Below are 49,176 nucleotides of genomic sequence, written 5' to 3'. Positions count from 1 at the left end.
TGTAGTTCACTATACTCATTCTTTTTTTACAAGCGAAAACATTGTTGACACTTTTACACAATTAAATGGACTTGACTCCTATTCAGCTTCAACGGTCTCATAGAACCCTCCTACGCGACCTTTCTTTCATCTATTCACGCTTCAACGGTCTCATAGAACCCTCCTACGCGACCTTTCTTTCATCTATTCACGCTTCAACGGTCTCATAGATCCACGCTACGCGACCTTTCTTTCATCTATTCAGCTTCAACGGTCTCATAGAACCACCCTACGCGACCTTTCTTTCTTTTTTTCACGCTCAACAGTCTCATAGAACCCTCCTACGCGACCTTTCTTTCATTTCTTCACGCTCAACGGTCTCGTAGAACCACCCTACGCGACCTTTCTTTTATCTATTCACGCTCAACGGTCTCATAGAACCCTCCTACGCGACCTTTCTTTCTTTTCATCACGCTCAACGGTCTCATAGAACCCTCCTACGCGACCTTCCAATCATTTTTTCACGCTCAACGGTCTCATAGAACCTCCCTACGCGACCTTCCGATCATCATCTCACAGAAATCGGTCGCGTAGCAAAGTCCCGAAAACCTTTGCTATCTCAAATCTCTCAAATGTCCCCTAATTAATAAACACAAACTCCGTCCTACTACCAGTCTGGCCAGCAATAACCTCCAGCCTAACATCAATTCGTTCCTTTAGTTCCGGTACGTGCGAAATGATCCCGACTAACCGGCCACTGCTTTGAATATCCATTAACGCTTCAATCGCTTGATCTAATGACTCTGGGTCAAGCGTACCAAAACCTTCATCAATAAACATCGTCTCTAATGACACACCGCCCGCATAATTTTGAACCACATCCGCAAGCCCTAGCGCTAACGACAAGGAAGCCTTAAAGCTTTCACCACCAGATAATGTTTTAACATGACGTTCCTGGCCAGTATACTGATCGAACACAAGCAGTTCCAAACCACTTTGTGCATTCCCTTTCGCTCGGTCCGTTTTTCTGAGCAATTCGAAACGACCTGATGTCATTTTTCTTAAGCGAACATTCGCTTCGCGCAAAATATCGTCTAAGAAAGCGGCAAGGACATAGCGCTCAAAGGTAATTCGAAAATTATTTTGCCCTTTGGCAATCTCGTACAGATGCCCAATTAGCTTATACCTTTCCTCAAGCACTTTCATCTGTTCATTCAAGCTTACTACCCTGCTGTATATTTCTTCATTATCACGCTTTTTAACAAACAAATCCGTACGTTGCTGGTTTAGCTCTTCCAGCTCGCTTGTTCGTTTTGCAAGCTCCAGCTTTAATCCCTCAACATCAGGCGTTTTCACATCTGATAATAGTTCTGTCAACTCGTTCAAACGATCAGTAACCGAACGTAACTCTTCTCGATAAGCACGGATTTGCCCCTCAAGTCTGCGAATTTCATCCTCCGATTGTTTCGAAGAATGATACACACCATAGTTTTCAAACCCTTGCTCAGATAACTTATCTTTAAAGATCTCCCGTTCTGTAAGAAGCTCCTGTTGCTTGCTAGAGAAATGACTCTCGGCATCCTGCAACCTAGCTGATTCATTTGAGCGCTTTTCTTTCACACCTTGTAAGCGTTGTTGAGCTTCCTCTAGCTGTTTCAATAGGATCTCATAGCGGTTACGTGAAGCAGAGAGCGTTTTTTCGTATTCAACTTCTGAACGAAGATTCTCTGGTATGAGCTTCATCATTCTTGTCAAATTCGTTTTCTTTTCTGTAAATTCAACAGTTACTTCGTTCACCCTTGCCACTAACTGTTGAATAGCAAGCTGCAACTCGCTTTTTTCAGCCTCATGCTTTTCAATGACACCCTTTATATGGTCCAGCTGTTGTATCTGTTCTGCAAGTTTGCTTTGAGTCTGGACAAGCTGATTTTTCGCAGTGGACGTCTCCATTTTCACATGTAATAAATCCTCTTCTGAAAAATCAGCACGGTAGGAACGTATTTCTTGAAGCATTTCCTGAACTGCATCCTTCTGTGTTTTTTCAGCGGATTGACTTTGGTAAAAATTTGCTTCATCCAATGATTTTTCTCTTTCCCATTTAGCCGCCTGTTCCTTTGCAGCTTTCAAATCTTCCTCGGTTGGAATAGTGACTTCGTGCTGTAGAGCAGGAGTCGGGTGATGCTCAGAGCCACAAACAGGACATGCCTCACCCGTTTGAAGCTTTGCAGCTAAAATCGCTGCCTGCCCATGCATCCATTTCGTTTCTAGTTCATCAACAAGAGCTCTGGCGTCTGTAAATTTGGCAACCGTATTTTCATAACGACCAGTACTGGTCCTTAAAGCCTGTTCAGCCTTTTTGTAGCGTCCAAGTAAGGTATCATATTTATCAAATCGATCAAGCTCAGCCTTGAGCTTATCCATTGTGCTTTCATTTTCTAAGTAGCTAAGCTTTCCTTTTTCTATCTCTTCCCTGTCTTTATTAAGGGAAGTTATATGCTCATGCAAATGGTCAATTGCTTGCTCGGATTGTCTCAATTTTTCTTGAGCTGCTTTTAACTCAGCATCCTTTTGTGATGTCTCTTTAAGCAAGGCTGCAAATGAATAGACATCTTCTTTCATATTAACTAATTGATTGACTTCATTGAGGGCTGTTTGGCGTTCACCCTCTCGCTCAAGTTCCATTTTGAGCCTCTGCTCATACTGCTGCATTAATTGATCAAGCTTTTCCATTTCCGATTTTATAGAATCAACATTAATTTGGTGTTGATCTACTTCCTTCTTTAGCCGGTGACAAAGCTCCTCTTGTTTTGCTAAAAGAGCGGCTTTTTGTGCTCGTTGGACCTGCACTTCTTTTTCCGCGAATAACGCTTCTTGTGCGACAAGTCGTTCTTTTTGATTTTTTAAATCCACTTTAGTCTGCAACTGTTTTAAAATCGCTTCCGCTTCAAAAAGCTGTTCCTTCAGTTTATCCTGTTCCAGACCCTTAACTTTAAACTGAATATTCAGTTCCTCAAGCCTTTCACCGATACCAGAAATCTCTTCCTTTAAGAGGGGCAGTATAATCGTATCATTTACACTATTTGCCTCTATATATTCCCGCAGCTCCTCATTTGTCACTGCTTGGATGCGCCGAATTGCCTCGTTTCGTGCCTGCACTTGGTCCTCTACTGCTTTTTTAAGATCCGTTGCTTCTATTTTCAGCTTCTCTTCGACCATTTTATATAACTGGGTATGGAATAAGCGCTGAAGAATCACTTCTTTATCTTTACTGTCCGAGGTCAATAGTTTTCGGAATTCACCCTGTGGGATCATCAGAATTTGCCTGAATTGATTTGCATCAATCAGCATAATTTCTTTGATTTTCTCTTCCACATCATTGATTTTTGATGCCAGCAGCTTTTTCTCGCCATTTTCATCCCACCGATATAGTTCGGCTTTTGCACCTAGCTGTGTAAATCCTTCTCCCTTGTCCTTTTTCTTTAACTGTTGTGGGGACCTTGTTATCGAATAAACTTTATTCCGAAGAGAAAAATCGAGAGAAACCTCCGTTAAATGTTCATCGCTGGCAAATTGACTACGAAGTTCTGGACCATTCCGATCCTCACCACTGGCTTTTCCATAGATTGCATAACTAATCGCATCAAAAATGGTCGTTTTTCCGGCACCTGTTTTTCCAGAGATCACAAACATCGTTCGATTACCTAAATGGGAAAAGTCGATTTCTTCCCTGCCCGCGTAAGGACCAAATGCCTGCATGGTTAGTTTTAATGGTTTCATTTGATTCCCTCCTCACGCAGTACTTTTTCGATAATCTCTGCCATTACCTCTTTTTTATCACTAGTAAAATCAGAAGTAGTAATCTCTGAGTAAAATTGTTCAAATAACTCAAGCTCAGACTTTTTCTCGCTGCGAATTGCGCTGAACGACTGCTTTTTTTTCAAATCAGTAATGTCTATTTTTCTTTCAAGATGTAGAACATTTGGGTACACTTGGCGCAATTTATTGATCGGGTCTATTAGTGCCCCTTCGTCAAGAAGAGTAACTTTCAAATAGTCATGGACCAGTTCTTTTTCATAAAAATGGGGGTCGAGTAGTTGTTCCAAATGGCCTTCTAACTCGCGCATATCGTGCCTTGGAGTAAGAGAGCGGTAACGATGGGTAAAATTCCCCTTCTCATCCATTTCGATGATTGAGATGGACTTTTTCTGTTTTGCTTCTGAAAAAGAATATTTTAATAGTGAACCTGAATATTTCACTTTACTGTGGTTGATGGCATCAGGACTGTGCAAATGACCTAGAGCTGTATAAGAGAATGGTTCGAACAATTCAGCACCCACACATCCAGAACCACCAACAGATAATACTCGCTCGGAATCAGAGGTTTGGCCCCCCAGGACAAAGGCATGTCCTACCAATACATTCGGTTCATTTGGATTTAATGATTCTTCCATTTTGCCGATTAGTGCTTTCATGGCCTCTTGATGGGAGTGGATCGTCTCGTCTTCAAGAAGCTGGCGGACAACCCCAGGCTCTGCATAAGGAACAAGATAGAAGTTCACTCCATTAATGCTTACAGGCTTGAAGCTGTTTGTTAATTTACCAGACAAATAGAATTGGCTGTGTTTATACCAAGAGCTGCCGAACGACAGACGCTCTGCACTGTCGTGGTTACCAGCAATTGCAATCACAGGCGTCTTCAACTCTACATTAATCTTAAAAAGAATCTCATCTAGTAACTCTACTGCATCCGTCGGAGGCACAGATCGGTCATATAAATCTCCTGCAATGACGACCGCATCTGGCTTCTCTTCGGCCACAATAGCCACAAATTGTTCCAAAGCCTCGCGCTGATTTTCTGTCATATAGACACCGTGAACTAATTTGCCCAAATGCCAATCCGCTGTATGGATAAATTTCATCTGAATCACCTCAATTTTCATTAACTTTACTTTTACGAATACTACCATTATAGCAAAATACCAATAACAATGAGGCTGGAAATCATTATAGAATGGGGGTAAAATAAGGATTTTTAAGCGGAAAAATGAAAAACAGCCCGGAACAATGTCCGGACTGTTAAAGTTTGTTTTAGTTAGAATTACTTCTTAGTAACGTTAGCAGCTTGTGGTCCACGAGCTCCTTCAACAACTTCGAAAGAAACTTCTTGACCTTCTTCTAAAGTTTTGAAACCTTCTGTTTGGATTGCAGAATAGTGAACGAATACGTCGTTTCCGTCTTCTGCTTCGATGAATCCAAAACCTTTTTCTGAGTTAAACCATTTTACTTTACCGTTTTTCATGTGAAAAAATCCTCCTATTGGCTAACAAAAGCCATGTGTAAAATTCACCAAATTACAACGTGATAGCTTTACTTATTTTTCTCATCCAAACATCGTTTAAAACTTTGAACAAGCTAGTAATTTATAAATCTAATCTCGTGCAACGGCTGATTAAAATTTACCATGGGATTAGCTCAACTGTCAATAAAGGAGAGGGCGACACAAACCTCCACAATTCTACATTTCTAGCGGGTTTCTCGCCAAATTTCATAGGTTAAAGGACCCTTTTAACGTGTCTATTTTCGAACAATCTGTCACTTTTTGTAGGAAAATAATAGTTTATTTTTAGCATTAAAATATTTAACCCAAATTCTATTACTTTTCAATGCTACTATTTTGAGACTCACCTGTAAAAACAATATTTCTGTCGATTTTTCCTAACCTGCACTTTACACCTTTAATGATATCCTTCACTAATAATTCCAGGCCGATGTAGGTTAAGGATGGGAAATCAGCAAATAGCTTTTTCACCTCCCACTTTAGTTCATTTTTTCCACAGATGCTGTGACGATTGATTTGGTCTACTTCTTCCTTAATTTTCTCCATTTCCTGCTTTTGTTTTGATTTGGGCAGAAGAATGATCCTATCCAAGCGCTGGAGGAATTCCAATGATTTATCTATCTTAACAGCTACTTCATCATGGACATCTTTTGTAATCAGGTTGTTTTTATATTTAAAGTCATTTAGCTTTAAAGCCGAATCATAGGTAGCTCTTACGATTTCCGCTCTTGTCATACTGTTTGTTTCATAACTCAGCATATTTTTCCACGAAGGCTGTTTCATTGCCTCCCGGAAGTCTTCGAGCTTATGACAGAATTTCTTATACCCATATTTTTCTGGATGTTCAAAAGCAGGACTTCCAGGATCAAGAAAGGGTGAGAGCGGAGCAACAAAATATGAAATACGTAGGTTACCGTCACATCTTTTGTGAATAATTTCACAAAAATCCACATTCCTCATTGCACTTTCATAATCTTGATTCGGTATCCCCGTCATAAAGAATAAATCAATTTTGGCACAATTGTGTTTTAAGGCAGCTTGCAGCATTTCAATGACCTTTTCATTTGAACATGGAAGCTTCCCATTATACTTACGGATATCCTCGTCTGCTGATTCAAGTGTCAATTCGATACTGTATTTCGGAATGGATTTATGGAGACGTTTAAAGAACTCTTCGTCCGCATAATTAAATAATTCGAACACAATTTCATTCTTCACTTTCATTTTTTCTAACCCGGCAAGGAATTCCTCAACGTACTCTTTTCCTCCCTGCCTAATATCATTTAACAGGAAAATGGGAGCACGTGTAAATCGTTGAATAAATGCTATGTCCTCAAGCATTTTTTTAGGCGATCTCATCACCAATTTTTTTCGATTACAGTTTAGCTCATAGGCATCCTTCGAGCCACCGCAAATCAAACAATTATAGGTACACCCTTTTGACGTTAAGATTGCTGTATTCGGATACTGTAGCCACCCTTTATAAGGCAATGGATCAAGTAGATTAAAATATTTAAATACGGACCGAATGATGTATCGATAGCCTGGAAAATCGAATTCATCTAAACTATCAGGAACATAGGTTATATCGTTATAGTGATAGTCCGTTCCCTTTTTCCATGTAAGATTAGGAATATCAAAAAAACTGTCCGTTTCCTTTCCCTCTAGTTTATTTAGGAGCAAGAGAATTAATTTTTCCGTTGTATCACCGCGCAAAACAAAATCAATAAACGGATATTGGATGAGTTCTTTGTGAAAATAAGTACTGGAAAGTCCGCCGAACATGACTGGGGTATCTGGGTGGTATTTTTTGATGATTTTTGCTAGTTCTACACTTCCATGAGCATGTGGAAGCCAATGGAGGTCAATGCCAAAAGCCTTTGTTTTTATTTTCCTGATTTTCTTTTCTACATCAAACTTAGGATTTAATAACATGCGATTGGCGATATTAATGATTTTTACTTTTAGTCCATACCGCTCAAGAAAATCTCCGATGCTAGTTAAGCCGATCGGGTACATTTCAAATACGGGAGAAGAAGGAACGACATCGCTAATTGGACCTGTAAATAGCATCTCCTTTCGAAAATCATATACCGTTGGGGGATGCAGCAATACCAAGTCATACATCTTTGAATCACCTTCCTAAAATGACTTTATTTGGCTACATCTTTATAGTAATCTAATTTTTGTAAAAAACAGGTATAAATTATTACAAAATAGAGATTTTTTCCATAAAAAAACCGAAGAAAATTAATTCTTCGGTGTTGCAGTGGCTTCTTCGTCTACTTCTTTAAATTTATCCAGAATCGTAATAGTATCAACGAGATGGTTATTGAAAATCTGCCTGGCAACAGCTAGCAATTCAATAATCATTGGATCCTTAAGTGTGTAAATTACCTTATTTCCTTCCTTCGTACCCGTCACAATATTTTTAGCTCGCAGGATGGTCAATTGTTGAGAAACGGCCGAACCTTCACTTCCAACGAGTGTTTGAATTTCGTTTACACTTTTATCCCCTTCTGATAAGAGCTCTAAAATACGGATTCTCAAAGGGTGTGCTAATGCCTTGAAGAATTCCGCCTTAAATTGCTGCATTTCAAGATTCAATTTGGTCACTCCTATGCTTTTTTAGATGGTAGCAGTTAGCTTCTTCCTACCGCCTTCCACCGTCTCAACAGCTGATAGCTTTTTACATTCTCTAAAGGCAAAATGCTTGCAGCCTAGACATTTATTTTTGTTTATATGCTCTAAAGCATATTGTATAGCCACTCCTGTATGATTGAAGAAGTGGTCTTCCCCGATTAATTGATATAAACCTGTCTTTTTCAACACATTTTCTGGTTGAGGATTTAAACCCGATATCATAACTATACCATTTTTCGAAAAATGGTGAACAATACTAGACAAATTTGCTTCTCCAGTTGTATCTATTAAAGGTACTTTACTCATTCGGAGAAGTAGAATTTTTGGCCGATAGTTAATTGTGCTCATAATTGTTTTTTCAAAAGTGTCAGCAGCACCGAAAAATAATGGTCCTTCCACATTAAAAATACTAATTTGCGGGCAATCGTGTGTATCTGAGACCATTCCTGTCTCTACCTTTTCATGTTTATGTTCTCTATTCGGCAATGCTTTTGCCGTAACCATCACATCGCTCATTCTCTTCGCAAATAGAAGGGCAGACATCACTAAACCCACTTCAACAGCTGTCGTTAAATTAACAAAAACCGTTAGTAAAAAGGTGACTGCTAGGACGAGTGAATCGGTCGATTTTGTTTTTAATATATGAGAGAACACCTTTCTCTCGCTCATGTTCCAAGCAACTACCATCAATATAGGCGCCATGCTTGCCAAAGGAATATAGGATGCATATGGTGCGAAAAATAGTAAAACAAGTAATACGACTATCCCATGAATAATTCCTGATAACGGAGAAATCGCTCCATTCTTTATGTTCGTGGCTGTACGGGCAATAGCCCCAGTAGCTGGAATTCCACCAAATAAGGGTGTAATCATATTGGCAATTCCCTGCCCTATTAACTCTTTGTTGCTATTATGACGATTATTGGTCATTCCATCTGCTACCACTGCCGATAGCAAAGATTCAATGCCACCCAGCATAGCGATGACAAATGCCGGCTTTACAAGCTTCATAATCATATCCATATCAATGCTTGGAATTTGTATTTGCGGCAATGTACTTGGAATTTGACCATAGGCAGTTCCAATCGTGGCCACTTCACTTGGAAAAAAAAGAGTGGCAACCAATGTGGAGACCATTAAACCAATGAGCGGACCTGGAACTTTAGGTTCAATCCTTGGTGTAAGGATCACAGTAAGCAAGCAAATAGCTGCTGTTAAAATACTAAAAAAGTTCAACGTATTTAGATGTACAGCTAGTTCGTTAATGTTCTCAATAAACTCCTCATGCTTTTTTATTCCCTCTAAACCTAGGAAACTTGCAATCTGCCCTGTGAAAATGGTAACCGCAATACCTGCCGTAAATCCAATCGTTACCGGTCTAGGTATATATTTAATCAAGGAACCCAGTCTAAAAATACCCATCAGAAGCAGGATAACACCGGCCATGAATCCTGCTATTAGCAGATTTTCATAACCGTAGGTCATCACCACTCCAAATAAAATAGGAATAAAAGCCCCAGTTGGACCACCTATTTGGTATTTGGATCCGCCAAATAAGGAGATAAGAATCCCGGCTACAATGGTCGTATAGATTCCGTACTCTGGCTTCACCCCTGAAGCAATGGCAAATGCCATTCCGAGGGGAATAGCGATTACCCCTACAATCAATCCTGACAGGAGATCCTTCGGTACATTCCTTAAGGAATAATCATGGAATCTTTTATCAATAAACATATCAACCCTTCTCATCTTATAATTTTGTATATCTGATTATTTGAATATAGAATAATTCAACATTCTTATCAAGCATTTTTTATAAAAGTAATGGAAATTTTTTTCTTTGAATGTCTCTTGTTTACTAAAAGTATTCGTGTTACAATAGCAAAGCGATGAGCTGAGTTGTGTAAGTCGAGAAACATTCCTTATGGAGCACACTATGTGGAGTGTGGTTTTTCGCCTCAATACGCAAAAAGACGTCTGTTTCGACAGACGTCTTTTTTATTTGTCCTATAAAGTCCTTCCCTTAAAATTAGCACTTTTTCCCTAATTTTTTTATAATAAATATGGACTTATATTTTATAAAAATTGGAGGGATATTGATGAATAACCATGAAATCGATTTTAAGATTTATGGAGATGATATGCAGTTTGTCGAGGTAGAGCTTGATCCTCAGGAAACAGTGGTTGCCGAGGCAGGAAGCTTTATGATGATGGAAGATGACATACATATGGAAACGATTTTTGGAGACGGTTCCAGCAGTGGTGGTAGCGGCCTGATGGGTAAACTTTTCAGTGCAGGTAAGCGCGTACTCACAGGAGAAAGTTTGTTCATGACTACCTTTACCAATACCGGCATGGGCAAGAAGCGAGTTTCATTTGCCTCCCCTTATCCTGGAAAAATCATTCCTATGGATTTAAGTGAGTATGGCGGGAAGATCATTTGTCAAAAGGATGCCTTCTTAGCGGCTGCAAAAGGTGTTCAAGTTGGTATCGAATTCCAACGTAAATTGGGTGTCGGCTTCTTCGGTGGCGAAGGCTTTATTATGCAAAAGCTTGAAGGCGACGGCATGGCATTTGTTCACGCGGGTGGAACAATTATTAAAAAGGACCTTCTTCCTGGCCAATCTTTAAGAGTGGATACAGGCTGCTTAGTGGCTATGACGAGCAATGTTAATTACGAAATTGAATTTGTAAAAGGTGTGAAAACGGCCCTGTTCGGCGGTGAAGGCTTATTCTTCGCCACATTACGCGGTCCTGGATCTGTGTGGATTCAATCGCTACCATTTAGCAGGCTAGCAAGCCGCGTATTTGCTGCCGCACCTTCTCGCGGTGGTTCAAAGGATGAAGGTAGTATCGCACGAGGAATTTTTGATATGTTTAATGGTGACTAATATTTATTTTGAGAAGCAGGACTCACGTTGTGGGTCATGCTTTTTTTTTGATTAATGGAGATTTGTAGAAATAGTAAGATTTTGTGTAGAAAAGTTGCAGAAGTGTGTAGATAAATCATAAAAGTGTGTAGATAAACAATGATTTTGTGTAGAAATATCTTAATTTCGTGTAGAATTCCTACATACATGCAAGCAGGACTCCCTCAATTAAAGCAAAAAACCAGGCCGAGGCCCGGTTTTTTGCTTTATTTAAGACTAACTTACACCCTGTTCCGTATTCCATGAACCTTGAAGTTTGCGAATCGTTACTATTTGACCAATATGATGAGCATTATGGAGAGTTACACATGTTAACGTTCCAATCCAGGGGTCATTAACACCTTCTTCAGGATTAACAGGTTGATCTAGTTTCTCTTCCTCACACTTACGAACAGTATTGTACCAGTCCGACATTACTAAATTAAATTTCCCCTCAACCTCAGGCCATTCTAAATCGCTCAAATTTCTAAAAGTAGAGTCATTATTTCCTTCCATCTTTTGAAGAGGCATCTCTTTAAATCGATGTAAATAACGTTCATTCCAAAAGATTAGATGGTTAACAATTTCCTTGATTGAGTTGCTATCTTCAGACCCCTTCCATGATGCCTGTTCTGATGTTAGGCCAGCGACAGCACTTTGAAAGGAAACAAACCAACCATTTTTGTTATGACAATATAAAAGTTGTTCGAGGATGACATCTTTTCGATTCATAGACAACTCTCCCTATGTTTTATATTTAATCATATTAAAAGCAGGATTGTTCATGCATCAAATTTTCCGTTTTCTATTCCATATCTAATTTTTTCAGTTTACTAAAAGCTTGCTCTCTTTTTAAATTATAGGATTGCCACGGAAGGTTAGTGGTGAGTGCTTCCCTCTTTCTATCCAGCAAGATGTTTCGTAAGCCAGGTATATCAGGATTTTCCTCATAAAGGGTGATTAATCCTTCCACCCCCGTGTATGATAACTGATTGAGATAATTTATATCAATTTTGCCACTTGTTTCGAAGCGGTTCATGTTTTCTTTTATTACGATTTTATCTAGGTCAATTACTGCTATTGCTGTGTAATAGATCATGGATGAAATAAAATAAAAGTGAAATAATGAAAGTTTTTCCACCCAAATTTTCACCAAGGAATAAGCAAAAATAATGACCAGAAAAATCATAAACGAATGGACAAGGACCCTGGTAAAAGTAAAGCCATACGCTTCCTCATACATGCCTAACCGTAGAAATGCTGAACTTAGCATCACTGAGCTTGAAAGAACAAGAATGGTAAGCAATACTTGCGTAAATCGCTTAATAAAAGAATTCGTCAGCTGAACAAACGTGATGACAATAATAGTAATTGATAAATTGATTAAGGTGACAAATAAAAGCTCAAAAAAGCCTTTTCTTGCATACTCCGCGTAAGTGTAGTTATCTTGTAGAGTGCCACTGAAGAAGTATTTAAACTGTACCAGCGTAAATAAAATATAAACAATATTTATGAGGACAAGTACTGTAATTGAAATAATTCCGTCCATTTGAAACTTCACCGTATTGTCTTGTTGTTTAAGCACCCTTATCTGCTTAATTAGCAGCACTTGCATAAAGCCAAAGAAACCAAATGTGGAGATAAGGATGACGATTAAACGAAACACCCCTTCTGCGTCCAACACATTGAACCAATCCGGAATCCCACCAATGATTCGTTCAAACTGCGTATCAGCAGACATGAGTAATCTCAATACAACCATTAAGACAGGTATCGAGATGGCAACCCCGATTAATATTTTTTTCCATACTAACCACTTGTCGCCACCCACACCATGTTTTAGTCCTTCTCCTAAAACCGAACTGAATTTTAAGTTATATTTAAACATATCAAAGAGCCTTGAAAATATTAGAGTGATAAATGCAGGCTGGTTCCATTTGAAATTTTTTGGGCTTGTTATTAATACTAAATGAGAAATAACCAATCCTGGTATAACAACGATATTCAACGCTTTGAAAAGCTGGTTATCATTGAGTAAATAACTGGCTGATAGAAGCCATATACAACAAACAATCAAGTATCCTAATCGCTGATGTGAAAACGGAAAGCTGCGATATTTCCAAAAGAAGACGAAGTAGAATGACATAATGAATACAATATAGGAAATACCTACTTCACCTCGGAAAAATGCTTCTTCGGCTACGATCCCGAGCAATAAACATAACAATAAAAACAACCAATCTGATTTTCCAATCTTGATTTCCATGTAGCATCCCTCTTTTTATATAGATTTTCTATATATATAGTTTTACTAGGTATACAGGCAAAAAAAACTGCTCATATCGAAGCTTTTCTCCCCCACCGATATCCTAACCAGCTAATCGGGTAAAGAGTGATCGTAAAAATGATACAAGCAATAATAAATGTTTTTGTTAATAAAGGGGCAAACCATGCATGTGGTATGATGTGAAAAACTGTTAGAATCATCAACACTAAATTAGGAATGAGTGATAATAAGAACGTTTTTCTTAGAAGCGTTCGACCCCTTTGACCAAAACCCTTCCCGATTTCATATCCGAGCAGAGCCCAAAAGAACATGTACAGGAAGGCAATAATGATAGGAATAGAAGTTAAATGATCCCAAATTTTCGTTAACCATACCCATTCGAAAAGATTGTGAGCTAACGTTAATACGCTGCCTCCCCCAAAAAAAAGGATATTGAGTAGTATAAACAGCCATTTCATGTTACTTGGAGTAACGGATAGTTCATCCTTCCATAATTCAGCTATCTCCGAAGGACTCCCTAGCCTTGTTACAATATGATTTGTCAGCTCTTCTTCGTTCATATGGGATGATTCAATGAGAATTTCATCAATATGTGTCTCATATTCCAATAGGATACTTTTCTTATCTGTATGGTTTCCTAATCCCTCAGCAAGTTCTGCAAGAAACCTATTCTTCGGCCGTTCCATGCTTTGATCTCCCTATTACCTTGTTCATTACTTTAACAAAATCCTGCCACTCACGGGTTTTTTCGCTTAATAACTCTTTTCCTGCTTTAGTAATACGATAGTATTTCCGTGCAGGACCCTTTTCCTGCTCGACCCAATAACATTCAATGTACTCTTGCTTTTCAAGCTTATGAAGTGCTGGATACAAGGTACCTTCCTTAACACTCAGGCCATTATCACTACGCTGTTCAAGCTCTTTTACTAATTCATAGCCGTACATATCACGTTCGTTTAATAATTGAAGCAAGATAAGCGATGTGCTTCCTTTTACCAATTCACGGTTAAACATTTTTTCACCTACCTAGTTTTGTTAGGTACATAGAAATTCTACAACGTCATAAACTTTTTGTAAAGTAAGGAATGAAAAAAAGTGACGAATTCTTCATCGTCACTATTTCTGATTATTTCAATTTTGGATTGTTTTTTTGTCTCTCTATGAACTCATCGCGCTCTCCACCATCGGATAATTCCTCAGAAAATTCATGCCCAGTATCTTGACTTAATAATTCCCAAGGTTTAATTGTTTTTGGTGGCAGATTATTATTCGGTGCAGCTTGCTCATTCCATTTGCCCATTACATATCACCTCAATCATTATTATTTGATGTTTACAACACATTATCCAAAAATAAAAACGCTCGGAAAACTCCAAACGTTTTTGAAAGGTGTTAGATAACCATTTTTTTATTATCTTGAAGCTGTAATTCTTGCTCCCTAACCTCATCCTGCTCGCGGTTCTTTTTAATTTTTAAGTGATAGATTAAATAACATGCTGCTACAAATGGAACTCCTAAATAAAGGGCCAGCCTTTGTTCTGAATCAAACGCTAAACTACCTAATACAATACAGTTTAGGGTTAATGCGATAATCGGGAGTAAAGGGTAAAGTGGTGTTCTAAATTTTAGGTCCTCCACTTTCCCACCTTCACGGATATATTTTCTTCGGAAGGCAATCTGTGAAGCCGTAATAGAGATCCACCCAACCTGGGCACCTAAGCCTGCAACCGAAAGCAGCCAAACAAAGACTGTTTCCTCCGCAAAAAATCCTGAAAGTAATGATAATAAAGCAATACCTATCGTCAAGACTAGTGCATTTAAAGGAACCCCTTGTTTATTAACTTTTGCAAGGGCAGGGCTTGTCATTTTTTCTTTTGACATGGCATATAACATCCTTGTTGCGGCATATAGACCAGAGTTGGCAACAGAAAGTAATGCTGTAAGAATAACAAAGTTCATTAGGTCGGCCGCATAAGGAATACCAATACTATCAAAAACAACAACAAATGGACTCTCAACTACTCCTGCTTGTTTCATAGGAATTAAGCTTGATAAAACAAAAATAGCTAAAACAAAGAAAAATAGAGTACGCCAAACGGTTTGCTTAATGGATTTAGGAATCGTCTTTTCTGGCTCTTCACTCTCTCCTGCAGCAATACCTATTAATTCTGTACCTTGGAATGAAAAGTTAACCGCTATCATTGTGATTATTAGAGCAGTGAAACCATGCGGTAAAAGACCGTGAGCTGTAAAATTAGAGAAAAATGGCGCTGGTTTACCACCTTCCATGTCAATAAAACCAAAGGTTGCCGCTCCACCAAGTACAATAAAAGCTAAAATAGCAAAAATTTTGATGCTCGAGAACCAAAATTCAGTTTCTCCAAATGCTCGAGCAGAAAGTGCATTAAGCGAAAATAATACGATTGCAAATATCGCACACCAAATCCACACTGGAGAATCAGGAAACCATCTCTGCATTAGTTGCCCAGCAGATAATAACTCTAATGCGACCGTTACAGACCATCCTAACCAGTAAAGCCAACCAAGTGCAAACCCTGTTCCTGGTCCAATGAATTTTGTTGTGTAGGTTTGGAATGAGCCAGAAACAGGCATGGCTACGGATAATTCTCCTAAACAAAGCATGGTTAAGAACATGATGAACCCACCAACAATGTAAGAAAGAATAGCACCTGCAGGTCCTGCTTGGCTAATGGTGTAACCAGATCCCAAGAACAGACCTGAACCAATTACCCCACCCAAAGAAATCATAAATAAATGCCTAGTTTTCATTGTTCTTCTTAATTCATGTGTTGCATTGTTCTCGTTTAAGTTCATATACCTTCCCCCTTTATAGAATCCGCTTTCAATCTTTCCAATATTTTTACTATTCCAATCTTTATTACTTGCAATTTCTATGCCAAAATAACAAAGGCTATTTTTGAACATTTTTTGAACAAGTATGCAAAATATTTTTGCATTATATTAAAATAATTTGCACTTTACATGCAAAAATGCCCTTTCCACATAAATGGAAAGAGCATTTTTTTATCCTATTAAACCCAGCCTCGAAAACGAGAGGCCTCCGCTACTTTTTTAATACCCACCATATAAGCTGCTAAGCGCATATCCACATTATGTGTCTGTGCCGCTTTGTAAATATTTTCAAAGGATCCAACCATCACTTTAGTAAGTTTTTCACTTACCTCTTCTTCAGACCAGTAGTATCCTTGATTATTTTGCACCCATTCAAAATAAGAAACGGTAACACCACCTGCACTTGCTAAAATATCCGGAACTAGAAGCACTCCACGTTCTGTTAGAATATTTGTTGCTTCGAGCGTAGTCGGTCCATTCGCCGCTTCAACAACAATTGAAGCTTTGATATTAGCAGCATTTTGCGCCGTAATTTGATTTGAAATGGCCGCAGGAACAAGGATATCACATTCCAGTTCAAGAAGTTCTTTATTGGATATGGTGTTCTTAAATAATTGAGAGAAGGTGCCAAAGCTGTCTCTTCTATCTAATAGATTATTAATATCAAGCCCATTTGGATCGTACACGCCGCCATATACATCGGAAACAGCAACTACCTTTGCACCTGCATCATGCATGAATTTAGCTAGATAGCTACCTGCATTACCAAATCCTTGAATAACAACTCGTGCACCTATTAAGTCTATCCCTTTTTTCTTCACTGCTTCCTGAATACAAATCGTCACACCAGCTGCAGTCGCTGTTTCACGACCTTTCGAACCACCCAGCACCAGTGGTTTCCCAGTGATGAATCCTGGTGAGTCAAACTCGCGTAAACGGCTATATTCATCCATCATCCATGCCATGATTTGCGAATTAGTGTATACATCAGGGGCTGGAATATCTTTTGTCGGACCAACAATTTGACTGATTGCACGAACATATCCACGGCTCAATCTCTCAAGCTCTCTAAAAGACATTTTTCTCGGGTCACAAATAATTCCACCCTTACCTCCCCCATATGGCAGGTCGGTAATTCCACACTTTAAACTCATCCAAATAGATAACGCTTTTACTTCCTCTTCATCTACTTCAGGATGAAACCGAACGCCGCCTTTTGTCGGACCAACTGCATCATTATGCTGAGAGCGATAACCTGTGAAAATTTTAACGGAACCATCATCCATCCTTACTGGTATCCGCACAGTCAGTAAACGAATAGGATCTTTTAATAACTCAAACATTTCGTTTGTATATCCTAACTTATTAAGTGCTTTTTGAATGACCGTTTGGGTTGAATAAAATAAATTTAATGACTCTTGTTCTTTTTGCTGTTCCTTTGTCATTTCATTTACTAGCGTATTTGCAGGCATCTTTGCCACCCCTATTGTAATTAAATATTTTTATGATAATACCATTTTGATTTTCTCGATGGCCCAATCAATCTCTTCTTTTGTAATAATTAGTGGAGGGGCAAAGCGGATCACTGTATCATGTGTTTCTTTGCATAATAAGCCGGCTTCCTTTAAAGCCTCACAATAAGGTCTTGCGGCTTCAGTTAACTCAACCCCAATAAACAAACCTCTTCCTCGTATGTCTTTAATCATAGGGTTGGTGATTGTATTTAATTGTTCAAGAAAATACTTTCCTAATTCAAGTGAGCGTTCTGCTAATTTTTCTTCCTCAATTACATCTAGTGCAGCTAGTGAGACAGCGCATGCTAGTGGGTTTCCTCCGAAAGTAGATCCATGTGAGCCTGGATTAAATACGCCTAATACATCAGAATTAGCCACAACACAAGAAATTGGGAATACGCCGCCTCCAAGTGCTTTTCCTAAAATTAACATATCAGGATCTACTTCTTCCCAGTCACACGCAAACATCTTACCCGTCCGTGCCAAGCCCACTTGTATTTCGTCAGCGATGAATAAGACATTTTGCTCTTTACACAATTCAGAAGCTTGCTTTAAAAATCCTTCAGGAGGTAAAATGATGCCTGCCTCGCCTTGAATCGGCTCCATTAAGAATGCTGCTGTATTCGGAGTAATGGCTGCTTTTAGTGCTTCAATATCACCGTATGGGATTAATTTAATGCCTGGGAGCATTGGCCCAAAACCGCGTTTGTATTCAGGGTCAGACGACAATGAAACCGCACCCATTGTCCTTCCATGAAAATTCCCAGTGCACGCAATAATTTCTGCCTGATTTTCAGCAATACCTTTTACACCATAGCCCCAACGCCGTGCGGCTTTTAACGCTGTTTCAACTGCCTCGGCACCTGTGTTCATAGGAAGGGCCATATTTTTATTGGTTAGTTTACAAATCTTTTCGTACCAAGGTCCTAGCTGATCATTATGAAAGGCACGTGACGTGAGCGTTACTTTATCTGCTTGATCCTTTAAGGCTAGAATGATTTTTGGATGACGATGCCCTTGGTTCACCGCTGAATAGGCACTTAACATATCCATGTAACGATTTCCTTCTGGTCCTTCTACCCAAACACCTTCCGCTTTTGCAATTACAATCGGAAGTGGATGATAGTTATTGGCACCAAATTTATTTGTCTGCTCAATGATTTCGGTTGATTTATTTGTTACTACTGTCATTACAGTTTCCCCCTTTTATCTTCGTAAAACTATATTGCAAGTTTCGTGCCAACAATAATTTTGCATGTTGATACGGGTTTCTAAAAATATAATGCAAATTTTTTTTGCTTAACAATCTCTTTTTTTGCAAAAAACGCAAAATTATTTTGCGTTATCAAGTTTTTTTTGATTAAATAGGTGCATAAAGTATTAACAAGGGGTATGAACCATCATGGAAAAATCAAAGAATGATTTACTCTATTTAACACGAATGTATAAACGGATATTAGACGAAGTGGATGTTGGAGTTCATGCAGTTGACGAAACCGGAAAAACGATTATCTATAATAAAAAAATGATGCAAATGGAATCGATGGACATTCATGATGTAATGGATAAAAACCTCCTCGATGTCTTTATGTTTAAGGATGACCAATCTAGTACTCTTGTAAAAGCACTTCAGGAGAGGAAAGAAACAAGTAACGTAAAGCAAACTTATTTTAATAACAAGGGCCGAGAAGTTACTACAATCAACAATACTATTCCTATCTATTTAGATGAGAATCTTAAGGGTGCAGTTGAAATTGCAAAGGATGTTACTAAACTTGAACGGCTAATTAAAGGTAATTTGAATAGGGAGTCAACAAAATACACATTTGATTCCATTATAGGAACTAGTCCCGCTATTTTAGAGGTTAAGGAATCTGCTAAACGTGCGACTCGGACCTCTTCTTATGTATTGATTGTCGGTGATACAGGTACTGGGAAGGAACTTTTTGCTCAAAGTATACATAATGCCAGCGGGCGGTTATCTGCTCCATTTATTTCACAAAATTGTGCTGCACTGCCTGATAACTTAATTGAAAGTCTCCTTTTCGGTACAAAGCGGGGAGCATTCACGGGTGCAGTCGACACACCCGGATTATTTGAACAAGCTAATGGTGGAACCTTGTTGCTTGATGAAATTAATTCATTAAATTTAAATCTTCAGGCGAAATTACTCCGGGTTCTTCAGGAAAAAACAATAAGGAGAATTGGCGATACGAAGGATACACCGATCGATGTTAGAGTTATTGCGAATATGAATGAGGATCCGATTGATGCTATTGCCAATAACCGATTGAGAAAAGACTTATATTATCGGCTCGGTGTGGTAACAATCTTTGTTCCTCCATTAAAAGATCGAAAAGAGGATATTCCATTATTGGTCGCTCATTTTATTAATAAATATAATGAGCGCTTTCAAATGAATGTAAAAGGTTTATCGGAGGAAGTCCACTTGTCCTTCCTTGAATATGATTGGCACGGGAATGTTCGTGAGCTTGAGCATATTATTGAAGCAGCCATGAACATAATGATGGATGAGGAAGTTATTATGTACTCCCATTTACCTTACCAATATCGTAGCAAAATGCAATTGAAAGAGAGAATGATGCCATTATCCACTGTTGATACATTCCTAAAGGAAAATTCAGACGTAACTATACCTCTAAAAGACCAAATGGAGTTATTTGAAAAAACCTATATTGAGCATGTCCTAAAGAAAAATGATTTTAATATTTCAAGAGCAGCTAAGTCACTCGGATTGAGCCGTCAAAGCCTACAATACAGGATGAAGAAATTGAGTCTAGATAGTAAATAGTAATTTTTTTGCATAACATTTCCATTTTCTCATCATAATATAAAAAAAGATGAGGTGAAAATGATGGGACTTCTAAACTCATTTAATCAATGGAGAGAAACAAGGTATCAAAATCATGTAACCAGTATGAAAGATTTAGGCAAGTGTCCTGACTGTCAAGGTCGTGGTTATACTGTTTACCCTTATAATGAATATGCCTACTATAATTCGTTTGAATGTCCCGGCTGCCAAGGAAGCGGACATTATACAGATTGGGAAGAATTGAGATAGTTCCGTGGAAACATCAAATAGTATAAGTTGAATTCTGCTCATTAAAGATGCCCAGTATCATTCATACTGGGCATTTTTCAATAGTAGCTATAGTAGCTTTACATTCGTTTCTTTATCAGGTCTTGATACGCTTTTGAGGTCCTAACCTCTACGGTTAAGGATCCTTTTCTTACAATTGCCTTGAAGATTACTGGCGCACCTGTCGTATTTTTAAATCTAAAATCTTTACCTCCATAGGATACTGTCGCATCTCTCCCAGTTGGAACATACCCAACCTGTAGTGAATGATGGTGCTTTTCGATGTAACTAACACCTAGTTTGTCAATGGCATTAAATAAGGTGGATGAAGTTTGACAAATACCCCCACCTATACCATCAACCAATTTCCCTTCTAGAGCTTCGGGTGCCTTTTGAAACCCGTGCGCTGCGTCACTTGGGCCCACAGTCGTATTAAACGAGAAAGAGTCCCCCTCACCAAGAATAACATTATTAATGGCTTGTGCTGATAAAGCTATATTTTTCGTTCTTCCAACGACACCGCTATTAAAATGAGTAGTATAAGATGCGACTAAGACTTCCCCTAAATGGGCTGCATCTTCCACTTTATATCCACTTGCTGTCACATATAATGGCACTTCCACATTTCCACCTTTTACAGATGACTGAATCACTTTTTCTATCAATTCATCCTCATCTAATATGGTTTGTGGTGTCCCTTTTATTACCTGTCCCTTTACATCTAGCTTATCTAGAATCATTCTCTTATCATAACCAGGGGTTGTTTCCGTTCCCCTTGCTAATTCTCTAGCTATTTTTGAAATCTCTACTTTATACTTTTCAAGGTCAGTAGAAAAACCCAATTCCTTCGGATTAAAAGTTTTTATAGTTACTTTTGTTGTCGGATCAATGATACTTACAAAGACCGGCTTTTCCTCTTCCTTTTTCTTTTCCACTTTTTTCTCTATTTTTGTCTTCGGTTGTTGTTCAGAAGCCTTTGTCTCTTTAATCGGTTGATCTGTACAACCGGCCAATAGCACAAAATTCCCAGCCAATAAAATTGAAATAACCCTTGTGAGTTTTCCCATGTTCCCCCATCTTTTCCCCATTTATTTATTAAATCTAATTATTTCCTTTTCACCTACTATTTGACGTTTTTAGACTGGATTTGGTTTCAGATAGTATTCCATTTTTATTTTCATTTTCCTGCAATTAAGAGGAATGAAACCAATAGATTTTATTTTACCATTATCTAACTTTAATAAAATTACTTTTTCTAATAATAAAAATATGGAAATAAAAGGTTAGGTAACAAATAGGATAAATAAAGGGATTTTTACGGTTTCTTATGTCTTTTGCGGATTAAAAAGGGGGAATGTATCTTGTTAGATACCTTAATTCTTCTTGCCATCCTGCTATTGTCTTTGTTTCTTGTATTAGGGGTTGTATCTTATTTTAAACAGAATGGACTAAGGTGGCTTTACTTTATCCTCGCATCCATTTGCTTAGTTGGAATTATTTTTATGTTGTTTTATCATGATTGGAATTTGAATTTCCTTGCCTTTAACAACAAGGTGAAAGATGATTCTCCTAAAACAGAAATCCCAGCTGGGAATGATAAACAAAATGAAACTGATCCAGGAAAACAACAAACTCCTGTCAAGGACTCCCCTTCAGTAGACGAACCTGATGAAGAAAATCCAGATCAACCTAAACCCTCCACTCCTGTAATCATTAAAATTCCTGAAGATGAAATCATTGAATATACAGTAGTAAAAGGAGATACCCTTTGGTCCATTGCATCAAAAGCTAGTGTAACTGTAGAAAAAATCAAGAATTGGAACAATCTCTCATCCGATACTATCTATGTTGGCCAGGTTTTAAAATTGTATGGAAAGAATGTTGAACCGCCAAGAAATCAGCCTAATCAGGAACCTCCTCCAACTACTGGTCCTTCTGTCATGATTTATAATGGAAAAACAAACCAAAAGGAAATTGCATTAACATTTGATGCCGGGAGCGATGCAGCAGGTATCAGCATCCTTGATGTCTTAAAAAAGCATAACGTGAAGGCGACCTTCTTTTTAACAGGTAAATGGGTTGAGAAATATCCATCCTATGCTAAAAGAATCACCAATGAGGGGCATGAAATCGGAAACCACTCATACTCACACCCTGATGCTGTCAAAACTACAGCCAATGCATTTAAACAGGATATACTGAAAGCAGAACAAATAATTAAAAACACAACCGGCAAATCACCACGTCCATTTTTCCGGTTTCCTTATGGGTCTTTTAATACAGAAGCTCTAAAAATTGTTGGGGAAGCTGGTTATTCATATAGCGTTCAATGGTCTCTTGATACAATTGACTGGCAGCAACCTTCTACTGATGTAATTATTGAGCGAATTAAAGGTGGTGCAAGTAATGGTGATATCCTTCTCATGCATATTGGAGGAATTAATACACCAGCAGCAGTCGACCAAGTTATACCATGGTTAAAAACAAACGGATACCAACTTGTGCCATTAAGTGAAATTTTGAAATAGGTTCTAATTACACCCAACTAAGCCCCTGCTTCTTATGTTAATTGTCATAAAGCTGAATAATTTACCAGTTTTAAGGTAAGTTTAAACCTAGGAAAAATTTTTCTAGGGGTGCTAAAAATGTCCGTTTTTGTTTACCAAACGTTTATTATTAAACAAGATAAATTTAAAGAAGGAATCGATAATTTAAGAGAGATTAAAAAATTTAGAAACGAAAACTACAACCATAAGGTAGAGATTTTAACTCCTGTATCTGGGGAGGACTATACCTATGCCTTGCTTTCGACTTATGAAGGGTTAGCGGAAATGGAATTACAAAGTAAGAAAATGTTCGAGGACGAGGAATATTTAGAGCTTATTGGTCCTTTTTTTCTAGAGCATGTCGCTGAAGGCAGCATGTATACTCAAATTTATCGTTCATTAGGTGAGGTAAAAATGGCGAAAAAAGAAGAGAAAAAATAATTTGTTCAACAAAACAAACCCAAAGAGTTCCTTTGGGTTTGTTTTGTTGTTGTTACAATTCGAATGTTGATTAGTCTCGTTCTAAAAGTGCCGCCCCTGCAATCCCAGGCTTTGTCATTTCATAAATGTCTAAAATGAGATCCAGTTCCTCTTCCGTTAACACATCATGCTGTAAACAAAGTTCTCGAACTGATTTACCACTAATCGTCGCTTCCCTAGCAATACGAGCTGCGATTTCATATCCTAAATGAGGATTAACCGCCGTAATGATTCCTACACTCTTTTCTACATAATCTTTCATACGGGCTTCATTTGCTTCAATTCCCTTTAAACAATGTTCAGTAAAGGAAGCGAAACCATTATTCATGATACTGATGGATTGGAGCAAGTTAAACACTAAGACGGGTTCCATTACATTTAATTCGAGTTGTCCTGCTTCAGAAGCTAAGCAAATTGTATGATCATTCCCAATTACCTGGAAGGCAATTTGGTTAATCAGCTCTGGCATGACTGGATTTACCTTACCAGGCATGATTGATGATCCCGGTTGACGTGCTGGAAGAGAAATTTCTGCTAATCCTGCACGGGGACCCGAAGCCATTAAGCGAAGATCGTTTGCTATTTTCGACATATTCATCATACATACTTTTAATGCTGCTGACACCTCTGTATATGCATCCGTGTTTTGTGTAGCATCCACTAAATGTTCAGCATTAACCAATGGCAGTCCACTAATTTCTGCGAGTTGAATGACAACATCTTTAATGTATGCTGGATCAGCGTTTAAACCCGTCCCAACTGCTGTTGCCCCCATATTCACCTCATATAAATGAGCCCTTGATTGATGGATACGGTTTATATCTCTTTCCAATACTCTGCTATATGCCTCAAATTCTTGTCCGAGACGAATCGGAACTGCATCTTGAAGATGGGTCCGTCCCATTTTAATGACATTTTCAAACTGTTTGGCTTTTGTCTTGAAAACCTTGTTCATTTCTTTCATCGTTTCAAGTAACTTTTCAAGCATTCTTAGTGTAGCTATATGAATAGCGGTAGGGAAAACATCATTAGTCGATTGAGACATATTCACATGAGTGTTTGGACTTAAATGGTTATAAGCTCCCTTTTCATGTCCTAGTAACTCTAGTGCCCTATTGGCAATGACTTCATTTGCATTCATATTCATCGATGTACCTGCTCCCCCTTGGATTGGGTCCACGATAAATTGATCATTCCATTTGCCCTCAATTACTTCATCGGCTGCCTGACTAATAACCTCTCCTAGTCCACTATACAACCGTTTGGTATTCATATTTGCGATTGCAGCCGCCTTTTTAACCATCGCTAACGCTTTAATGAGTTCTTCTTGAATGCGATAGCCCGTTATAGGGAAATTTTCTACCGCCCTAAGTGTTTGAATCCCGTAATAAGCATCTGCTGGTATGTCTTTTTTCCCTAAGAAGTCTTGTTCTACTCTTTTTATGTCCGCTGTCATCTGTCTCCCACCCTTATAAAAAACGAATATATTACTATATCGATTACACCAAAATAATAACAGTAAGACCCTCTATTTGTCCCCCTTTTAGCTATTATTTCATTATTAAAAGTATTGAAAAAAGTCGAGACTTTTCATATAAGTTTATACGAAAGAGTGATTGAATTTTTTTAGTAACTGACCAAAGACTTTACGTTCCTCTTCTGACCAATCATTTATCACTTCTTCTAATCTCTCCAACCGTGCTTGCTTGTGCTCCTTATAAACCTTGGTTCCCAGTTCGGTAATTTGAAGTGAATAGGCCCTGCCGTCTAAAGGATCAGGTATACGATACAAATACCCCTTTTGCTCTAAAGCAGCTGCTTGTCTACTGATGGTGGAGATATCCAGCTGAAATTCACCTGCTAATACTTTCACACCTGCAGCGCCTCTATTAGCGATTCTTCTCAATAATAGATAGGCAGAGCGATCAAGAGTACCAAGTCTTTTATGACTTGAAATAGAGGTTGAACGACGAATTAAGATAGCCAATTCCAGTTCAATCATTTCCAAAGATTGTTCATTCATAACACTAACCCCACAATTAAACAAATTTCTTAATACTTAATGATAACACATTGAAATTTAATATATAATGAAGGACGACTATTCTCATCAGAAAACACTATTGACGTAGTGTAAAATAGTTGTATAATACAATCATGTACTTTCGTAATACAACTAATTGAAAAACTAGGAAACCAATTAGATATTAATTAAAGGCTGTGTTAAAGAACAATGTTGATTTTTACACCCTGTTGATTGGAGCGGAAGGCACGAAGACTCCTGTGGGAGTATGGTTCAGGGGAGACCCCGCAGGCGCATGCGCCGAGGAGGCTCGCCGAAACACCCACGAACCGCTCGTGCCTGGAGCGGAAATCAACAGGCTAGTTTAACAGAGCCTAATTAAAAATAAAGGTATAGGAGAAAGTAAATAAGAAAAGGAGAAATGTCCATGTCATCTTCAACACAATCTGTTACTAAAACACCCTCTGACAACACTAAAAAGGGAGGTTTATTAACCCAGCCAAAAGCCGTTTGGGCTGTTTTTTTTGCGAGTATTATTGCCTTTATGGGACTTGGTCTAGTGGACCCGATATTACCAGCAATAGCGGAGCAATTACATGCTTCCCATAGTCAAGTAACGTTGCTATTCACCAGTTATAATGCTGTTATGGCCGTGGCCATGCTTATTACTGGAATGATATCCTCAAGGCTGGGTATTAAATGGACATTACTAGCTGGTATTGTCATCATTGCTGTATTTTCAGCACTTGGAGGACTTTCAAATGGCATTTGGACACTCGTTGGACTTCGTGGAGGCTGGGGGCTTGGTAATGCCTTATTTGTGGCAACCGCTTTAGCTGCCATCGTTTCACTCTCAAATAGTGGAACAGCCAAAGCCATTATATTATACGAAGCAGCCATAGGACTTGGTATATCTGTAGGACCACTTCTTGGGGGCTGGTTGGGTGCTATGTCTTGGAGAGGTCCATTTCTAGGTGTTGCGTGCCTTATGGTTATCGCTTTCATTGGTTTAATGGTTTTAATGCCTACGGCCACAAAATCAACTAACGTACAAACAAAAACATCTTTATTAGATCCATTCCGTGCCTTAAAACACCGTTCCTTATTAATATTCGGTATTGCAGCCGCTTTATACAACTTTGGCTTCTTTACTTTATTAGCTTATGCTCCATTTGTTATGGGATTGGATGAACATGGATTAGGTTATGTTTTCCTCGGATGGGGTATATTATTGGCCGTTACTTCTGTATTCATGGCTCCTAAGCTTCAACAATGGTTTGGCACGATTAAGTCAATGTGTACTATGTTAACACTATTCGCCCTACTTCTTGTTGCAATGGGTGTCTGGACCTCTACACAATGGGTAGTCATTGGATCGGTTATTTTAGCAGGAGCATTTTTAGGAAATAACAATACGTTGATTACAACTGCAGTAATGAATGCAGCACCTGTTCAACGGTCAACTGCATCTGCAGCCTATAGCTTCCTTCGGTTTATTGGAGGCGCGATCGCTCCATTTACAGCTGGGAAACTAGCAGAACTTTATAATCCAAGTCTTCCGTTTTTAGTGGGAGCAGGATTTGTCTTTATTTCTGTGGTATTTATCTTATTAAATAAATCACATATTAACCACGTAGATGATGTCGAAATTGGTCATTAAAGAAAAAAATGGATCTCCGGATAACCCGGCAGATCCATTTTTAATTGTTAATGGATATCCCTTTTCTTGAAGCGTCCTCCACGAACTTCTGAGATATCAGCGATTGCTAAAAAGGCTGAAGGATCTATTTCCTCCACAATGGTGGTAAGTTTAGATTCTTCAAGTCTTGTAATGATACTAAAGATGACCTTTTTATTATCCCCTGTATAGGCTCCTTCTCCATTAAGATAGGTTACTCCCCGTCCTAAACGAGCATTTACCGCATTCCCTATCTCTTCTGCTTCATCACTAATAATCCATACAGATTTAGATTCTTCTAATCCTGCTACCACGGTATCTATAGCCTTCATAGCAATGACATAGGCTAAAAGGGAGTACATGGCACGATCCCAGGTAAAGACAAATCCAGCTGCAGCTAAAATGAACACATTTATGAACATAATAATTTGCCCTACAGAGAATGGCACTTTTTTGGTAATCACTAATGCAAGTATTTCTGTACCATCTAATGCTCCCCCATTGCGGATGACTAAACCTACACCAATACCTAAAATCATACCTCCAAAAACAGTTGCAAGAAGAATATCTTCCGTAAATGGTGGGATTGGATGAAAAAATGAAGTGAATATGGATAAAACAATAATTCCATATATGGTAGAAAACGCGAAGGTTTTCCCCAGTTGTTTATACCCTAAATAAACAAATGGCAAATTGAGAATGAATAGAAACAATCCTAATTTCCATCCAGAGATATGAGCAAGCATAATAGATATACCTGTTATCCCTCCGTCGATGACATGATTGGGAACCAAAAAGATTTCTAACCCGGTGGCCATGAGAATGGCACCAATTGTAATGGCTATTACTCGAAGAATCACTTTACTGAGGGGAAGTTTGCGGTGTTGGATATTAGTTTTAGTGATTTCTGTCATTTAGTCACACCCTTCTGTAATTTCGCTTTAATGTATTCATTCTTTAAAGCACTATACTTATTATAACATATTTCAGCAAAAAAATGAACCTTAGTTCACTTTTTAACTTGCTAGTAGGAGTTATTTGGGGTAATTATATTCAATGAACAATATGTAAAAAACCGTGCACACTTATGTGAACACGGTTTTTTCTCATTTTACCTCTAGACCATAATTTTACAAATATCGTTTGTAAATTCTACTGGGTCCTGTATAGGCAATCCTTCTATTAATAGGGCTTGATTAAATAATAATTTTGTATATAGGTCTAGTTTTTCTTTATCATTATCAAATGCTTCTTTTAACGATTGGAATACTTCATGATTTTTGTTGATTTCCAATACTTTTTCCGCTTTGATATTTTGGTTGTCTGGCATTGCAGCAAGAATTTTTTCCATTTCGATAGAAATTTCACCCTCAGTTGCCAAGCAAACCGGGTGAGATTTTAACCTTTTAGAAATTCTTACATCCTTCACTTTGCCAGCTAAAGTATTCTTCATATAGTCAAAGAGTTCCTGATTTTCGTTATCCGGTGTTTCGGAATCAGCCTTGCTTTCTTCCCCTTCGATTCCTAAGTCACCACTAGATATTGATTTAAATTCCTTTTCTTTATATGCCATTACCATTTTAATTGCGAACTCATCGATATTATCTGTAAAGAATAAAATATCATAGCCTTTTTCAGAAACGAACTCAGTCTGTGGCAGTTTTTCTAATCTCTCAATTGAATCTCCTGCTGCATAGTAAATGTACTTTTGTTCCTCAGGCATTCTAGAAATATATTCGTCTAATGTAACTAATTTCTTCTCTTTAGAAGAGTAGAACATGAGCAGATCCTGTAATACCTCTTTGTTAGCACCAAAGTCACTATACACACCATATTTTAACTGACGACCAAATGATTGATAGAAACCTTCATATTTTTCTCGTTCATTTTTTAAGAGGCTCTGCAATTCACTTTTAATCTTTTTATTAATATTTTTAGCAATCAGTTTTAATTGACGATCGTGCTGAAGCATTTCTCTTGAAATATTTAATGATAAATCCTCCGAATCCACCATCCCTTTGACGAAACTAAAATAGTCAGGAAGAAGGTCTGCACACTTGTCCATGATTAAAACACCATTAGAATAAAGCTCTAAGCCCTTTTCAAATTCCTTTGAATAATAATCAAATGGGATTTTTTCTGGGATATATAGAATTGCATTATATCTTACCGTTCCATCAACACTGATATGGATATGTTTGATTGGTTTGTCAAAACCATAGCGTTTTTCAGCATAAAAGTTTTGGTAATCTTCATCTGTTAACTCACTTTTATTCTTTCTCCAAATTGGAACCATACTATTAATGATTTGTTCTTCTTGATAGTCCTCGTATTCGGTTTCACTGCCTTCCTTCAGCCTTTTCCCAGCGACTTCCATTTTTATTGGATAACGAATAAAGTCTGAATATTTTTTGATAATCGACTTTAAGCGATATTCCTCTAAATACTCATCGTAGCTTTCGTCTTCTGTATTCTCTTTCATTTTTAAAATTATCTCTGTGCCTACTGAATCCTTTTCAACCATCTCAATGGTATAGCCTTCAGCACCCTCGGATTCCCACTTATAAGCCTCGTCACTTCCTAAAGCTTTACTAATAACGGTAACAACGTCTGCAACCATAAATGCTGCATAAAAACCAACACCAAATTGCCCGATAATGTCGTAGCCATCTTTTAGCTCATTTTCTTTTTTAAAGGCTAAGGAACCACTTTTGGCAATCGTCCCAAGGTTAGTTTCCAACTCATCCTTGGTCATTCCAATACCAGTATCTATTATTTTCAAGATCCTGTTTTCTTTATCTGCAACCACTTTAATAAAATAATTATGTTGGTCAAAACTTAATGAGTCGTCAGTTAATGCCTTGTAATAGATTTTATCAATCGCATCACTTGCGTTTGATATTAACTCCCGTAAGAAAATCTCGCGATGAGTATAGATGGAGTTGATCATCATGTCTAATAATCGCTTTGATTCTGCTTTAAACTGTTTTGTTTCCATTAAGACCTCTCCTTTATTTTCAACTTCATAAAAATATATGGAGGCTGTATCGTTCAGCCGCATCTATTTTTAGCACTCAACAAAAGAGAGTGCTAACCACTATTTTTTAATAACATATCTTGTTGTTTTCTGTCAATATTTTTACCTATGAACTGTAAAATTGTGCCCTTTCACGCTTAAAAATCTTCATAACATCAACACCATAAATGCATACAATCTGCAAAATTTAGAGCTATGATGGGTTTGTGATAAAGAAAAGGAGGAAGTCAATTATGAAGAAATTTGCAGTTGGAATTATTAGTGCGGCTTTAATTCTTGGAGCAGGTACTGCAGTCTTTGCTGCAGGAAACACTGAATCTAGTAATGGAATTAGCTTTGAAAAGATGTTACCTTTTATGGAAAAAATGCATCCTAACTCAACCAAGGAAGAGCTAAAGGAAATGTACAAAGCTTGCCATGTGAATGGTGGAATGATGGGTAGCAAAAGCGGAATGACAACGGATGAAACAATGATGAATAATTTTTAAAATGCATATGATAGAGGCAGACAAAGGTCTACCTCTATTTTTTAGGTGATTTTCTTAAGCCACCTTATTTGTCTCACACTACACACTATGTAAGATACCAATGATAATACTGCTATTCCAAGGGATCCTTTCCAAATTAAAGGATGATTTAGATAGGTCCCGATAAAAGTGCCAATAACTCCAAGTATACCTAAATAAGACAACTGCTTTTTCTGATTTTCATAGATTTGAAATTGAAATTCTTTCTGCTTCTCAGATTCCTTTACAGCAAGAAGTTTATGTGGGATTTCAATCATTTCAGTAATAGAATGAAACACTTGGAAAATCGGCTGTGACTGAATCCATTTCACTATTAATTTCCATTTACTTTGGTTTCCTTGATTCAGCCAATCCATAAAAGCAGGCTTTGCAATTTCCAAAAACTCCTGATTTGGGTTAATCGTATGAAGCATTCCCTCGATTGTTACAAAAGACCGCCCTAAAAAGATAAACCTGGTAGGAACTTGAATGGGAAGTGATTTAAGCATATCATTTAAGTCCTTTTTTACTTGAAACAAGTCCATTTCTTTTAACTGATTCAGATCAATTGAAAGTGCTTCTTTTAAAATTGGTTCAATCGTTTTTAAGTTGGTATCCGGTAATAAGAAGCCTAAATCAAATAAAACTTTTACTGCCATTGAATAGTTCTTTGCTAATATGGCCTGTAGGAGTTCTTGAAAATTGGCTGCATCTTTTTTGGATATTTCCCCCACCATTCCAAAATCAATTAGGACAATCGTACCGTCTGATTTTACTAGTACATTCCCTGCATGTGGATCTGCATGAAAAGTCCCCGCTTCTAACCACTGCGGAATGAAAATTCGAAAGAGCCGTTGAGATAATTCTACTCTATTAATAGAATGGCGGTTTAAATACTCCTCATCAGTAATCCTTGTTCCTTCAACCCAGTCCATTACTAAAACCTGTGAAGTACATAGTTGAGAATAAACCTTTGGGATTTCTAAGTTGCTGATCGCTTGGAACCGTTGACGAAATTGATTAACAGCTTCCATTTCTTTATTAAAATCAACTTCTCTTTCTATCACTGTTTTTAGTTCTTGGAACAACATTTTAAAATTAATGAAACCCTTTGGAACAGGTGCAAAATGGTGAGCAAACCAAATAATAATAGAAAGTGAACGAAAATCTGTTCGAATGATTGACCTAATTGACGGCCTCTGCACCTTTACAGCTACATTGGTACCATCTTTCAATCTCCCTCGATACACTTCCCCAATTGATGCGGATGCAATTGCTGTTTCTTCAATTGATTGCAACTTGTCTTCAATCGGACTCTCCCATTCACTTTCTAAGACTAGTTTAATATCTTCCCATGGAGAAGGTGGTACTTTGTCCACTAAGTCTTGTATCTGTTCGACAAATTTACTCGGAAGCAGGTCTGCACGTATGCTTAGAAATTGACCTACTTTAATTAATAGACCCTCAAGCTCAAATAATGTCTGACGAAATTCTTGACCAATCCTGCCCCATAGTTTTTCGCGCTCGGACAAAGATTTTCTTGCCATTCGATACCAGTAAAATCTTAATAATACTGATAAAGCAAAGGATAGGATTCGCCACATACGGTACCAATTTCTATTAGGTTTCATTTCTAAGCTCCTCTCAAAAAGCTTGACGAGAAAAATTCTTTTTATAAATTTTACCAGTAACATATATAAGCTGTATATTAAATTTTATAAAAGAAAAACCAGGCAGCAGCCTGGTTTTTGTTAGAGCGAACCTAAAATAAAATACAGCAGAAAGAAAAAGGCAATGACGTACATTGTGACCGATACTTCCTTCTTCCGGCCAGTTACAACCTTAAGAATTGGATAGGCGATGAAGCCAAATGCAATACCGTTTGCAATACTAAAAGATAGGGGCATGATCGCCATCATTAAGTAAGCAGGAAAGGCTTCAGTAAAATCATTGAAAGGTATTTCCTTAAGACTCTGAACCATCAAACACCCTACAATGATAAGGACAGGCGAAATAGCTTCATTTGGGATGACTTTAAATAGTGGCACTAGGAATAATGCTGGTAAAAACAACAAACCTGTCGTAAACGAGGTTAAACCAGTGCGCCCACCTGCAGCAATACCAGTAGCTGATTCTGCAGCAGTTGTCGTTGGACTACAACCCAACAGTCCTGCACTAATTACCGAAAAAGCATTGGCCTGAAAGGACTTTCGGAACTTAGACTTATCAGCAAGCATCCCAAGCTGCGCACCCATGTTTTGGAAAATGATAACCATTGATAATGAAAATACTGCTGTCCAAAAATTAACCGTACCAATCTGACTGAAATCAAAAGCAAAGAAGATCTGATCATATCCACTAAAGGAAAAACTAAAATCCTTAAGAGTCGAAAAATCCACGATACCAAGTAATGCACCAATGAGGGTACCAGCAATAATTCCGATTAAAAAATTCCCTTTCACATTACGCAAGAAAAGTGGAACCAATATCAGCAATGTAAGTAACGTTGTAAGGGTATGAGGGCTCCCTAAGTCACCTAGCTTAACAAATGTTCCTTCACTTGCCACAATCAGCCCACCATTTTTCAATCCTAGGAAAGCGATAAATAGGCCAATTCCTGCCGTCATTGAGTTAATCATCGATTTAGGAATGGAACGTGATAGATAGACTGCTCCTTTTGTAACGGTAGTAAGCAAAAAGACAATACCTGCTAAAAAAACTACAGCAAGTGCCTGCTGCCACGATAACCCCAGCGAAAAGACAAGGGTAAATACAAAAAATGCATTATCCCCCATACCTGGAATAATAACTAAAGGAGAATTTGCCCATAGCGCCATCAACATACAGCCCAAAAAGCAACAAATCACTGTTACTAGTGTTACCGCCTCATAGGGCATTCCCGCTTTACTTAAAATAGCACCATTTACGGCAATAATATAAGCAACTGTCATAAACGAGGTTAATCCGGCAAGTACCTCTGTCTTTATACTCGATTGTTCTTTTTCAATATGAAATAAACCATTTAATAACTTATTCAATCAAAGTTACCCCTTTTGTTTACACGAGTTCAAGGATGTAATTCGTGTTATAATTATGTTACCAATATTTTAAAAAGTTACCCAAACCTGAAAGGTTGTATGTTCATGATTACCAGCATCTCAGAAATTGCCATTTTCTCTGATATTCCTAATGTTGATTTACCCCATTTACTTCCACTACTTAAGGAAAGAAAATTTAAAAAGAATCATGTCCTTATGTTTGAAAATGATCAAGGTGATGATGTGTATATCATCCGCTCAGGAATGGTGAAAATTTATCGTAATCATGAAGGAAAAGAAATCGTCCTTAGCATTGCCATGCCAGGAGATATCGTAGGAGAAGTGGAAGCTTTGTCAAATGACAACCACCGAATTTCCTCTATTGAAGCACTTGAAAATGTAACAGCTTGGCAAATTACGAAACATGATTTTCTTTTGATTGTAGATAAGTATCCTTCTATTTTAAGGAAGGCCTATTTGATTCTCGTTGAGCGAACACGGATGTTAAACCGGTTAGTTCGCTACTTGACCTTTTATGATGTCCGTACCAAAGCAGCAAATCTGTTAATGGATCTCTATTATAATTTTGGAAAACCAAGTGACTCGATTTTTAAAATTGAATTTAAAATCAACCAATCCCTACTAGCCAGTATGCTAGGTGTCACTAGAGAATCCATATCGAAAACACTGGGTGATTTTCAAAATGAAGGTCTTATTGATATTCGCGATAAATATTTTTATCTTCTAGATAAAAGTCGGTTAGAAGCCATGTGTAGTGAAACAGAGGAAGTTCCCACACTTCGAAAGTGGTATAACATTTAATACCTTTACTAATATACCAAATGAAAGCGTTGTATTTCAGTTATCCCTCTAACGAATATTTTGTTAACTGGTTCACAAAAATGAAGTTATCTCCTTAACAGATTGTATTAGGACGATATGCTATGCTTACTTTGGAAAAGTGGGACACCTATTACAATTCTTTGGGAGGAATATGAAATGAGTGTACATATAGAAGCAAAGGTTGGAGAAATTGCAGAGTCTGTCTTACTGCCAGGAGATCCATTACGGGCAAAATATATCGCAGAGACATTTTTGGAAGATGCAGTTTGCTATAATAATGTCCGGGGTATGTTAGGATTTACAGGTTCATATAAAGGAAAGCGTGTTTCTGTTCAAGGCACTGGGATGGGTATGCCTTCTGCATCCATCTATATTCATGAACTCATCACAGAATATGGAGCAAAAAATTTAATTCGAATTGGGACATGTGGTGCTATTCAACAGGATGTAAAAATCCGTGATGTCATTATTGCACAAGCTGCCGCAACGGATTCAATGATTATTCGTGACAGTTTTCCTGGATATGCTGTACCTCAAACCGGGAACTTTGAATTAATAAAAAACGCCTACGAATTTGGAGTAGAAAAAGGGCTTAATCTACATGTTGGAACGGTCCTATCATCTGACATTTTCTACTCAGAAAAGGAAGACCCGTATAGCAAGCTTAGTAAACACGGCGTCCTTGCTGTGGAAATGGAAGCAGCTGGTCTTTATTATCAAACGGCTAAATTCGGGGTAAAAGGTTTAACTCTATTAACTGTTAGTGACCATATTCTTACAGGAGAACAAACCACTTCACAAGAGCGTCAAACTACTTTTAACGATATGATTGAAGTGGCTCTTGAAACCATTATTCAATAAAATTTAAGGATAAGTACAAAAGAGCAGCTCTAGTGAACTGCTCTTTCTTTATGGAATGATCTTGGTAGTTCTTGCTTTTTGGGCGGTTAGTTGTATCCGATTTTCTAAAGGCTTTTTCAACACAAGGGCTATAAGGAAACTTACAGCTGCAAAAGCAAGAAGATAGATAATGTCTTTAGTAACAACCTCTTTTACCATTCCGCCGACAGTCTCCCGAAGCATACTAACAGCGTATGTAAATGGCATGAAGGGATTAATTGCTTGAAAAACTGGAGAGGTCGTACTTACCGGGAACGTCGCACCAGAGCTAGAGATTTGCAGCACTAAAAAGATAATCGCTAATCCTTTTCCTATATTGCCGAACACGGAACATAAAGTATACGTAATTATGATAAATACCATGCTGACAAGAATGCTTAACAGAACAAACCAAAGTTTATCGACTACATAGGTGTGAATTAAAAACAAATCACCTAAGGAGACAATGGCAGCTTGAAAAATTCCTATAGTCAAAAAAGTCAGGAGTCTTCCTAGATATAAATGATAACCACGATATGTAGCATTAGAATTCTCTACATCTACTCGGAGTGACGCTATAAGGAGAGTCGCTCCTACCCATAGTGCCAGCATTGTATAAAAAGGTGACATGGCTGAACCGTAATTAGGAATAGGAAAAATCCTTTTTGTATTTAATAAAATGGGGCTAGAAAGAAAGCTGCTCTCTTTTTCAGGGTCATGTTTAAGAAATTCAATCAGGTCACGGATATTCACACTTCTCTCAAATTGGCGGAGCTTATCTGCTGCATTTCTAATTTCTGCCTCGAATCCAGGAAGATCATTCCTGGCGAAATCGGCTGCTTTATGAATTAGCTTTTCCACCTCAGGGAGCTTTGTTCGAACTAGGTTTGCTGCTTTTCTAATATCATCCTCAAGTTTTGGTAAATCAGTCCTTACAAAATCAGCTGCTTTATGAACTTTTTGTTCAACGACCGGCAAATCATTACTAATAAAACTTGAGGCTGAATTCAGATCATTTTCCACTGTGCTCACTTTCTGCTGTAGACCTACATGAATTTCTTGAATTGTTCCTTGAATTTTTTCTAATTCAGCTTGTAACTGATTTAACGCTACCTGATTTTCATCTGTGTTAACCTGGTCCGTCTCCTTTACCCGATCAATGGCCTCCTTCACTTTCATTTCTATATCTGAAATGCTCGCTAGAACATCTGAAATAACGGAAGTAATCCTATTCAAATCATTCATCTTAGCTTGAAGCTCTAGTATTTTGTCACCAGCTTCCTGTATTCGAGGTAATGCACTTTCAACCTTTAATATACTTTCCCCTGCTTTTTGAATGTCTGGTATTCTTTGTTCAAGCTCTATCACTTTCTGTCCTTTCTCATGTAATTCAGGTAATTTCCCTTCAAGTTCAATCGCTTTTTTCCCCATTTCTTGAATCTGAGGTAAAGCCTTTTCAAGTTCAAAAATTTGAGTTTCTACCTTTTGGATATTTGGCAGGTTCTTCTCCAACTCCACACCCACCTTATAAAAACCAGAAAAAATAGCATTCCCGACCGTCTTAATAAACGCCTGACTAATTTGAGCGGTAACACTTGAGGCACCCGAACTAGTGATTTTCGGTGCAACCGCATTAATCTTTTCATTTACCCCAAACTCAATTTTTGGTTTTTGCGGATTGATTTTTAAAATACTAGTTAATTTTTGAGAGAAGTCCTTTGGAATTAGCAAATAAGCATAATATCTTCCACTCTTTACACCATGAACTGCCTTATCCTGTTTGACAAATACCCATCCAAGTTTATGATTAGCTTTTAATGTACTTATGATTTCATTTCCCACATTAATCCCTTTCCCATTAAGCTCTGCACCTGCATCTTCGTTCGTAACCGCCACTTTAATACCTGAAGTATTGCTATATGGGTCCCACATGGACTTGATATTAATCCAGGCATAGGCCGACGGTAAAACCATAAGTGCCACAATCAAAAACAATACGGTTGGTACTCTGAAAATATTGACCCAATCAGTTTTGTAAATGTGCCAAATCTTTTGCATCCATTCTCACCCTTATCATTCCATACTTTCCTCTATTAGCTTTAGGCAAAGTATTTAAATTAATGCAAAAACCAATGATAAGAAGTTATATGCAAATAAAAAAGCTACCCAAGAATTTCTTAGGTAGCCATTGAGTGTTTATTTTTCTGTTGTTGTGCTGTCCGCTTTTTTATAGTCATATTTAGAGCGGTCAACTGGGGTAAAGTGATCAGGGGTATAGAATCGTAATAAATCACCGTTTACCACTTTATCAGAAAGTGCTAATTTTTGCATAACTGATTTCTGATATTTTTTTGCTTCTTCTATTCTTTTCTGCTCAAGTTTCATCCCTGTAGTGGAGTCATAGAATTTACCATCAACCGAAGTAATGGTTGGACTCACAAAGTCACCATTTCGGAACGGTACAAGGTCATCATGCTGATCTGATAACAGGTCAGTTCCAAATTGAACATAATCTTTTGTGTCTGTTCCTAACAAGTGAAGAAGAGTCGGAAGAATGTCAATTTGTCCACCATATTCATGGTTCACTCCACCTTCCATCCCAGGTACACGAATGAATAAAGGTACTCGTTGTAAACCAGAGCTTTCAAAAGGAGTAATTTCTTTTCCAATAATTTGTTTCATCGCTTTATTATGATTTTCTGAGATTCCATAATGATCACCGTACATAATAATAATGGAATGATCATAAAGTCCAGATTGCTTCAAGTAATCAAAGAATTGCTTTAAAGCTTCATCAGCATACCTTGCTGTCTGGAAGTATTGGTCAACGGATTTATCACCAGTTGTTGCCGGTGCAATCGTAGCATCCTTCGCAGGAATTGGGTACGGATAATGATTGCTGACAGTGATAAACTTTGTATAAAATGGCTCTGGCAATGTTTCTAATAATGGAATGGACTGATTATAGAAAGGTTTGTCCATTAAACCATATTCAGCCAGGTCTTCAGAATTCAATTGATAATAGTTGCCATCAAAGAACTTTTTATAACCTAATGACTTATAAATTTCATTCCTGTTCCAAAAACTTCCTGAATTCCCGTGGAACACTGCGGACGTATACCCTTGTTGGCCTAAAATGGCTGGTGCCGCTTGGTAAGTGTTAAGCCCTTTTGTTGTAAAAGCGGATCCCTGTGGTAATCCATATAATGAATTCTCTAGCATAAATTCAGCATCTGATGTTTTACCTTGTCCCGTTTGATGGTAAAAGTTATCAAAATATAGAGTGTTTTTTTCATTAACTAATGAATTTAAGAATGGTGTAACTTCTTCCCCATTTAACTTGTAATTAATAAGGAAGTTTTGCATGGATTCAAGATGCAAGTAAATTACGTTCATTCCTTTTCCAGCACCAAAATAGTTAGGGTTTGGCTCCGCATAGTTAGATTTTGTATAGTTAATCACTTCTGTCATATCATCACTATTTGCCATAACTCTTTGTGCAGAGGCCTTCGTGCTTTTAACTGCATCATAAATAGTATAATTGTACATTCCTAAATATTTAACAATATAATTTCGATCAAATCCTCTTGTCAATAATTGAGGTCGATCGACTTCTGCAAGAGATAAATTGGCGCAAGAAATCGCTAGTGACAATGAAAAAAGTACAGAAACCTTTCTGCGATTCATATCCTTGATTTCAATTTTAACCAAACGAAATGCAAGCAATCCTATTAAAATAACAATATCAATAAAAAATAAAAAGTCATAAGGTCTTAATAGAGAAGTCACACTTCCACTTACATCTCCAAAGTTTTGCGTCTGAGTTAAAGTTGGTAATGTAATAAAATCATTGAAGAAACGGTAAAATAACACATTCGCATACAATAAAAAAGACATAAGAAATTCTATAACAATAAGACCTATATATTTCTTTCTTCCTTTAAGGAAAAATGATAAACCTAAAAAAAGTAACGATGATCCTAAAGGATTGAAGAATAACAGAAACCTTTGTAAGGAATTTTCTATTCCTAAATCAAATTGTGTTAATTGAATGATATATGTTTTAACCCAAAGGAAAATAACAGTCAAAAAGAAAAAGCCAATATATTTATTGAAAATACTTTGACCTTTGTGAAGTAATGTATTCATTTTTTTACACCTGCCTTCTAGAAACGTATTATTACAAAGTTTTATTGATTTGGCTATATGTGATTAGTTCCAAATCACCTAACATCTAGCATACATGTTAATTATGAACAGATTATGAACAAACCAAGAAAAATTGGTTCAAAATTGTAAATTAACCCCAACAGAGTGAAAGGAAAAAGAAGAAGCAGGTTCCGAAAGGAATCCTGCTTCTTCTATCATTAATGCTTCATATTTGAGAGTTGGTTCATACACTCCTGAACAAGTGTGACTCCCTGACTCATGGCCGCCCCGCCTCCAAGTGCTGCAGCTACTCCTATTGTTTCAAAAATTTCTTTCTCAGTACAGCCTTGATCAATGCATCCTTTTGTATGATAAATAATGCAATATTCATCCTGTGAATAGACACTTATTCCAAGCGCAATTAAGTGTTTGTTTTTTTGAGAAATTTCTCCTTCTTTAAAGCAAGCACCCGTAAATTCATTGTAGGCACCAATTAAATCTGGCATCATCTGCGTGTAGGTTCCAATTCCTTGTTTATAGTTATTCAAGTGTGTTTCGATTGAATTGTTTACTCCTGCTTGTTCCATTATTGTTCTCCCTTTCTTTCCGCGTTAATATAATCACTCCATTTTAGGTTAATTATTTTCAGTAAATTTATACTTTCTAAACCAGCAAACGAAATGAATTTTTTTAGTAATACAATACATTAATTAATTTTATTCTTATGGGCAACCTATTTTATGTGCTTCAAGAAAGGTGGCACTTCAAGTGAATAAATTTTCTTATAATTTAAGGAGGGTTACGATGGGTATATTAAATGGAAACCCTAAAGAAGAGCCTTTACATTACGGAGAAGTGTTTGATATATGGGCTTCTCTTTTAGCTGGAAATAGCTTGATTGCTGGGTACCAAACTATGTTGAACCATGCAGGTGACGATGATTTAAAAAAGCTAATCGTCGAAGCAATTGAAAATTGTCAACAGGAAAAAAAGCAAATTGAAGAACTTTTAAAGGAAAACGGCATTGGGTTACCTCCTGCAGCACCTGAACCTCCAGAAGCATGTTTAGAGGATATTCCAGTAGGTGCAAGAATTCCTGACCCAGCAATTGCTGCTGGTCTTTCTGTTGATATTGCCGCTGGGTTAGTTGCCTGCAGTCAAGTGATTGGTAAATCAATTCGTGAAGATGTTGCTATGATGTATGGTCAATTCCATGCTCAAAAAATGGCCCTTGGTGCAAAGGTATTACGTCTAAATAAAGAAAAAGGCTGGTTAATCCCACCACCCCTTCATCTAAAGAAACATACTGATTGCTAATGAATGAAATTCTAGAAGATCACGATACGTTGTCGTGTTCTTCTTTTTTTTAAAGCTTTTTTCGGAAACTTTGTTGTTCACTGTCATTATTTGTTCCTAATTTAATAGTAAGTGCTGACAGGGTTGATGAATTTTACCCCAACTCTGTCCAAACCTGGGGCAACTTCTGACAGGGTTGATGGATTTTACCTCTACTCTGTCCAAACCTGGGGCAACTTCTGACAGGGTTGATGGATTTTACCTCTACTCTGTCCAAACATGAGCTAACTACTGACAGGGTTGATGAATTTTACCTCTACTCTGTCCAAACTTGGGGCAACTTCTGACAGGGTTGATGAATTTTACCTCTACTCTGTCCAAACTTGGGGCAACTTCTGACAGGGTTGATGAATTTTACCCCAACTCTGTCCAAACATGAGCTAACTTCTGACAGGGTTGATGAATTTTACCTCTACTCTGTCCAAACCTGGAGCAACTTCTGACAGGGTTGATAAATTTTTCCCCAACTCTGTCCAAACATGAGCTAACTTCTGATAGGGTTGATGAATTTCACCTCAACTCTGTCCAAACCTGGGGCAACTTCTGACAGGGTTGATGAATTTTACCTCTACTCTTTCCAAACCTGGGGCAACTTCTGACAGGGTTGATGAATTTTACCCCAACTCTGTCCAAACATGAGCTAACTTCTGATAGGGTTGATGAATTTTACCTCTACTCTGTCCAAACCTGGGGCAACTTCTGACAGGGTTGATGAATTTTACCTCTACTCTGTCCAAACCTGGGGCAACTTCTACAGTGGTGATAGATTCAAGAAAAAAATATGAATAACAACAAACTCAAACTTTGCGAAAACAGGCTTTTTTAAATTTTTATAATCGTTTTACTTGTATTTTTTCAAAAATATGGTATTCTAAACTTAATTTTTATAATATTCTTTATATTCAAAATACAATACATCATAATTAAATTAATGAAAATGGGGTGGATGTAAAAATGTATCAATCGCAAGGTGGGTCTGCTGAATTAGCCAACTCAGCAGTTTGTCAAAGTTGTGGTAGCGTTACAGTCCTTTATCCAGAAAAGGCTACCGGTAAAAAATCTGGAATGGCATTTATTGTTTTTGGATGGTTGTTTGCAGCTATTTCATTTCTATTCCTTCCAATTGTTTTCGGGATATTAGCATTATATATGGGCTTTATGACTTATATCGACAAGAGTAAGGCCCATGGGGCTGTATTGATGGCCTTTGCAGCAGTTGGATTAATCTTTGGCTCACTTATAAGTATTGTTGTAGCAGGAACGATGTTTATTTAGACGAAAAGCAAAAAAACAACCCCTGAATTGGGGTTATTTTTTTGTATAAATGAATATTACTCAATTACTTCTACAAAATTATTTCTCTTTAAACCCACTTCTAAACTGATCATAGTCGGTTTTAATATAATGAAAAGCGGCTGCATTTCCACCGTGGTCAGGATGTGTTTTTATTAATAATTTTTTATACCCTGCTAGAACTTCCTTAGGACTAGCTGTTTTTGAAAGTCCTAATTTTTGCCGATGATTGGTCTGCATCGGAGGCGGCGAAGTATGCGTCTGCTCTTGTTCTCTTCTAGACCCTCTAGAAAGTTCCTCTTTAAGCTTTAACAATTCATTCCGCAAATCAATATTCTCTTTAAGTAATTTTTTCGTTTCCTTTTGTAATTCATTTTTTTCTTTGTCTATGTGGGCGATCTCTATTTTTAGCTTATTTCTTTGCTGTATTAATGTATTAATTGAGTTTTGATGGAGCTTTTCCATACCTTCTATATGCTCATCTTGTGCTTTAATTTTGACTTTTAATTGGCGGATGATCTTATCCTGGTCAGTATGACCTACTCGCTTTGTGGCTATTTCCTTGGGAATCGTTTCTGTGACGAGCTTCCCATTGCCTACATTTTGAATCTTGCCTTCTCTAAGCCATCGTCTCACTAATGGAGTACACATGCCTTCCGGGACACCTGCGTCCATTAACATGTCAAAAGCTTGATCGGTATCCTCGAGTATGTATCCGGATTTTCGAAGTCCATTGCCTTCGTAATTAATCTTTCTTTCACGAAGCCAACGCCGGACCGTTTGAATACAGATATCCTCTGTCACTCCTGCTTGCCTTAAAAAGTCAAAAGCTTGGTCTGTGTTCACAATGCCCCTCCATCCCCTCGTCATATCTTATGTTATTAATAATATATAAGTATATGGATTATGGGAATGGATAAAAAAGACTACAACTAAAGCTTCGTTCGTAAACTCCAAAGTTCAGGGAAAAACTTCTGATCCACAACTTTCTTTAAATAGGTTACACCCGAAGATCCTCCTGTCCCCTGCTTATGGCCAATAATTCTTTCAACAGTACTCATATGATTAAAGCGCCATAACTGTTGCTGATTACCAATATCGACTAATTTCTCAGCTAATTCGTATAAATCCCAGTATTGGTCAACATGACGATAAACGGTGAGCCATGCTTCTTCTACACTGGCATTGGGTTCATAGTTTTTTGATAAATCCCTCTCGATGACCTCTTGATCAATAGGTAATCCACGTGCAACAAGAGCATTGATTGCTGCATCATATATACTTGTTTTACGAAGCGCCTCTTGCATTTTTTCGTATAACTCCGGTTGATGCTGATAGACTGCTAGCGTATGAACATTTTTGTTTCCTAAAGCAAATTCAATTAAACGATTTTGATAAGATTGGAACCCTGAAGCTTTTCCCAGTTTATCTCTAAATTCCAAGTACTCTGAAGGTGTTAAGGTAGAAAGCACACTCCACGACTGAATTAATTGCTGCTGTACTCTTGAAACTCGTGACAGAATTTTAAATGATGGTTCCAGGTCATTATTGCTTATATACCTAATAGCTGCTGTCAATTCATGTATTATTAATTTCATCCATAGCTCACTTGCTTGATGAATAATAATAAATAACATTTCATCATGGTGATCTGAGACCAGATTTTGACTAGATAAAATATTATCAAGATGGAGGTAATCTCCATAAGACATTGATTTTTGGAAATCTGTTTGAATCTCATTTTCTAGTTCTATATTTGTGTTTTTCTCTTGGGTACTCATGGTATATTTGCCTCCCCGATTTTGATTAAAATCCTGCTAATAACGTAATAAACATTTTCGGTTAAGATATCCTTTGTTTTCTTTTAGAATTTTGAGTGGATGCTCTCTTTTTAAAAATATAATAAGTAACTGTTAAAAAAAGTAACCATGGAATACCGAATTGAAGCATGATTTTAAAATCTGTAAACCAAGTTGTAATCATTAAACTCAATAAAAGTATTGCTCCAATAATCGTTAAATATGGGAAACCTACCATTTTGACAGGCAATTTCCTGCCGCCAGATTTCTCCCACTTTCTTCTGAAAAATAAATGGGAAACAAACACCATAAACCAGGTGAAGATTGCACCAAACATGGAAATTCCCATCATAAATGCATATGAAGAACCAGGTAATACAGCACTAACTAAAGCAGCAAGAAAAATCCCCAGTGTAGAAACAGCCAGTGCTCTAAGAGGGACTCCTTTTTTGTTTAATTTCCCTAAAAATGCTGGAGCATCATTTCCCTTGGAAAGCGAAAACATCATTCGAGTAGAAGCATATAATTGGCTGTTCATAGATGATAGGGCTGCTGTTAAAATAATAAAATTCATAATTCCTGATGCCCCTGGAATATTTAAGAGATCCATTACCTTTACGAAAGGACTTTCTTCCACACCTGCTGATTTCCAAGGAACTATCATTAGCATGATGCCAATTGTCAAAATATAAAAGGTGGATAAGCGGAAAACCGTAGCTTTCAACGCTTTTGGAACTGCAACATCTGGATCCTTCGCTTCACCAGCTGTAACCGCTATCAATTCTGTGCCCAAAAAGCTAAATAAGGAAATAAAAGTCGCAACCCACACTCCCCACCATCCGAACGGTAAAAAACCTCTGTCATTTACTAAGTTCTCTGGTCCCAAATTCGACTGATGTGTACCGCCAAATAAAATATATGATCCAAGTAAGATGAATCCAACAATGGCACTTATTTTAATCATGGAAAACCAATATTCAAATGTGCCAAAAGCATTTACACTGGTAGCATTTACATAAATAAGAACTGCCGCAAACAATACTATCCAAACCATTCCAGGCACATGAGGAAACCAGTACTTCATATATACAGCAATCGCACTTATCTCTACCCCAACAGCTAGAACGTTAGCAACCCAATAGGAATATTTCACAAGATATCCTGCGAGTGGGCTAACATATTTCTCAGCAATCGTGCCAAAAGCACCTGTAGTTGGATGAGCAACCGTCATTTCAGATAGGCACCCCATTAATAGGAGGACGATAATGGCACCAACTCCATAACTTAGTAATACACCTGGACCTGCTGTACTAATGGCTAGACCGCTCCCCAGGAAAAGTCCCGTACCAATGGCACACCCCATGGCGATCATCGAAAGCTGGTTGGTTTTTAATTCACGCTTCAATCCATTTTCAGAATTATTTCCCTTATTCATAGGAATATGTTTGTTCACCATTTAGCTCCTCCTCTATTAAAGTATCAATGCAACCCATCTCTTTATGCTACGACTTCTCGTTCATTCTCAAACTTTTCATATTGTTTTTCCGTCATGATTTTTTTAAGAATTTGCACGACCTCAAAAACTTCTTTATAAGAGGTATAAAGTGCAACAGGTGCAAGTCGAATTATGTTTGGAGCTCTAAAATCAGGAATAACACCATTTTCTTTCAATGCTTTGCATATCCTTGCAGCTTCATTATGTTCTAAACTAATATGACCGCCACGTCGGACATCCTCTAAAGGGTTCCCAAAACTGAATCCCATATCCGGTACCTCATGTTCCAACAAGTCCATTAAATATTGATTAATCTTTAATGACTTTGAACGAATATTCTCAATCCCCGCATCTGCAAAAATTTCCAAAGCACCAAGTAAAGGTGCCAGACTTAAAACATGCGGAGTCCCAATTTGATAGGCTCCTGCAGATTCAGCGGGTGTTAAAGTATGTTCCATGTCAAATTGCTTCTCTTTTTTAGATCCAAACCAACCAGCAAGACCAGGATTTGTTCCAAAGTGTTTACTATTTACATATAAACTTCCAACACTACCTGGTCCACCATTTAAATGTTTATAATTGCACCAGTACGCAAAATCAACACCCCAATCACTAAACGAATGAGGAATGGCACCTATCGAATGGCAGCCATCAAATCCAATTAATATCCCCCTTTTGTTAGCCTCGCTGGCTAATCGCTTCATGTCTAAGATTTGACCGCTGCGATAGAGTACCGTTGGCAAAATAATTAAAGCAATTTCATCCGTCATTGCTTCAATAATATCTTCTTCCACTAAAAAACGGCCATCCCGACTTTTTACACGAATTAAATGTGTCTCTGGGTCATTCCCGCGAATGCGAAGCTGACTTTGGAGAGCATAAATATCAGAAGGAAAGGTTAATTCATCCGCTAAGATTTTCGTCCGCTTACCTTCAGGCTTATAAAAAGTTGCCACAAGCTGATGCAAATTGACTGTTGTCGATCCAGTAACAATCACTTCATCTGCTGAGGCGCCAACCAATGGCGCCATCATTTCCGCTAACTTTTCCGATAAAAAAAACCAGGGATGTTTCCCCTTTGTCCAACCATCGATACCATGCTCTTTCCAATCTGTTAAAGATTCCAATAGTGTACGTTCCGCTCTTTTTGAAAGAAGCCCCAATGAATTCCCATCCATATAAATTGAATTTGGCTTTATGTAAAATTCTTCGCGAAATTTATTAAGGATATCTTCTTTGTCCAGTTGTTTTGCGTATTCTAATGTAAACTTCATTCGAAATGACCTCCAATCTTCCATTACTAATAGTGATTACCTATATTATTTACAGGAGAATGAGACACTTCCTAGGTCTGCAAACTGTGCGACAATCGTATCACCCGATTGAAAGCTTATCGCTTCAGTTATCGCACCACTAAGAACGATGTCGCCTTTCTTTAGGCCTAATCCCTTTTCTCCAAGCTTATTCACAGCCCATGCAACAGCAGTGGCTGGATGGCCTAAAACAGCTGCGCTAGACCCAACTGTAGCTACCTCTGAATTCTTAGACATATATACGCCAATTTCTTTCAGATTTAGGGCCTCTGGTGATACCCACTTGTTTCCTACAATGAATTTGGAGGACGAACAGTTATCTGCTATCACGTCAACAAGTGTAAATTTAAAATCTAAATAGCGGCTATCGATAATTTCGATAGCTGGTGCTACATATTTAGTTACTCGTAATATGTCCTCGGCTGTCACAGAAGTACCTTGGATGTCTTCCTTCATCAAGAAGGCAATTTCAGGTTCTGCCTTCGGATGAATAAACTCGCTAAATTGTAACGGTTCCCATTCAGGTGCAAGCATATCATCCATTAAGTAACCATAGATCGCTTCATGGACACCCATCATCTCCTGCTTCGCCTTACTAGTTAATCCGAGCTTGACACCAATTCGGCGTAATCCTTCTTGTTTTTTTCGTTCGATTAATTTCTGCTGTATTTCATATGCCTGTTCAAATGTGAGGGAAGGATAACTAGTGGTAATTTTTTCAACTTCTCGTTTTTCCTTTTCTGCAGCTAATAGGTATTCAACAATTTCTTGTTCTGTTCCTTGCATCAGTGTCATGATTGAACCTCCACTTTTTTCTTATTGGCCATTTCAGCCGCAACATCAAGAATCATATCCTCTTGACCTCCAACGACCTTTCTTTTGCCAAGTTCAAGCAAAATATCACGTGGATCGAGGTTAAATCGTTTACTTGCACGTTCAGCATGAAGGAGGAAGCTGGAATAGACACCTGCATATCCCATAACTAAACTCCCCTTACTAATTTCCTGTGAGCCAGGAATTAAGGGCTTTACAATATCCTCAGCAAGATCCATCATTTTGTAAATATCAATTCCCAAATCGATTCCCATTTTGTTTAATACCGCAACCAACACTTCTGTTTGTGTATTTCCTGCACCGGCTCCTAAACAGCGAACACTTCCATCAATACGAGTGGCTCCTTCTTCAATCGCAACCAGCGTATTGGCAACGGCAAGTGATAAATTATTATGAGCGTGAAAGCCAATTTCAATATCTAAAGACTCTCTAAGGGCACGGATTCGTTCGCGAACTTGATGCGGTAATAGGGCACCAGCGGAATCCGTCACATAAACTGCTTGTGCACCATAGCTCTCCATGAGTTTGGCCTGTTCCACTAATTTTTCAACTGGTGCCATGTGGGCCATCATAAGGAAACCCAATGATTCCATGCCAAGTTCTCTTGCCATTGCAATATGCTGTGCGGATACATCTGCCTCTGTAACGTGGGTTGCTACCCTTACCAATCCAGCCCCAAGTCCGTGAGCTTGTTTCAATTCATGGACAGTACCTATTCCAGGAATCAGCAATACGGCAATCTTTGCCTGTTTTGATTCCTCTACAGCCGCTTCGATTAATTTCATCTCATTTACCAATGAACGTCCGTACTGTAGTGTTGATCCACCTAAGCCATCACCATGACTCACCTCAATATAATGCATTCCTGCACGATCCAAAGCACGCGTTACCGAACGTACTTGTTCCTCTGTGTATTGGTGTGCAACAACGTGACTACCATCTCGCAAACATACCTCGGTAATTTTGATTGGCAGGCCATTATTACCATTCATCTTTCTTTTCCTCCCCTTTAATTAATTAATCCAATTTAGCAGTTCCAACTGTTTTTTGTTCCAATTGGGCACGTGCGAAATCTTCAGCTACTTTTGTCGCTGCAGCTGTCATGATGTCTAAATTGCCTGCGTATTTCGGAAAATAATCTCCCGCACCTTCCACTTCTAAGAACACCGTTACTTTATTTCCATCAAATAATGGCTCTTGTTTTAATCGATAACCAGGGACATATTGCCTTACAGTGTCTATCATTTCATTAATAGATTGGAG

At 37.9% G+C, this 49,176-nt stretch carries 42 protein-coding genes (1 of these 42 only partly in view); 11 read left to right on the top strand and 31 right to left on the bottom strand.

The features are described 5' to 3' along the window. Window positions 1-618: 618 nt before the first annotated feature. The 6 genes from AC3A54_RS18280 to AC3A54_RS18255 all read right to left on the bottom strand — a co-directional run bounded on the left by AC3A54_RS18280 (window position 619) and on the right by AC3A54_RS18255 (window position 9,694). Window positions 619-3,756: an AAA family ATPase gene (locus AC3A54_RS18280; protein WP_487655589.1), complete on the bottom strand. Its 3,138-nt coding sequence runs from the start codon at window positions 3,754-3,756 to the stop codon at window positions 619-621. Next, window positions 3,753-4,898, bottom strand: a complete 1,146-nt coding sequence (locus tag AC3A54_RS18275) for an exonuclease SbcCD subunit D (protein ID WP_487655588.1) — start codon at window positions 4,896-4,898, stop codon at window positions 3,753-3,755. The genes AC3A54_RS18280 and AC3A54_RS18275 overlap by 4 nt, the downstream gene beginning before the upstream one ends. Before the next feature lie 179 nt (window positions 4,899-5,077). After that, window positions 5,078-5,278: a cold-shock protein gene (locus AC3A54_RS18270; RefSeq protein WP_007083969.1), complete on the bottom strand. Its 201-nt coding sequence runs from the start codon at window positions 5,276-5,278 to the stop codon at window positions 5,078-5,080. A 354-nt stretch (window positions 5,279-5,632) separates the two neighbouring features. Further along, on the bottom strand, window positions 5,633-7,444 hold the full coding sequence (locus AC3A54_RS18265; protein WP_487655587.1) for a TIGR04190 family B12-binding domain/radical SAM domain protein: 1,812 nt from the start codon (window positions 7,442-7,444) through the stop codon (window positions 5,633-5,635). Window positions 7,445-7,567: 123 nt separating this feature from the next. Beyond that, a complete protein-coding gene (locus tag AC3A54_RS18260) occupies window positions 7,568-7,924 on the bottom strand; it encodes an ArsR/SmtB family transcription factor (protein ID WP_308079913.1) in 357 nt (118 codons plus the stop codon). Between the two features lie 21 nt (window positions 7,925-7,945). Next, the gene (locus AC3A54_RS18255; RefSeq protein WP_487655586.1) at window positions 7,946-9,694 is read right to left on the bottom strand and encodes a SulP family inorganic anion transporter; all 1,749 of its coding nucleotides are present in this window, start codon (window positions 9,692-9,694) and stop codon (window positions 7,946-7,948) included. 365 nt (window positions 9,695-10,059) lie between these two features. On the opposite strand from AC3A54_RS18255, the gene AC3A54_RS18250 reads away from it, so the two are divergent. Next, window positions 10,060-10,851 carry a TIGR00266 family protein gene (locus tag AC3A54_RS18250; RefSeq protein ID WP_487655585.1) on the top strand — a complete coding sequence of 264 codons (792 nt, stop codon included), beginning with the start codon at window positions 10,060-10,062 and terminating at the stop codon, window positions 10,849-10,851. A 255-nt stretch (window positions 10,852-11,106) separates the two neighbouring features. On the opposite strand, the gene AC3A54_RS18245 is transcribed toward AC3A54_RS18250, so the two are convergent. The 8 genes from AC3A54_RS18245 to AC3A54_RS18210 all read right to left on the bottom strand — a co-directional run bounded on the left by AC3A54_RS18245 (window position 11,107) and on the right by AC3A54_RS18210 (window position 18,735). Next, window positions 11,107-11,601, bottom strand: coding sequence for a DinB family protein (locus AC3A54_RS18245; protein WP_487655584.1), 495 nt, complete (start codon window positions 11,599-11,601; stop codon window positions 11,107-11,109). A gap of 73 nt (window positions 11,602-11,674) precedes the next feature. Beyond that, window positions 11,675-13,135 (bottom strand): DUF4153 domain-containing protein, encoded by a 1,461-nt coding sequence (locus tag AC3A54_RS18240; protein WP_487655583.1) that lies wholly within the window; start codon window positions 13,133-13,135, stop codon window positions 11,675-11,677. 71 nt (window positions 13,136-13,206) lie between these two features. Beyond that, the gene (locus AC3A54_RS18235; protein ID WP_487655582.1) at window positions 13,207-13,842 is read right to left on the bottom strand and encodes an HAAS signaling domain-containing protein; all 636 of its coding nucleotides are present in this window, start codon (window positions 13,840-13,842) and stop codon (window positions 13,207-13,209) included. Further along, a complete protein-coding gene (locus tag AC3A54_RS18230; RefSeq protein WP_308079918.1) occupies window positions 13,823-14,170 on the bottom strand; it encodes a PadR family transcriptional regulator in 348 nt (115 codons plus the stop codon). Before AC3A54_RS18230 ends, AC3A54_RS18235 begins: the two co-directional genes overlap by 20 nt. A gap of 112 nt (window positions 14,171-14,282) precedes the next feature. Continuing rightward, window positions 14,283-14,456, bottom strand: coding sequence for a hypothetical protein (locus tag AC3A54_RS18225; protein WP_487655581.1), 174 nt, complete (start codon window positions 14,454-14,456; stop codon window positions 14,283-14,285). A gap of 92 nt (window positions 14,457-14,548) precedes the next feature. Further along, entirely contained in the window at window positions 14,549-15,991 is a 1,443-nt protein-coding gene (locus AC3A54_RS18220) for an amino acid permease (protein ID WP_487655580.1), read from the bottom strand. 218 nt (window positions 15,992-16,209) lie between these two features. After that, the gene (locus AC3A54_RS18215; protein ID WP_487655597.1) at window positions 16,210-17,475 is read right to left on the bottom strand and encodes a Glu/Leu/Phe/Val family dehydrogenase; all 1,266 of its coding nucleotides are present in this window, start codon (window positions 17,473-17,475) and stop codon (window positions 16,210-16,212) included. A gap of 57 nt (window positions 17,476-17,532) precedes the next feature. Further along, a complete protein-coding gene (locus AC3A54_RS18210) occupies window positions 17,533-18,735 on the bottom strand; it encodes an ornithine--oxo-acid transaminase (protein ID WP_487655579.1) in 1,203 nt (400 codons plus the stop codon). 211 nt (window positions 18,736-18,946) lie between these two features. Between AC3A54_RS18210 and AC3A54_RS18205 the strand changes: the two genes are divergently transcribed. Continuing rightward, on the top strand, window positions 18,947-20,356 hold the full coding sequence (locus tag AC3A54_RS18205; RefSeq protein ID WP_487655578.1) for a sigma-54 interaction domain-containing protein: 1,410 nt from the start codon (window positions 18,947-18,949) through the stop codon (window positions 20,354-20,356). Between the two features lie 60 nt (window positions 20,357-20,416). Further along, the gene (locus AC3A54_RS18200) at window positions 20,417-20,626 is read left to right on the top strand and encodes a methionine aminopeptidase (protein ID WP_487655577.1); all 210 of its coding nucleotides are present in this window, start codon (window positions 20,417-20,419) and stop codon (window positions 20,624-20,626) included. Window positions 20,627-20,724: 98 nt separating this feature from the next. Here AC3A54_RS18200 and AC3A54_RS18195 read toward each other — a convergent pair whose 3' ends face one another. Further along, a complete protein-coding gene (locus tag AC3A54_RS18195; protein ID WP_487655576.1) occupies window positions 20,725-21,711 on the bottom strand; it encodes a VanW family protein in 987 nt (328 codons plus the stop codon). A 294-nt stretch (window positions 21,712-22,005) separates the two neighbouring features. On the opposite strand from AC3A54_RS18195, the gene AC3A54_RS18190 reads away from it, so the two are divergent. Together AC3A54_RS18190 and AC3A54_RS18185 are read left to right on the top strand one after the other, a co-directional pair. Beyond that, on the top strand, window positions 22,006-23,172 hold the full coding sequence (locus AC3A54_RS18190) for a polysaccharide deacetylase family protein (protein ID WP_487655575.1): 1,167 nt from the start codon (window positions 22,006-22,008) through the stop codon (window positions 23,170-23,172). Between the two features lie 117 nt (window positions 23,173-23,289). Then, window positions 23,290-23,631, top strand: a complete 342-nt coding sequence (locus AC3A54_RS18185) for a hypothetical protein (protein WP_308079926.1) — start codon at window positions 23,290-23,292, stop codon at window positions 23,629-23,631. Window positions 23,632-23,701: 70 nt separating this feature from the next. On the opposite strand, the gene aspA is transcribed toward AC3A54_RS18185, so the two are convergent. Together aspA and AC3A54_RS18175 are read right to left on the bottom strand one after the other, a co-directional pair. Beyond that, entirely contained in the window at window positions 23,702-25,126 is a 1,425-nt protein-coding gene (aspA, locus tag AC3A54_RS18180; protein ID WP_308079927.1) for an aspartate ammonia-lyase, read from the bottom strand. Window positions 25,127-25,270: 144 nt separating this feature from the next. Further along, window positions 25,271-25,693, bottom strand: a complete 423-nt coding sequence (locus AC3A54_RS18175) for a MarR family winged helix-turn-helix transcriptional regulator (RefSeq protein ID WP_487655574.1) — start codon at window positions 25,691-25,693, stop codon at window positions 25,271-25,273. Between the two features lie 427 nt (window positions 25,694-26,120). On the opposite strand from AC3A54_RS18175, the gene AC3A54_RS18170 reads away from it, so the two are divergent. After that, entirely contained in the window at window positions 26,121-27,353 is a 1,233-nt protein-coding gene (locus AC3A54_RS18170; RefSeq protein ID WP_487655573.1) for an MFS transporter, read from the top strand. A 47-nt stretch (window positions 27,354-27,400) separates the two neighbouring features. Here AC3A54_RS18170 and AC3A54_RS18165 read toward each other — a convergent pair whose 3' ends face one another. Both AC3A54_RS18165 and htpG read right to left on the bottom strand, forming a co-directional pair. Next, window positions 27,401-28,285 (bottom strand): YitT family protein, encoded by an 885-nt coding sequence (locus AC3A54_RS18165; RefSeq protein ID WP_335549118.1) that lies wholly within the window; start codon window positions 28,283-28,285, stop codon window positions 27,401-27,403. Between the two features lie 203 nt (window positions 28,286-28,488). Beyond that, window positions 28,489-30,369, bottom strand: coding sequence for a molecular chaperone HtpG (gene htpG / locus AC3A54_RS18160; protein ID WP_487655572.1), 1,881 nt, complete (start codon window positions 30,367-30,369; stop codon window positions 28,489-28,491). A 272-nt stretch (window positions 30,370-30,641) separates the two neighbouring features. Here htpG and AC3A54_RS18155 point away from each other — a divergent pair, with 272 nt between their 5' ends. Beyond that, window positions 30,642-30,896 (top strand): hypothetical protein, encoded by a 255-nt coding sequence (locus tag AC3A54_RS18155; RefSeq protein WP_487655571.1) that lies wholly within the window; start codon window positions 30,642-30,644, stop codon window positions 30,894-30,896. Between the two features lie 41 nt (window positions 30,897-30,937). Here the strand turns inward: AC3A54_RS18155 and AC3A54_RS18150 are convergent, their stop codons facing one another. Both AC3A54_RS18150 and AC3A54_RS18145 read right to left on the bottom strand, forming a co-directional pair. Then, entirely contained in the window at window positions 30,938-32,545 is a 1,608-nt protein-coding gene (locus AC3A54_RS18150) for an ABC1 kinase family protein (protein WP_487655570.1), read from the bottom strand. Window positions 32,546-32,665: 120 nt separating this feature from the next. Beyond that, window positions 32,666-33,952, bottom strand: coding sequence for an NCS2 family permease (locus tag AC3A54_RS18145; RefSeq protein WP_335549393.1), 1,287 nt, complete (start codon window positions 33,950-33,952; stop codon window positions 32,666-32,668). A gap of 105 nt (window positions 33,953-34,057) precedes the next feature. On the opposite strand from AC3A54_RS18145, the gene AC3A54_RS18140 reads away from it, so the two are divergent. Both AC3A54_RS18140 and deoD read left to right on the top strand, forming a co-directional pair. Next, a complete protein-coding gene (locus AC3A54_RS18140) occupies window positions 34,058-34,774 on the top strand; it encodes a Crp/Fnr family transcriptional regulator (RefSeq protein WP_487655569.1) in 717 nt (238 codons plus the stop codon). Window positions 34,775-34,951: 177 nt separating this feature from the next. Then, window positions 34,952-35,656: a purine-nucleoside phosphorylase gene (gene deoD, locus AC3A54_RS18135; protein WP_487655568.1), complete on the top strand. Its 705-nt coding sequence runs from the start codon at window positions 34,952-34,954 to the stop codon at window positions 35,654-35,656. A gap of 48 nt (window positions 35,657-35,704) precedes the next feature. Here deoD and AC3A54_RS18130 read toward each other — a convergent pair whose 3' ends face one another. The 3 genes from AC3A54_RS18130 to AC3A54_RS18120 all read right to left on the bottom strand — a co-directional run bounded on the left by AC3A54_RS18130 (window position 35,705) and on the right by AC3A54_RS18120 (window position 40,410). Then, window positions 35,705-37,732 (bottom strand): YhgE/Pip domain-containing protein, encoded by a 2,028-nt coding sequence (locus tag AC3A54_RS18130; RefSeq protein ID WP_487655567.1) that lies wholly within the window; start codon window positions 37,730-37,732, stop codon window positions 35,705-35,707. Window positions 37,733-37,870: 138 nt separating this feature from the next. Further along, complete coding sequence (gene ltaS / locus AC3A54_RS18125; RefSeq protein WP_487655566.1) at window positions 37,871-39,823, bottom strand: lipoteichoic acid synthase; 1,953 nt, start codon at window positions 39,821-39,823, stop codon at window positions 37,871-37,873. Between the two features lie 218 nt (window positions 39,824-40,041). Then, complete coding sequence (locus tag AC3A54_RS18120; protein WP_487655565.1) at window positions 40,042-40,410, bottom strand: carboxymuconolactone decarboxylase family protein; 369 nt, start codon at window positions 40,408-40,410, stop codon at window positions 40,042-40,044. Window positions 40,411-40,627: 217 nt separating this feature from the next. On the opposite strand from AC3A54_RS18120, the gene AC3A54_RS18115 reads away from it, so the two are divergent. Further along, window positions 40,628-41,140: a DUF3231 family protein gene (locus AC3A54_RS18115; RefSeq protein WP_335549399.1), complete on the top strand. Its 513-nt coding sequence runs from the start codon at window positions 40,628-40,630 to the stop codon at window positions 41,138-41,140. 993 nt (window positions 41,141-42,133) lie between these two features. Next, the gene (locus tag AC3A54_RS18110) at window positions 42,134-42,454 is read left to right on the top strand and encodes a hypothetical protein (RefSeq protein ID WP_487655564.1); all 321 of its coding nucleotides are present in this window, start codon (window positions 42,134-42,136) and stop codon (window positions 42,452-42,454) included. Between the two features lie 78 nt (window positions 42,455-42,532). Here the strand turns inward: AC3A54_RS18110 and AC3A54_RS18105 are convergent, their stop codons facing one another. The 7 genes from AC3A54_RS18105 to AC3A54_RS18075 form a co-directional block, all read right to left on the bottom strand. After that, the gene (locus AC3A54_RS18105) at window positions 42,533-43,318 is read right to left on the bottom strand and encodes a hypothetical protein (RefSeq protein ID WP_487655563.1); all 786 of its coding nucleotides are present in this window, start codon (window positions 43,316-43,318) and stop codon (window positions 42,533-42,535) included. A gap of 86 nt (window positions 43,319-43,404) precedes the next feature. After that, window positions 43,405-44,253: a tryptophan 2,3-dioxygenase gene (gene kynA / locus AC3A54_RS18100; protein ID WP_487655562.1), complete on the bottom strand. Its 849-nt coding sequence runs from the start codon at window positions 44,251-44,253 to the stop codon at window positions 43,405-43,407. A gap of 61 nt (window positions 44,254-44,314) precedes the next feature. Then, window positions 44,315-45,727, bottom strand: a complete 1,413-nt coding sequence (locus AC3A54_RS18095; RefSeq protein WP_487655561.1) for an amino acid permease — start codon at window positions 45,725-45,727, stop codon at window positions 44,315-44,317. Window positions 45,728-45,768: 41 nt separating this feature from the next. Further along, window positions 45,769-47,040: a kynureninase gene (gene kynU, locus AC3A54_RS18090; RefSeq protein ID WP_487655560.1), complete on the bottom strand. Its 1,272-nt coding sequence runs from the start codon at window positions 47,038-47,040 to the stop codon at window positions 45,769-45,771. A 45-nt stretch (window positions 47,041-47,085) separates the two neighbouring features. Continuing rightward, the gene (locus tag AC3A54_RS18085) at window positions 47,086-47,874 is read right to left on the bottom strand and encodes a 2-keto-4-pentenoate hydratase (RefSeq protein ID WP_487655559.1); all 789 of its coding nucleotides are present in this window, start codon (window positions 47,872-47,874) and stop codon (window positions 47,086-47,088) included. Next, window positions 47,871-48,905, bottom strand: a complete 1,035-nt coding sequence (gene dmpG / locus AC3A54_RS18080) for a 4-hydroxy-2-oxovalerate aldolase (RefSeq protein WP_487655558.1) — start codon at window positions 48,903-48,905, stop codon at window positions 47,871-47,873. Before dmpG ends, AC3A54_RS18085 begins: the two co-directional genes overlap by 4 nt. A gap of 25 nt (window positions 48,906-48,930) precedes the next feature. Further along, on the bottom strand, window positions 48,931-49,176 hold the 3' end of the coding sequence (locus AC3A54_RS18075; RefSeq protein ID WP_487655557.1) for an acetaldehyde dehydrogenase (acetylating). The gene runs 651 nt beyond the window's last position; 246 of the gene's 897 nt are visible here — the last part of the coding sequence; its start codon lies off the right edge, out of view; it ends in the stop codon at window positions 48,931-48,933.

This window comes from Neobacillus sp. Soil_C_43 (assembly GCF_057656715.1).
This window is presented reverse-complemented; position numbering and strand designations above follow the sequence as displayed.

What these genes read in the sequence shown, in the direction of transcription:
- AC3A54_RS18280 (WP_487655589.1), bottom strand. Translation starts at nt 3,756, where the DNA reads ATGAAACCATTAAAACTAACCATGCAGGCATTTGGTCCTTACGCGGGC.
- AC3A54_RS18275 (WP_487655588.1), bottom strand. Translation starts at nt 4,898, where the DNA reads ATGAAATTTATCCATACAGCGGATTGGCATTTGGGCAAATTAGTTCAC.
- AC3A54_RS18270 (WP_007083969.1), bottom strand. Translation starts at nt 5,278, where the DNA reads ATGAAAAACGGTAAAGTAAAATGGTTTAACTCAGAAAAAGGTTTTGGA.
- AC3A54_RS18265 (WP_487655587.1), bottom strand. Translation starts at nt 7,444, where the DNA reads ATGTATGACTTGGTATTGCTGCATCCCCCAACGGTATATGATTTTCGA.
- AC3A54_RS18255 (WP_487655586.1), bottom strand. Translation starts at nt 9,694, where the DNA reads ATGTTTATTGATAAAAGATTCCATGATTATTCCTTAAGGAATGTACCG.
- AC3A54_RS18250 (WP_487655585.1), top strand. Translation starts at nt 10,060, where the DNA reads ATGAATAACCATGAAATCGATTTTAAGATTTATGGAGATGATATGCAG.
- AC3A54_RS18245 (WP_487655584.1), bottom strand. Translation starts at nt 11,601, where the DNA reads ATGAATCGAAAAGATGTCATCCTCGAACAACTTTTATATTGTCATAAC.
- AC3A54_RS18240 (WP_487655583.1), bottom strand. Translation starts at nt 13,135, where the DNA reads ATGGAAATCAAGATTGGAAAATCAGATTGGTTGTTTTTATTGTTATGT.
- AC3A54_RS18235 (WP_487655582.1), bottom strand. Translation starts at nt 13,842, where the DNA reads ATGGAACGGCCGAAGAATAGGTTTCTTGCAGAACTTGCTGAGGGATTA.
- AC3A54_RS18230 (WP_308079918.1), bottom strand. Translation starts at nt 14,170, where the DNA reads ATGTTTAACCGTGAATTGGTAAAAGGAAGCACATCGCTTATCTTGCTT.
- AC3A54_RS18225 (WP_487655581.1), bottom strand. Translation starts at nt 14,456, where the DNA reads ATGGGCAAATGGAATGAGCAAGCTGCACCGAATAATAATCTGCCACCA.
- AC3A54_RS18220 (WP_487655580.1), bottom strand. Translation starts at nt 15,991, where the DNA reads ATGAACTTAAACGAGAACAATGCAACACATGAATTAAGAAGAACAATG.
- AC3A54_RS18215 (WP_487655597.1), bottom strand. Translation starts at nt 17,475, where the DNA reads ATGACAAAGGAACAGCAAAAAGAACAAGAGTCATTAAATTTATTTTAT.
- AC3A54_RS18210 (WP_487655579.1), bottom strand. Translation starts at nt 18,735, where the DNA reads ATGACAGTAGTAACAAATAAATCAACCGAAATCATTGAGCAGACAAAT.
- AC3A54_RS18205 (WP_487655578.1), top strand. Translation starts at nt 18,947, where the DNA reads ATGGAAAAATCAAAGAATGATTTACTCTATTTAACACGAATGTATAAA.
- AC3A54_RS18200 (WP_487655577.1), top strand. Translation starts at nt 20,417, where the DNA reads ATGATGGGACTTCTAAACTCATTTAATCAATGGAGAGAAACAAGGTAT.
- AC3A54_RS18195 (WP_487655576.1), bottom strand. Translation starts at nt 21,711, where the DNA reads ATGGGAAAACTCACAAGGGTTATTTCAATTTTATTGGCTGGGAATTTT.
- AC3A54_RS18185 (WP_308079926.1), top strand. Translation starts at nt 23,290, where the DNA reads ATGTCCGTTTTTGTTTACCAAACGTTTATTATTAAACAAGATAAATTT.
- aspA (WP_308079927.1), bottom strand. Translation starts at nt 25,126, where the DNA reads ATGACAGCGGACATAAAAAGAGTAGAACAAGACTTCTTAGGGAAAAAA.
- AC3A54_RS18175 (WP_487655574.1), bottom strand. Translation starts at nt 25,693, where the DNA reads ATGAATGAACAATCTTTGGAAATGATTGAACTGGAATTGGCTATCTTA.
- AC3A54_RS18170 (WP_487655573.1), top strand. Translation starts at nt 26,121, where the DNA reads ATGTCATCTTCAACACAATCTGTTACTAAAACACCCTCTGACAACACT.
- AC3A54_RS18165 (WP_335549118.1), bottom strand. Translation starts at nt 28,285, where the DNA reads ATGACAGAAATCACTAAAACTAATATCCAACACCGCAAACTTCCCCTC.
- htpG (WP_487655572.1), bottom strand. Translation starts at nt 30,369, where the DNA reads ATGGAAACAAAACAGTTTAAAGCAGAATCAAAGCGATTATTAGACATG.
- AC3A54_RS18155 (WP_487655571.1), top strand. Translation starts at nt 30,642, where the DNA reads ATGAAGAAATTTGCAGTTGGAATTATTAGTGCGGCTTTAATTCTTGGA.
- AC3A54_RS18150 (WP_487655570.1), bottom strand. Translation starts at nt 32,545, where the DNA reads ATGAAACCTAATAGAAATTGGTACCGTATGTGGCGAATCCTATCCTTT.
- AC3A54_RS18140 (WP_487655569.1), top strand. Translation starts at nt 34,058, where the DNA reads ATGATTACCAGCATCTCAGAAATTGCCATTTTCTCTGATATTCCTAAT.
- deoD (WP_487655568.1), top strand. Translation starts at nt 34,952, where the DNA reads ATGAGTGTACATATAGAAGCAAAGGTTGGAGAAATTGCAGAGTCTGTC.
- AC3A54_RS18130 (WP_487655567.1), bottom strand. Translation starts at nt 37,732, where the DNA reads ATGCAAAAGATTTGGCACATTTACAAAACTGATTGGGTCAATATTTTC.
- ltaS (WP_487655566.1), bottom strand. Translation starts at nt 39,823, where the DNA reads ATGAATACATTACTTCACAAAGGTCAAAGTATTTTCAATAAATATATT.
- AC3A54_RS18120 (WP_487655565.1), bottom strand. Translation starts at nt 40,410, where the DNA reads ATGGAACAAGCAGGAGTAAACAATTCAATCGAAACACACTTGAATAAC.
- AC3A54_RS18115 (WP_335549399.1), top strand. Translation starts at nt 40,628, where the DNA reads ATGGGTATATTAAATGGAAACCCTAAAGAAGAGCCTTTACATTACGGA.
- AC3A54_RS18110 (WP_487655564.1), top strand. Translation starts at nt 42,134, where the DNA reads ATGTATCAATCGCAAGGTGGGTCTGCTGAATTAGCCAACTCAGCAGTT.
- kynA (WP_487655562.1), bottom strand. Translation starts at nt 44,253, where the DNA reads ATGAGTACCCAAGAGAAAAACACAAATATAGAACTAGAAAATGAGATT.
- AC3A54_RS18095 (WP_487655561.1), bottom strand. Translation starts at nt 45,727, where the DNA reads ATGGTGAACAAACATATTCCTATGAATAAGGGAAATAATTCTGAAAAT.
- kynU (WP_487655560.1), bottom strand. Translation starts at nt 47,040, where the DNA reads ATGAAGTTTACATTAGAATACGCAAAACAACTGGACAAAGAAGATATC.
- AC3A54_RS18085 (WP_487655559.1), bottom strand. Translation starts at nt 47,874, where the DNA reads ATGACACTGATGCAAGGAACAGAACAAGAAATTGTTGAATACCTATTA.
- dmpG (WP_487655558.1), bottom strand. Translation starts at nt 48,905, where the DNA reads ATGAATGGTAATAATGGCCTGCCAATCAAAATTACCGAGGTATGTTTG.